Below are 54,055 nucleotides of genomic sequence, written 5' to 3' on the forward strand. Positions count from 1 at the left end.
TTAGGGAGGACGGTGTAAGAGTGTTACCAGCACTACTTGCACAGTCATGGGTCTTTTTTACGTCCGTTTATTTTATTATTTTCATAATATCACATTTTTTCCAAAATTCAGTCGTGTGGTTATCAGAAAAATGTTGAGAAAGTTTTAAAATCGCTATATATCAACATTTTTCGCATGACATAAAAATAAAAATATACATCGAGAATGAAACGTATGAAGACCTCACATGCATATTTTACCACTAAACAAACATTTGTTCTATACATATTTATAAAGTCTGCAAAAATACCTAAATACTTTTTAAAAGTCAGAGTATCGACCAATTATGGTATAGTGATAAGGCGATTATTATACTCAAACTATGAAAACTACAGTCGGACAAAACATTAAAAATCTCAGAAAGTCTTTCGATTTAACGCAAGAACAATTATCTGAGAGAACAGGTTTATCACGCGGACAAATTAAAAATTGGGAAACTGATCGTCATGAACCTGATCTTGAAAGTTTAAAGGTACTTGCGTCGTTTTTTAACACCTCCACAGATGCTCTTCTTAACTTCGAGAACAGGAAAGAAGATGCGTTATTAGGATTACTATTCAATGACATCCAACGAGCTTATGAGGAGCTAGATGGGCGTCAGCAAGGGCGTTTTGCAAAACAAGTTTCATTGTACGTGAAAATGTTGCAAAACAACAAGGATATACTGTGATTTGATTTCATTGTAGAAGAAATCATTTCCATTTACTAGAGGTAAATTTTTACATAATATTACCAAATTTTACAGTGAGAGCTTCGGCTCTCTTTTTTTATTTCCTTTCGACAAAATATGACAATATTCAAATTAGTTGTTTGCTATGATAAGCTCGGAAATCTTACATACTGAACCAAAAAATAAGAAAAGGCGGAATTGGATATGGAAACACTAGCAGTACTGATTTTTCTAGCTTCAATTGTTCTGTTTGTATTATTTATCATTGCTCTGTTTAAAAGAAAACCTAAGGCGAAACTTTTTATTAGTTCGATTGTATGCCTTGTGTTAGCTATGATATTAATACCAACAAAAGATAAAGAAGAGAAACCTAAAGCTAAAGAAACAACTCAACAAGCTTCTACAGAGGTAAAAGAAGAGCCAAAAAAAGAAGAAGTGAAAAAGGAAGAGCCAAAGAAAGAGGAGCCTAAAAAAGAAGAACCTAAAAAGGAACTCTCTAAAGAAGGTGAGTCTTCAAAAGTTAAAATTGCTGTAGGATCTGTTGAATCAATTGATTCTGTTGGCGGTGAATACTTAAATGAAAAAGCACAAGGTGTGTTTAAAGTAGTTGAAATCTCTATTACAAACAATCAAAAAGACGCTATCACTGTAGACGCAAATAGCTTCAAATTAATGGATAACCAAGATCGCGAATTTACATATTCTACACAAGCTCAAACAGCTTATGATATTGGAAATGGTGGTAAAACGGATTTCTTCTTAAAACAACTTAATCCTGGTTTAACTCAAACCGGCAAAATTATCTTTGACGTCCCTGCTGATGCACAAGGTTTAGTATTAAAAGCTCGCGGCGGTATGATGGGTAAAGAAATTAAATTAAAAGTAGAATAAACTTTAAAGGAGAACTTAGAATGAAAAGAACAACTGAATTTGTATTAGGACTTATTGGTGGTATTTTTGGTATTATTTGTGCGTTTATTGCTTTAATGATCGGTGGTATGGGAGCCGCGTTTGAAGCAGAAGGTGCAGACAGCATCATCGGTTTAGGATGGGGAGCTGTTGCTCTATCAATCTTAGGAATCGTTGGATGTGTAGTAGTTAAAAAGAACGCTAAAGTTGGCGGTATCATGATGACAGTTGCTGCTATTGGCGGGTTCATCTGTATCTCTATCGTTTACTTATTACCAGGAGTATTATTATTGATTGGCGGATTAATGGGTATCTTCCGTAAAGATAAAGCTGCTGTATCTGCTTAATCATACGTTATGGTAATCAAAATTAGAGGGCGAAGCTCTCTTTTTTTTGTATATTCTAAATATCTTGTACTCAAATACTGGAAATTTTGATACTATTTTATTATTAAAATCTAATATATAAGGGGAGAAATACGGGTGGAAGTTGAAAAGAAATCAAAGATTTGGGAGTATATCGGATGGGGGAGCTTCATTTTAGTCGGTTCTTTCTTATTTTTTTGTGCTTTGATATTAGTATTTGGTGATCCGAAAACTAAATACCAAGCTCAAGAGGTTACAGCTCAAGGGCAAGAAGTTAAAGATGCTGAAAAAGATTCGAACAAGGAATATTCGATTGGCGAGACTATTAAATTAGGTGATCACAGATTAACTGTAACCGAAGTTAAAAAATCTCCTGGTGGAGAATTTGATAAACCGAGACAAGGGCATGAATACATATTGGTAGCAGTAAACATCTATAATGGTGGGAAAGAGGATATCTCATACAATACGCTTGACTTCGAAATGAGAAATAGCCAAGGGAATATCACTAGACCGACCCTATCAATAATCAATCAAAACACCGCGCTAAATTCTGGCCAATTAGCACCAAAAGGACAAGTAGCTGGAACTGTTGTATTTGAACAACCTATTGGAGAGAAATTGAAATTACAATTTACACCTAATTTTTGGAGTAAGAAAAAAGTTATCATTAACCTTTAAAATAAAAAAAGCACAGGGAAAGGGAATCCCATGTGCAATAATAACTTAGGTAATTACAGTATAGCATAAAACTTTAAATATATATCGTTTTTATGTTATTCAAATTATAGAATATTAATTAACGTGTTAAAATAATATTTGGATGGGAATCCAAATATTATTAAAATTAAAGTGGTTCAAGTCGGAGGAAGGCACCTTTGGGTGTCTTTTTTTATGCACAAAAAGCCTCATCTTCCTATAGAAAGGATAAGGCCTTTACAACAAATACTAATTGCAACTATATTAACTTTACATTACATTAAGGTTAGAGAATATTATACTAATAAAGCGCTAAATAGTAGGTGGAAAAAATGGAATTTAACGATTTGGGTATTACCATTAAAGAACTTCGAATTAAAAAAAATATATCTCAATCCGAATTATGTCATGGAATATGTTCACAAAGCCAAATTAGCAAGATCGAAAAAGGTGTGATTTATCCATCTAGCATATTGTTATATCAATTATCAGAAAGACTTGGTACTGATCCAAATAATATATTTGCACTAACTCGAAATAAAAAAATAAAATATGTAGAAAATGTAAAATACGTAATAAAAGATTGCTTAAAGCAAAAACAATATAAAGAACTTTATGAAATAGTAAAAAAAGAGAAAAACTTAAATAATTTTCAAACAAAAGAAGAGAAACAATTTCTACTATGGAATGAAGCAATTGCTATATTTGAAATAAATAGATCAACAAAAACTGCTTTAACTCTTTTAAATAATGCATTAAAACTAACTGTAACGAATGTTGATTGTTTATCAGAAAGAGAAATAGATATTATGCAGACAATGGCTATATTTCATGGGGAAAATAAAGAATATGAAAAAAGTATTACTATATCAAAAAAATGTTTAACTAATTTTAATAAGTTAGATTTTCCTAGAGATAAAGAAATTAAATTAAAAATCATTTTCAATTTAGCAAAAACTTTGGCCTCCACTTATCAACATGAAGAGGCAATAAAATACATTGATAAGGGCATCAAATTAGCAATTAATCTAAATACTTTATACCTATTAGGTGAACTATTCTATTTAAAAGGTCAGTGTTTATTAAAGATTAAACAACACAATGTAGAAGATGTTGTTTATAACTGGAAAAAAGCATTATTTATATTTGAACTAACCGAAAAAGAATATTATACAAAAATGATACCAGATGAACTTATTGAGATACAAAATAAAAAACACTCATAATTTCGTAAAAACTACTTACAAATCCCCATAGTTTTTAGACTTAGCACTATATTATTAAAATTAAGATGGTTCAAGTCGGAGGAAGGCACCTTTGGGTGTCTTTTTTTATGAATTGAAAGCCCACCTATTTCCGTAGGTGGGCTACTTGTGATTTTGCACTCGTGCATGATGAAATTATAACAAAATTCCTTCATCCTCAAGCTTCCAGATGGTTCAATTTATATTAGTCTAAAGTACGAGCAGCTGCATAGAATGATCCAGAACCACCATTTCTGTGAGTAACTTTAAGCTTATATTCACCTTCCGAAAGATTATAGTGCGTATTTGTAAAAGCCTTTCCTGCTTCTAACGATCCATTTTCAATAGTATTATCTTGTGAGTCTTTTAAAGACCAGTCAAGCGTGCCTTTAGTATTGTTTGTCATATGAACTCTCATATTCCCATCTTTTACATGCACAAATGATACTTCTCTTTCTCCATTTATCAGACTGAAATTATCTTTAAGTATTTGAGTACGCTGAATAATTGGCGCTGAATTTTTAGTATTATCTATACCTTCCGTACTTGCTGATGCAGCTCCAATTCCTCCAGTTAATGCAATACCAGTTGCTAATGTTCCTACTACTAATTTCTTGAACATAATAAATCCCCCTTAAATATTTTTTTATAACTTGCACCTCAAATGTATCACCTTTTCTATTTTTGTAAATATTTTGAATTTGTAGAAATATTTATTTAAATTTTGTTAATATTGGTAATACATTTTATCAAATGGAAAATAGAGGGATTTATGATGGTATGTAATAATGCATGTTCATTCGGCAAAAGAATGTGATAAACTCTAACCACCTGTTCTATTTTTTCAGTTAAAATGGAAACCTTACTTCTTATTTACCACAACAAGAGAAGGCACCTTAGGGTGTCTTTTCTTTATGTTCAAAAGGACCTGCTCAATTCATGCGTAAAAACATAAAGTATATTATATCCGTTAAAAAACATGCGTACACCCTTGTTTTCTCTTCTTATTAAAAGGAGGATCTATTATGGGATTTGGTGGTAGTTGCGGCGAAGGCTGCGGTTTTACTGGAGGATTTGCTTTGATCGTTGTACTCTTTATACTATTAATCATTATCGGATGCAGTTGCTTCTGCTAAAAACTATTGGAAAAGGCGCCTATATATAAGGGCTTTTTCTTTTTCTCAATATAATTGCTATAAAAATATGCTATTATTTTAATGCAAATTCCCTTTTGTGCAATGAGATAGTAATACCCAACCAACAAATGAAAAGCCCACTGTTATGGAAATCCAGTGGGCTTTTCATTTGTTTTTACTTTTGTTATAATTACTGTATTAGTATTACAGTAATACCTTGTGTATATAATAAAAGAAGAGATGCTCGACACATCTCTTCTAGTAACTGCTACCGTCAGGGTGGTGGTTATATCATTTATTTTTTACGAAACCCACCCTTTTGCTTCCGACGGCGACGAGGAGTGGGTTTTTTGTTCTCTTTTTCTAAAATTTGTTTCCTAAAAACATACGCAGAAACTTCACGTACAATGGCTTTCACAAATTCTTTTAGAAGTTCAAACAAAAACTCCATAGGTATATCACCCCCTTTCCTTCCAAATGGAAAGAAGGGATAACCAATCACCCTCACAATATACAGTTGTTTTTATTTTATCATACTTGTACAAGCTCACCAATATAAAAAAGCCCACCTATTTCCGTAGGTGGGCCTTATCTTTATTACACAATATCAAAGTATACTCTCTTTTTCTCATAAACTTTATGTAATTATACATATTCGTAAAAATTACACTAAATAAATATTACATGTAGTAAAATATAAACCGTGGACACGTTCTATAAAGCAGATTCTTTTGAAAGACGTAACATATTGATCTCAAATCTCTTGAATTTTGTGAACTAACAATCTGGTGTATATAGACGATTCTGTTTTATAGGATGTGTTTACACGTATAACAAGGGGATAATACGGATAGGTTTATACTAAATGAACGTGGTTCAAGTCGGAAGAAGGCACTTTTGGGTGTCTTTTTTTATGGAGTACTGCCAACATTTCGAAAAAAAACATCCTTAAAATTTATATAAAAAATTTTAAGGATGTTTTTATTATGGAAACTACAAAAACGAGTTTAATTCAAATCCTTTTGGATGGACCATACAGTATCACAGACCTCGTAAAACTAAAAAATGAAGAAATCGATTATGGAATTTATCAGATTTATGGGAATCACCCTGTGTATGGTAATGACGTTCTGTTGTATATTGGATGTTTTTGCCCATCCCCAAAAAAGGGGGCTGTTACAAATGTGGAGAAATATAGAAAATCACTGAAAATGATTGCACTTTGGGTTAACATAGTATTAAGGTAACTTTCCTAAGTAAGTATTTAAGGGGTGAATAATTTGAGTTTCACATATAAGAGACCGTTAATTTTTATAGTCCTACTGTATATTGTATTGGTAGCTTTTAACTACGCAAATCATAATCAATTTAATTGGTTTGAAAACCTTATAAAAACACTATTTATAGTAATGTTCTTTGAAATTATGATGTGGTTATTTTCTTCAAAAAAAACAACCTCTAGAAAATAAGAGGTTGTTTTTTATCAATCACCATGTTTTTCCTGTCCAGCCTTCTTCTTCATAAATACATGTACCTAGATACCAAGCAAGCTGACCAGCTAAACCAATTAAATTACCTTTGACGCCTAATCTAATCATTTTTCTAGCTGCTAATTCATATTCTTTGTTAGTAATATTAGCAATAATAGAACCTATAAAGCCTACTGATAGAAATTCTTTATAATTTGCTATAAGTTTTCTTTCTATACAGTTATCTACAGCTTCCGTTTCTTGTTTGAATGGATCTTCATAGCCAGGTGGTGTATTTACACGTTGGATTTCTTGTCTCAATTGTTCTAATTCTTCGGTTTTACCATATTTGTTTTCTATCATATCAATATCAATATCTACTACTCTTCCATGTTTATCTTTAATTGCAGCTTCTTCAACAACAAATTTCAATTGTGCAGCTACTTCTTGCACTAATTTTTCTTCTTCACTATTAATCTCTTGAGCTTTTGAGATTCCAGCGAAAGAAGTTGTAAACAAAGCGAGTACAAGAGCCATCGATACAATATTTCTTAATATAGTCTTCATTTTTAACCCCATCCCTTTTTCCTTATTTATGCTTTTTTACCGGTATTTTCTAGCACGACTCTATCTTAATACATAAAGCTATAAAAATATATACCCTTCAAAAAGTGGAAAAATAATGAAATCCAACGATTATTACCTTTAAAACCGAGGTTTCAAGATAATTACAATTTAATTATTTGAATATTCTGCGTTTTATTTATCAAATTAATTGCGGATACAAATATAATGTTAGATGGTAGATTAACTGTCTGTAAGAGCACGATTCGGGAGGACTGCTTAAAGTTTTATTGTTATCTAATCATATGAAATTCGTAAAATGTCTGGTGCTATCTCTTATAAAAAGTGGGTACAATGATATTTTCTTATTCCCCCTTTTCGGGGGATGGACAAAAGCACCCATAATCTGTTTTTCTTAAATTTCACGTACTATATCAGATGTGTAAAACCATATTCAGCAATAAGGCCTATTCTACCATCCGTCCCCTTATCCTCTAACCAAATAAGGAATAAATCCCTAATTTATTCCTCTATCTTAATGAGTTATTCCCCCAGATCTTAAACAACCTCAAGTTTTTCATCTTTTCTTCGTAATTAAGCTTGACTGAAGGTCTTAAGGGTTTTTATCATGTGGGAACGATTATGGAACACGGCTGGAAGGCAGATTTATCCCCTACTTTGAAAGATCACAAAAAAAGTAATCAGTCAAAATAGATGGATAAGCGTCTTGTTTTCGCCATGCGGTCACTTATAAGGTATCCGTATGTATAGACCCTGTTCACTCAGCGATTTTCACCGCATACATCCTTTTTCTATGGCTTGTCCTTGTAATATCGTCCCTACACGACAAACTGAATGTACTCCCTAGCACCGTAATGCTAACGATAACCACCCGAACCTTTTAGAGAATAGTCCCTAGGCAAGTTCTCGCCCTCCCTCACCAGAAGAACAGGATTCCAATGAGGGGTGCTGTTTTTGTAGGCGTATACTTTGTACCCCCTGCACGACCAACAGCTAGCCACGCCGTAACACGTTCCCTCTATATAGAAGCACGGAATTACGGCTTATCAGTTTTTATTTACGTGGTATCAGGCAATTCCACGCGAACAAAAAACAAAAAGACATCTCCAATCCCTAAATGGCCTGTACAATCACAAGACTTCTAGGATTAGAGATGCCCGTTATTTATCTTTTGGACTACAAAATAATCAAAACTAGTATTTACTAGTTGATATTTATCCAAACAATAGATAAAATGGGTATATCAAAGAAGCCTCGTGAAAAGGCATAGTTGTTTAAGAAAGTGATGGTACACTACTTAAACGTAAACACTGTGGTTGAATACAGTTCATTTCTAGACAAGTGGTGGTACACTTGCTAGAGCAAGTCATTCCCGCTAAAGGTTGGTAGCCGTTAGCATACGGGAGTGGCTTTTTGTTTTGTGTTCATATTCAATTGTCTTATCGATCTTCATTTATGTAAAATATCAAATTATGTTTTGTTTTGTAGAATGTTGCTTGTTGTGTACTACGTTACAATAAGCTTTTTTGTTTGTAAATGCCTCTATAAGCCCGCAATATACCACTCTACATAAAATTCGAATTTCATTTTTATACTTTTATAAATTTATACTTTTATAAAAAACTAGTTTTTCAATAACAGAATGATTGTTTTTTTTATACTTTTATAATTTTATAAAAGTATAAAAGTATATTTTTATAAAAAACACGCTGCTAAATCCTGATAATACAACATTTTGAAAATAGGTTTTAAAAACTATCATCTATTTACAATTTGATTTTAAACTTTTTATAAAAGTATAAAATTATAAATTTATACTTTACCGTTGGTTTGTTGTGTTATAAAATCAAATTATAAATTTATAAAAGTATAAAAAAACTTTTTTTTACGAGGTGACGGAAAATGTGCAAAGTTATCACAACTGGGAACTTCAAAGGTGGAGTTGGGAAAACTACCAATGCTGTAATGTTGGCTTATACATTCGCGAAACAAGGAAAGAAAACTTTATTAGTAGATTTAGATCCGCAAGCAAATGCGACTGATTTACTATTTAACACAATGAAAAAAATATATTCAATCGAACCAGAATTCAAAAGAACATTAGCTATGTCACTTATAGATGCAAACTTACAGAGTGCGCTAATTAATGTACTGCCTAACTTAGACTTACTTCCTTCTTACGAGGATTTACAAACATATGAAAAATTCCTTTTCAGAAATTTTGAGGATGACTTCTCACAGGATACATATTTTGCAAAACAATTAAGTGCAATCAAAGGAAATTATGATTACATTTTTATCGATGTGCCACCACAATTAAATAAATTTGCAGACAGTGCATTAGTCGCTAGTGACTATGTAATGGTTATTTTACAAACACAAGAAAGATCATTAAAAGGTGCTCAGAAATACGTTGAACATGTATTCTCGTTAGCAGATGATTACAATTTACCATTAGAAATTATTGGGGCATTACCTGTACTAATGCAAAACGGTAATGAAATTGATAAAGATATTCTTCAAGAAGCCGAAGAGATTTTTGGTAAAGCTAATGTATTTAATAACATCATTAAACAGATGGCGCGTTTAAAGAGATTTGATAGAACAGGAATCACTTATAATCTGAAAGATGTTCATGATAAAAACGTTCATACTGTATACCAAAATATTGCAGGTGAAGTCGAAAAACGAATTGAGATTTTGGAAGGAATGACAACAGTAAATGGATAACAAATTGAATATAGACAAAGAACAACTTGGTATGAGAAGAAAGAAAACTGAAGGGTCAGTAACCTTCACACCCGAAAGTAAAGAAAATCAAGAACGTAGTTTTCCTGACGATGATAAGCTCTTTGAAAAACCCAAGAGAAAACTCACTACAAAAGAATTACCAAAATCTTTCCGTGTTTCATTAGAAACACATACAGCAATATCAACACTCGCTACAATTGAAGATATGAAAATTTATGAAGTAATAAATATGTTAATCGAAGAAAAAGTTGCTTCATTACCTACACCAAAACAAAAGTTAGTAAAAAATGCTGTAAAACAAGTGCTTGAATCAAAGAAAAGTCGAGAATAGGAATGAAGTTAAACTTTATTCCTATCTAAATAAACGTGTTTATAATTTTATAAAATTATAAAGTTATACTTTTATAAAATTATAAAAATCAAAATAGGAGTGGTACCTTTGGAAAATAAAAGTAAATCTTTTTTAGTAACTGTGACACCTATTACCGATAGTTCATCTTTAACTATTCAAAGTGATCAGACTAACACGGAAAAGGAAATACAGACACCAGAGAAGCCGGATCAACGTTTAGTCCCATCTAAAACAGCTAAAATTTCACCTGCTGTTTTGCTAAAGCTAAATACTCTTAAACCATTTATTCAAGAAAAAGAAGGTATGGATAAAACATCAATTAACAACATCGTTGATATGCTTATTGAAAACTATGTAGATACTAAGCTAGCGAATCGACATTCTAAGGCATACAAAGATATGTACAAACGTCTTTATGAAGTGTTAGAGAATAAATAAAACATTTTAAATTGGAGTGGTCATTTTGGATAAAAAATACTTGGTGACTGTAACGCCCGTTCTAGATAATCATGTAACAAATAAAAAGAGTCCCTTGTCAGAAACAGACAGAAAAAATATAAAAGTATCACCTGAAACACTTAGTAAAATAAAGGCCATTAGCACAATGAAAGACATAAAAAATTACGAACTTATTGATGAAATACTAGATTACTATATCGCTAATAAGTTGAGTTCAAATGAACAAAACAATCTCAATGACATAATATCCATTAGAAAATAAGCCCTATTTTTTTGTAGGGCTTCATCTTCCTTTTTCACCAAAACCGCCACCACGGCTTTTTCTTCTCTTTCGCAGCAGCAACTTCATCCCGAAACTCCTGCATCAGTCTCTTCGTTTCCTGCATCTCACGCAATGTTTTCATAAGCGTCTCATCCCGTGCTTCTAATCGTTTTTCTACTCGCTCATTATGCGATTCTACACTCGCTTTGATTTCCTCGTTACTTTGCTTCGCCTGCTCACTCAATCGCTTCTCCATTGCTAACATGCTTTGATTCATTTCTTGCGCCATAACGCCATACTGCTGCTGGAGTTGTTCTTGAATGTGGAATGGTATTAGGTCTGTTTCCTTTGGATCTTCTTTAATTAGATCCGGATTAACTTTTTCTATTTGCTGCGCAATCATCTTCGCTGCTTTCTCTAGCGTCATACCGTCATGCTTGCTAAGCTCAATTAATCTCTCAATAACCATGATGTCGCCTTCTGAATATTCCCGTCTGCCGCGCTTATCTTTCTTTACAGCGAATCCCTCACGCGACAATACTTCCATGTACTTTCTAAGGGTGCTATCACTTATTCCTAGTCGTTTGTATACTTCACTAGCGGAATAAACAATTTCGTCCGTCATAACGTCACAACACCTCCTAGTGACAGTATTCCATGATGGTTAAAAAAATCCTGCAAATAAAAACGGAAGCATCTAATAAGAAACCTTGGTGGCGACTCTAGTGAATGGTCTTCACTGCAAGTCACAACTACTTGTTATGGTATAATTAAAATAGATAAAAGTATAAATTAAGGGGGAATTTTTAATGGATTATGTTACGGCTATTCTAAGCGTTGCTAATACACTGGTAATAGGTGCCTTTTGTACTACATATTTAAAAACGAAAGGAAAAAATCGAGCGGACATTGAAGATAGCGAAGAAATTTCAATGCTTAAGGAACTAGGAAAAAACATTGCAACAAAGCAAGATATTCAAGAAATAACAAGGCTCCAAGAAGTCATCAAAGCAGACTTTCAATTAAGAATGGAACAACAAAAATCTGAATTAAGCAGGATATCTAAAGAGTTCGAATTGTTTGTCGTGAAAAAGCACGAGCATTATCCTGAACTATATAAAAATATCGAATTGTGTATTGGTAAAGTGAAAGGGTTAAGGGGCGTGACACGCAGTATCGATTTCCACAATGTTAATAAAGAAGATATAAATAATTATATGGCGGAAAAGTCATTTACCGAATCTGATAAAGAATATATATGTTCTAATTGGGATAATAACAAACAACAAGCGATACAAGTTTTAAGACGTATACTTCAATATGTTGACTACAATGAAGCTAATGAATATTACGCAACAGCACATAACTTTTATTTATTGCACCGTTTGTTTTTCTCTGAAGAAATTAGCGATAAATCTAGAGAGTTATTAGATAAAATTTACTCTCTATGGGTTAATTATGATCCAGATTTTACGTTTGTAGGGGATCCTGATCTTTTATCGCATTTAAATGAAGAGAATGAAATATTAAAAAATGAAATAGACGAATTAAAGAATGCATTATTCAAACTACTTCAAGATGAATTGAGGGCAGGTAGCGCAAGTTAAATCACCCCCCTTTTCTAATACATCTTAACTAAGTTGTGTATATGGTTAAGATGTATTTTTTAAATATGAAAATTTACTTGAAAAAGCCCTGAATAATCAGTTTTTTTATTCTATATTCATTTTTGGTTACATAGCATAGAGTTTGTCTGTTACCCTCGTAACTCTCCCTAGCTTCGACTGTATTGTTTAGTCAAGGAAGAGTTACTATTAGATTGCCTTAGCAATCTCAACAAGCAACCTCATAAACAACGGAATCATTTGAACTACAATATAACCAATCCCTGCCCTTGAAATAAGGGGAAATCCCCGTTCCTGGCTACCAACCATAATAAAAAACCGCCGCATAACGCTACAACGGATATGATAGAATCAGCAGTTAAGAAATTACTGCAAATAAAAAAACTGACTCATAAGAGTCAGTTTTTTAATTATTTTTACTTAGCGTTATCTCGTAGATCTTTGATAGACATTGGAATAGTTCTATATAGAAATACCGCTAATTGTTCACGTGTTACTGTACCGTCTGGATTAAAGTTATTATTACCTACACCACCAGTAATACCATTACTATATAAAATTTCTACGGCTTCATTGGCCCAGTGCCCTTGCATATCGTTAAATTGATGATCAAACTTCTTGTTTAACCCAAAAGCGTTTTTGAAAGTTTGAGCAAGTTCTGCTCGGGTTACAACTCTATTTGGATTAAAACGACCATCAGACGCGGAAGAAAAAATTCCACTTTTATATGCTGCTGCAATTTCCTTTTTAAACATTGAATCGTTTATATCATTGAAAGGAATCGGCTGTGACATATCATAATCCGGAATTTTCACCGTTCTATATAAGAATACCGCTAAATCTTCACGCGTTATTTTTTCTACAGCTCCAAAATAACCATTGAGGTATCCCAACATTATATTGTGGTCAACCATGTAGTTAATTTCATTATATGCCCAATTCCAATCGGGCACATCTATAAATTTACTAGTTTGAGCACTCGCTGCTTGTATTCCCTGATTTGTGGTATTCCCTGATGTCTCAGCCATAGAGTTATTTGCAAAAAAAGTTGTACCAAATACTGCTGCACATACACCTGAAATTAATAATTTTTTCATTACTATTCTCTCCCCTTTATTTTAAACGTCAATAATACAATTCCAACAATCATTATATAACTATTTTGTAATTAGTAAAAGAAGGAATTTTTTTGATTTTTATTCCAATAATAAACCCGTTAATAGAATTAAATAGCTTTAGCGATTTCAACAAGCAACCTCATAAATAACGGAATCATTTGGACTACAATATAACCAATCCCTGCCCTTGAAATGAGGGAGAATCCCCGTTCCTGGCTACCAACCATAATAAATAGCTCACCGCATAACGCTACAACGGATGCATTTTATAATAATATGACGTTGAAATTTATCGATATTATTGGTGTAAAATAAAAAATCACCTAATAGGGAGGATTTTCTTTATTTCATATAAATATTATTATATTAATCTAAAGTTTCTGTATTTACATTTTTTTCTTTTTATCTCATAATTTTAATTGGGGAAAGGGAGGAAAGAAATGGTTCAAATCAAAGTGACACCGGAAATGCTAGAAGAAGTTGCTAATCGTGCAAGTAATACCAGAATCGCATTAGAATCTATACATAATAATCTATGTAATGAAATAGATCGTTTATGTTTTCAATGGATCGGTGCCTCTAATCAACAATTCGTTCAAATGTTCAATGACGCGAGACCAAAAGCTTTTGCATCTATTAATTCGATTATAAAAGTGGAAGAAGATTTAAAACGAATTGCTGAAAAATTCCGTAATGCGGATGATCAAGATGTTACATTGGAAGAAGGCGCAATGTGTGGTAAACCTTCTTCTGAAGAAACAGGATTTGATAGCGGCAAACTAGCTCGAGATATTGCTGGTGAATTAACTGGTGAGTATGATATTAAAAGAGTTTGGGATGGAGTTGACCCTTCTACTGGAGAAAAACTGTCAACCTGGGATAGAATTTTTGCAGGCGGAATGGCCGTAGCTGGTATTACACCATTCGGAAAACTCGCTAAAGTTGGAAAAGGTGTAAAAATGACTGCAGATGCAGCTCAAGCTACTAAAGCCGCTAAAACTGCTAGAGCTACTGAAAATTATAAAGCTCATCTTGAGAGACAGGACAAATTATTAACTAGTAATGGCGCATATCGTAAAGCTAGACGTAACGCTGGAATCCCAAACTCTACTCCACGCCAAAAACCTACTCAAATCTTTGATGGAACTAGTGAACATAGGTGGGTAGAAGAATATTCTAATATTAAGAATGAAAAAGTATATATAATTGAGCATAGAGAAGATAAAATGGGAAGGGGTTCCCATTTCCATACTGCAGATGATGAAAAAGGAAGCCCACTGGAAAAAGGAAGATATAACCAACACCCTGGACATTATCCGGAAGATTTTGAAGGATACAAGAAAAAAGGAAAAAAATAAGAAACTAAAGGTGTGAAAAGTTTTGAGTAATATGAATAAAAGCCGAATCGAAATTCTAAAAATGAAAGCAAAGAGAAACGCTAATAGAAAAGAACTGATAGATGAACTTTCTAATATTGTTACGATTTCTATGGACTCATTTATGGATGCAGAATCTAATGATTTATTTTGTAAAGAATTATTTAATACGCTAGAGCAAAATTCAAACATAAAAAAATTTGGTAGCACTGATTATGAAGAAAACGGAAGACTATCAATAGCGCTGTTAAAAGAAACAGCTAAAACTATTAAATTTCCAGTTAATCAAGGGAGACTCTTTTTCTCTAAGGGTGGTAAAATTGAAGCAGTTAAGCTAAACATTGCTGAAGTATTTGATAATTTAGAAGAGTTATCAACCATATCAAGATTTCTAACTGGGTATGCGGATTTTGTATTAGTTGGTGATGATTTAGAATTCGGCGTATGTATCGAAAGAACGGAATATCATTATGAATTCAGTATGTGGGGATTAACGAAAATCTAAATCATGAAAGTAGACAAAACCACCTTTTTGATAGGAGGTTTTGTCTACTATTTCACATATATAGGATTCATTTGTAGTTACTTAGTATATTTCACTTAACTTCATACCACCAACCTTTACGGTCAAGGTATTCTTTCATTGCATTTAATTGCGTATCACTCGTAGGGTCTGTTACTACGAAAATTAATCCATCTCCTTGAAGTAGAAACGTACCTGTCATATTAAGAGATTTCATAGCTCCTGCTACATCAGGGACCTCATACGGTGAGAACGCTCCTGTTTGAATAATGTTTTGTTTAGTCTTCTGAATAGGCGTAATTCCTGAGCTATCTCCGCTAGTTTCTTGTCCAAAGTAAGCGAAAATTACTGCTGAGGTAATTGCATCCACGTTCCACTTGGCCATATCTGCATCATTATCTATAAAACCTGCTTCTACAAGGAAGAATGGGCAGTTACTTGAACGAATTACTCCGATGTCTGGACGGATTTTAGCTCCACGATCTTTCCATCCAGTACGTTTAGCGATTTCTGCTGAGATACGAGCTGCCATAGGTGCTTCCTTTGCAGAGTAGCAAAGCACTTCTACTCCGTGTCCATTTCCATCAGAAGCGTTAAGATGCCACGCGAATCCTACATCATTAGGTCTATCGTTAATATTCCTAACTTGGTTACCTACAATAGCATTAGCTGTGCGACCTACATCATCAGTATCGTCCTCTACAGAATGACCTAGAGAGCACAATTTATTAATAAAATCTTTATTACACTCGCGATCCATTAGATGTTCTTTACGATTACCCCAGTTAGCTCCTGGTACAATATCATTGTGTCCTCCGTGGCTTGATACTCTCATTATTCAACATCTCCCTTTTTAATTTCTTGTTTTTGTTTACCACCTAAAATTTCAACTGCATTTGTTAATGCTGAAGGTAAAGGGATTCCCATACGCCCTGCATTTTCTAAAAGAGATAACAACTCATTCCCAATAAAGAAAAAGATGGTCGCTTCACGAATGGCACTATTGCTTCCAAACGCTGAATCTAACTGTGCCGCTACTCCAACCAAAAGAAAAAGCACCACCTTTTTGGCGATGCCTTTGAAACCAACTTTACTTTTCAACTCTCCGTTATATCCTGCTGCGAATACTCCTGTGATATAGTCGATAGCTGCCATGATAACTAGAACTTTCAATGTTGTATCCCATCCTCCCAAAAAGTACCCGCAAAAAGCTCCGAAGGTAGCTATAAATGTTTTCATTAATACATCAATACGATCCATCTTTTCACTCCTTTATGCAAAATAAAAAAGAGCGGCGATTTTCACCCCTCTTTTTGTAACTATTCAATTTCTAAAATCGCTTTGTTACCTTCTTGTTTAACTATTATTTCATTATCAACTACACAACCACCTTCACAGGATATATAAACTTCACTATCAGGATTCAAATTCAATAAATTCGCAATTAATTCTTCAACAGTCAAATCCACACCTCCCGCAAAATAGATTGTTTAACTATATACAGGAATCCCTCCTATATATGGTGTTAACCCGTTTGGATACCTTTTGAATGAATTAGCGTAATTTCGAATGAAGTTTTCTTGTTCTTTAACATCTTCTAGCCATTCTCTAGCGGACTCTGTTAAATCCCTGCAGAATTGTGCTACATCAATATTCAACGCATCATTAAGTATATTATTATGGAAAAAGAAATTGGAATTTGGTTCAATAAATATAATTCTTTTATATTTTGACTTCTCATGTTGTGTACTTCCTTGATGTAAGAAAGAACACCTAAAATAGTAACAATCCTCAGCAGACATGTTAAGTTTATCTCCTACATATTTGTTGTACCATTCTTTATATTTTCTTCCACTAGCCTTTCCATCATCAGACTGTAAAGCAGCACAAATATCCGGTATGCACAAAGCCATCCCCAAAGATAGCTGGTATACTCCTGCATCTAAGCCTCTTTCGATTTCATTAAATAGGTCTTCCATAAACAAACTCCCTCCCCTTTCTCATGAGTTTATTATACATGACTAAGATTAGCTACCGTCTATGGGAGTTATATTTTTTGGTTTTTTATACGTAATAAAAAAGCCTGCTATAAGCACGCTTCGTTTTGTTGCAAAAACCGTATTTAATTTACTGCATTACCGCAAATACTGTATCTATTATAATCATCCAAAGAACTGCTGATGTTATCCCGCCTAGCACGATAGCTTTTCCAAATTTATTTTCATTAACCATATTCATAATATCTACCTCGCTTAGATAAGTTTCGTATAGATTATATTAGTATTGTTAAATCTTAATGGTTTCTATGTGAATTTAATGTGTTCAATTTATTGCAAAATAAAAAAGCCTGTTGCTACACGCTTTAATTTCAAATTTACACTTATAACGTTATTTGTGGAGTGATTAAGATTGCATCCACTTCTTGCTGTGTTAAATATCCTTTTGTGGCACAAGCTCTTACATACACCTCATCAGCCTTTTTCATAATCCACATATTTAAAATAAATTGATACATTATTATTTCCCTCCCATTATTAATTCCATTAATGCATTTTCTACAGCTTCTAAACGCTCAAGCGCAGTTGGTTTTGATTGTTTTTCTTTCCAGTCTTGTCCTGTCCATTCCCAAACCCTTGTCAAATCTACTGGCGCAATTAATGTTGAATTTGGTGGTGGCTCATAAGTTACTACTGTTTCGATATTGCCGTCAGGATCATGGACCAGTGCTTCAATTAGATCAATGAATAATTGTCCATCTTGTGTTTTATACTGATTAATTTCTTCTATATCAACAAATTTAATGTATATTTTGCTGTTATCCCATACATAATATCGTCTTTTCATAACATTCACCTCAAATTTTAATCCAATATGTGTCTGTCTTTTTCAATCGTACATATTGACTTTGGGTTAACTCAATTTTTGAACCAATGTTTAAGAGGTCAGGTCCTGTTCCTGTATTATTTAAAGTGAGGTTACCCGCCCCAGCAACGATGAGTGTAATTTCTTGCCCTAACTTTGCACCGGTAATCTTATCGATACTGCCTTGTACATTTTTAAACATGAATGGGTACGTTTCGTTAATCGGATTCGTATTTTTATTTATGAGACTTGAAACATTAAACTCACCGTTTATAGTACGCGGAGTAACGTTTATATTCCCAAATGTTCTTTGATTGTCGACAAATGATAAAGGCATGTTTCCGAATGATATTCCACGAATTTGGAAAAGTGAACCATCATAATTGTTAAGAGTTGTAGTCACACGTTGTTTGCCTTCAAAGTCTTCTGGTAATTCAGCGATGAAAATAGAGTAGGCGTTTGGTAATGGATCATTTCCGTAATAAAATTTAGCGTTACCTGTAGCCGTTATACTGTTTGCATGGACTTTCGCATTGATTACTCGATATCCCATATTAATACCACAACGCGTTGGATAAGTAATCGGATTGTTAGCAACGATAATATTAGCTTCCGGGTATGTGGATTTGTCTATTGTTTCTATATAAACACCATCTCCAGGTATTCGTTGACCAGGCCATGCAATATTATTTCCAGTTACAGTCAATGTTCTCGGATCTTCAATATGAATTGAATTCCATCCCGCCTCGAAGCATTGGTTGTCCGAGATAATACCAAAGTTACTTTGTTTTACATAAATATTATGACATTTGGCATCTGACTTTAGACGATACAACTGATGGAAGAAGAAATTATCTGAAATAATAAATCCGTCTTGTCCTTCAAAATGAACGTGTGTAATACCTCTTAACGTTAAATAACCGTGACACCCCATAAATTGCCAATCACCGTGCTGATTGTAACGCCAATTAGATGAAACGCCTTCGTACCATGGTTTCCAACTAGTTTTCGCGCAATACTCTACATTAACAAAAAAACAATCCTTTATTTGAATTCTAGCTGTTTGTTGATAAGGGACATCTTCAAATAGTGATTCCCCATAGACGGCACGATGATAGTTTTCAAAATAACAATTTTCAATTGTTACGCAACGTGTATTTTGAATTACAATCGCATCCGTTATATTGTATTTATCATGTATAAATCTAAGGCCGACAATTCTAGTAAATAAATCAATAATATTATTATCGTAACTAGGGTTCGGTCTTTCTACGGATTTAATCTTAATTGTTCCTTTTAGAGTTCCCGGTCCTGTTATCGTTATATGAGGCGACTTAATTAAAACTGTTTCAAAATAATAAGTACCGTATGGGATAAAGACCGTACCCCCAGCAAAAGGGAAATTAGGGACAGTATTAGCTATATAATCAATCGCGTCTTGAAATGGTTTTGTATTATCAAACGCCTGATCTTCCTGAACTGTTTTTGCCCCATACCATGAAATGTTAATCCCGTGACTTTGAGATTCTTTTGCCAGTTTTTCGATTTTTTCTGCAAGATTTACTGCATTTAATTGTGATTTATTTAAACGTTCTCGTAAATTAACTGATGTAACTCCAAATACGTCATTTCGTGCATCAATAACTTCTGGATTACTGTCACCACTCGCATTGATTACAAGATTGTCCACACGGCTTTGTAGTTCCTTGGATACTTGATCGACAAATGAATATTGTCCGTTAACGGCATTTTCTATATCTGTTAAATTTTGATTGTATTCATTCCGAAATAGACGTTGAAGCCATGTATTACCAAAGCGTCTTAATTTCAATAGTCCCAATTATTTTGCACCTCCTTAAAACTCTTATAAAATTCGTTTTTTAATAGCTTTCTATTAACCTTCTAACCACACGCGGAATATCCGCGCATATGCTTTCTTTCCTGCTACTTTGTTTCTCATTCTCAAATAAAAACTTTTGAGTTCTCCATTCGGAACGCCTAAATCATACACAAGTTCTACATCATCGTTAGACGGTGGCGCAGAAGTCTGTGTGGATGAAATCTTGCTCATGATTTGTTGACCGCTATCGCTCGAAACCATTGCGAGTTCAACCTCTCCACCAGCTTCAGTGAAAATTTGCGCTTTTAATTTTACATATCTTGTTTTATGTTCAAATGTGTAAAATTGACAGCTGTCTAAGACGTCATGTGTAGAGGTTAACCACCAACCGTCCTCTACAACATTAATCCCCCGGAACGGTGGATAATGACCTGCAATATCAAACCCATACTGTATAGCTCCGCCAATAATAGTCGCAAAACCATCATCACGCTCAACACGAATAAGACCACGATGAACATCGAGGCCTCCTGCACCAATATGAACGTATGCGTTTGGATCATCAGGGGATATATACCAATCTCCAGTATGATCAGAAAAATGATTAGAGTTTCTGTACAGTCGCTTTAAAGAAAGACTTAAATTACCACCATCGTCTAACAATTGTTGAACTTGTTTTTGCGTTTGTTGGAACTGCGCTTGTATTGCAGTCATTGTTTTTAGTTCTTTGAAAGTACTCAATTCGACTATCGGGCTTTTCGTTGGGTCCGTCGGATCATCCTCAATTTCAATGACACGAATCTTTATTTTTACATCAGCCTTCTCGTAAAACATATATACATAATCGCCAACATCAAACTTATGAAGTGGAGATAATCCATTTTCTATCAAGTTAGCAATACTTACTTTAAACCGCGTATCAGGAATATCGTTGATTGCCTTCTTACAAGCTTCTAATAATGTCTCACGTGTAGTAAAACGTTCATCTCGAATAGGTTTTTGATGAATCCTACCATATACACTAGCCATCGGAGACTCGTATTCAACCATAAATTCGTTACCTGCAGAATCTTTTCCGTAACCTCTAATATAGGTAGCGAAATTAGTCATATCTGTGTCTTCTTCCAATGTTTTAAGATTATGGCCGTAACGGAATTGCGCTTCTGTTTCCACGCCAATTTGATTCTTGAAAGTAACTGTTTTAGTCTTGTTATCAATCTTCATTTCAGCTTCGTATCGATTTAACGCTTTTTGCAAGAGTGATAGCCTTGTATCATCCCCGAAATTCTCAAATCTCGTTGTCGCAAAAGCGCCTTGATTAATGTATGTCCAACCACTCCCATTAAAAATGAAGTCCATACACTGTTTAAAATTGGCATAACCATTGTATAAGTTATATTGCCAATCCATCATGTCATCAAAAAATATATGTGGAGCAGTTATCGCTTTACCGAAATGACCACGTTTGTTAATCCCTAGAGCTACATATTCATCATTAGTTTTATCTATGATTTTAGCTCTTTTATCTACGAGATTATAAGCATGTGCTACATTGGGAGTATTTAATAAATAAAAAGAAAGAGAGTGTTCACCATTCACACGTCTCTTTCTTTTAACTTCTTTATAATCCGTTAACATTTCAGATTGTCCATTCAATCCTTGGACAACTAACATCAACTCACCTCCTTATAGGTAATAAAATCTAAAGTCGAATTTAATTTCAAAATCACCTGATGCCCCCGTTAATACAAAGTCATTCCAACCAGGTTTTAATGTAATCAATCCCCAATTTGTATCTTTGAAAATGCTACCGACACTTGGTCGATAAGATTTTACACCATCTAATATGATTTGTGAGTTAGAAACTGCTGTTGATTTGCTATAACTCCATATATCGCCTGTTGTTACGTTTTTAATCGTTAACTGATCTGACCATCCTGTATACGTGATTTTAAATGGAATTGACCTCGGATCTATCGTGACATCTCCTGCATTATAGATACGGAAGGATGTTGTGTTATGCGTATACTTTGTATCTTCCGCGATTAAACCTTGACCTATTTGCCAGAGGTTTGAGTCAAAAGTCATTGGATCAGTTGTTTTACCAATACTTTCTGCATAAGGAAAAGCAGCGGTAAACCTTAAGTTCACTTCTGTTTTCACGTATTTCAAGGTTCGAATCGTATAAGGATCTACTTTAACACGCCACCGTTTACCTGGTTCACGTTGATCTATAATATAAAACTCTTCTTTACTATGAAATAATTGAAATATCTCATTTCTAAGCAACGCAATGTCATACATGTCCCTCGCTGATAGATTGAACCTTGCATTTAGTTTCCTTACTCTTACGGTCGTCCCGACATCTATTGCCCCGTCACGCCCTTTTACACCATCATCATACTCGGTATTATAATCAGGTGAGTCAGGGTCAAACTCAATTAATCGTAGACCGAAATCAGCAGTATCACGTTGAACTCCATTTAGCCTTTGAATTAATAAACTCATCCCATTCTCACCCCCGATATAAACATTTGGTTTCCAAGTCTTCTACCTAATTCTTGTTCAACAAAATCAACCATTCGTAGCATATCTGTTTCATTTGCACTTCCGTTATAATTCAATACCACTGATACTGGCGTGTTGTTGTTTGTAGTGTTTACAGTTCTTGTTTGTTGACCTTGCCCAGGAGTGTTCGCTGTTATGTCAGGGAGGTCTAGTAAATCACTCATTAACCCGCTCACCTGAGGAAAAGCGAGTTTGATACTGTCAGTGATTGGTCCTCCAAAGTCCAAGTGGTCTAAATCACTTAATGGTCCTGTTTTTGCAGGAGAGAAAGGCAAGAAATCACGTGCTTTTTGTGCTAGGTCACCTACTGCATCCGTAACCCAACTAGCTGCACTTTTTATCCCCTTTGCCATCATTTCTATTAATCCGCGACCTGCATTAAAGAAAGTTTGACCTAATCCAGTTATAAAGCTAACCACTTTATTTAAAATTGATTCTACAGCTGTAACTAGCCCATCTAATTTAGAGGACACTCCGTCAACAATACTTTGCCATAAATCGTCAAAGAAATTTTTGATCATTCCTCCCCAGCTACTTGCATATGAACTAATCGATTCTAACTTAGAACCAAAAAATACATATATTTCAGCTAAGGCATCATTCCATACTTTTTTAATATCATTCCAAAATTTAATGAATGGTTTGACTATATCTCCGGCAAATTTACCTAGCCAACCTAGGATTTTCCCAGCTCCCCAAAGTTGTAGCCAGCCCCATAGCAATTCAAGCGCTCCACTCCAAATTTGTTTAACTGCTTCCCATAACGCTGTCCAATTCCCAGTGAACAAAGCAGCAAAGAAATTTATAATTCCAAGAATGACATTTAGTGCTCCGTTTATCACATTTTTAATCGCTTCCCATGTCCCGATTACAATTTCTTTCACAATCGGCCATAAGACTTGCATGATCGAGACTATAATTGGCATAACTGTTTGTATTACGGAAAGTACAAAGTTCCAAACATTTTGTGCCGCCTGCATAATCATCGTTCCGTTTTCAGTCCACCAAGTTTGGATTTGCAATAGAACTTGCTGAAAATACGTAGTCATGGCAGTCCAAACCGGAATGAGTATGCCGTTAAGTATGAAGTTCCATACCGTCATAGCGGTAGCTTGTATCATCTGCCATCCAGTAATAACAGCATTCCTGAATCCTTCACTCGTGTTCCACAAATAAATAAGTCCAGCAACTAAGCCCACAATTGCCGCTGATACTACCCATACAGTAGCGCTCATTGCCATTAACCCTGTAACTAACGGACCTATTAACATCCATATAGAAGACCAAGCAGCAAGCATTCCGTTCCATAGTCCTATACCTATCGCCAGAGGAGATAACAATAAAGTTAAAGCAGGTACTAGCATCATCATCGCTTGAATAATCAATGCAATTGTTGGATGAGCTTGGTTGAACGCAGTCACCAATTCGAAAAACTTAGCTGCAAAGTTAACTATAGGAGTCATGAGCATTCCAAAAGCATCGACCATAGGTTGAATTGCTGTAACAAAAGCTCCTTTCATTCTCTCCCACGCTAAACCTAAAGGAGTTAAAGAATCCTGTAGTTCCTTAATCTTCTTGTCAGTTTCTTCTTTCAACCCTTGTAATTCCGTAGTTGCTTGCGCTCTTGCTAAACTCATTTTCTCTTTCCAAAGTCCAACATACTTTTGTAACTCAGGATCAGTCATTTTGGATATAGCCTTTACTTCCTCAGCTGATTGTGGTCCCATTTGCGCGAGATAATTGGCGAATTCCGAACCCGCACGTTGCGCTATACTAGCAAGGTTATCTTTCCACCTTCCTAATATACCAACTTGTTCCTCCAAGTTACTCATAAGCTTTTTACCACTTGTCTTCTTCATTTGAACTTCTTCGAATAGATTCCAGGCATTCATGATTTCTGTTGTTCTTTCCTGCACTGCATCTCGATAAGCCGTCAACGCTTCCTCTTGTTGTTTATAAATTTCAGAAGGATCAGGACCTTTTGCCGCTTTAAATAACGCCGCATAAAAAAGGCCTGCTGTAACCGCAGCCCCTAATGCTACCATTTGAAACCTCATTAAACCTTGGTTAATCATCATGGTCATATTTTTTAAATCTTTCATACCTGCAGTAGGACCTAACATTTTCAGCGCTAATACTGAAGCATTACCTGCATTAGCCATCCTATTTAATGCATCCGCCGCGCGTAATCCTGCACTATTGATTGTATATAGAGGATTTCCCATTCGTGCATAGTTTTCACGGATACGAGTTGCTTGCGTAGTCATATTCTTCATATAACCTATCGTCTGTAGCATCCCCATCATTGCTAATCTATTTGCATTTATAGCCGCATCTGCTGCTGCTTTTTGAGCTTTCCCTACCTTCTGAACTTCTGACATGAATTCTCTGGTTGTTCCTGTATAATTCTTAGAAGCTTGTGCCAACTTGAAATATTGATATTGAGCACCAATCATTTGATCTTTTACACCACGCATAGCAATTGCTTGTTGGTAGTGAGCGCTTCTCATTTCACTGTACATCCGTCTCGCTTCTTCCGATGTCCCTCTATAAGCGTAACGAATACGACGACCTAAGCTATCGTAACGAGCACCAACTTCATTAGTTAACCCACGGGCTGCATCTGCAACTCCATCACCAATATGACTTAGTTCATCGTTTACCCGTTGTACATCTCGACGTATATTACCTGTCTCTAACCTGGTATCTATCTCAACGCGACCATCTGCCAATTATCTCACCTGCCTTTCATCTTATCTTTTTGCGCTTCCATGCTTTTCTGAAATGCTATGAATTCCTGATGTTCTCGGATTTCTTTTGCTTTTGGAAGTTCGTATATTTCTTTCATTTTCTTAATACGTTTACGTTCCTCAGCGTTATTTTTATCTTTCGGCGGAATGTCGCATGTTCGATAATGAAGTGCTTGTCCCATTGGGGATTTGTTTGAAAGATTACGGAAGAGAACGATGAACTTATTCCATTGCATTTTTCCTTGTTGTTCAATTAGATCGATATTGTAGTCAAACAAAAAAGAGGAAAAAATCCGTTCAGCATCCACTACAAAATCTACGGTAGGGATTGTCGGCGCTTTTTCCTCTTCTTTCTCTTCTATTTCTTTAATCTTCTTATTCATTAATAATTTTAAATCAATATTTAACCTGTCTTTTAAAATATCCACAAACAACATTGATTTTTGTTCTATATCCAACTGATTAACAGCCACTTTATCTACCACTAACATATTTAGTGCAATGTCTGTTTTAATATATTCATTAATACTTTCATCATCGAACAACTCGAACAGTAAAAGGATATTATCAAATGCCAAGTTCAACTCTAAACGAACGCCATTCCATGTATAGAAGTCATATTCACGTTCGGTTAATTTCAACATTATTTCTTCACGTTACTTAGATATTTATTGCGTGTTTCATCCGCTTTCTTTTTTTCCTCTTCAACGTAAAGCCCATTTAAATAATGAACAAGTCCCATTAAGTTTGTAGAGGATCTTCCGGCTTTTTCGTATAGTGAATCGAATGACCCGTCACCTAAGAAAGTTTCTACAATATCCTTAACTACTTCTTTTTGTTTTTTTGCTACTTCTTCAATCACTTCATCTGTAGCAGATTCATAATCTGAAATACTATCAGTAACCACTTTAATTTCTTTATCGAACCTTTTAAATGCTTTTTGATATTTTGTTATTGCCTCATCATTAAATTCTACTTGATACACAGTACCAGCTACGTCTATTTCCTTATATGTCTTTTCAAACTCAAACTTAAATTGTGTCATATCCATATCTCCTTTATTGGTAATAGAAAAAGAGCCGTATTAACGACTCTTCATTAAGGTGCAGGGGTTACAGGCGCTTCTGTAAATGTGGGTGTCCCGTCAAAGGAAATAGTAAATTCAATCTCCCCTTTGCTATTCGCATCTCCACCAGGAGCTTTAATTTCAGAAATCGTTGCTTTACCTTCCCACTTGTCACCGTTCGGCTCTGTTACTGTGAATGTCGTTTTACGAGCAGGCCCGAATTTATTCAGCAAACTAAAGATATAATCTTGCGCTGCATCTCCATAGAAACGATGCCCTTCAAATCCATATCCAAGCATACCACCAGTTACATCACGTTCTGCTGAACCGCCGCCATCATAGTAGTACGTTTCATCTGTTTCTTCGTTATTATCAGGATCGACTGATGTGATACCTTTCGCGATAACAGCCTTTGTAGGTGTTTGTCCACCTGGCGTTATGTCGATTTCAAATTTGTAACCATAGTTCAGTAAAAATGACATATGTTAACCTCCTATTTCTAGCTCTGCACTGAACAGAGCGGTATATATCCATTCATTCACCGCTGTCTTCTCAACAAAATTAGGCTCCACATACACATTGAGTCGTCTTAGTGTATAGGAGCCATCTAAAGCGTAAAAAACACGCCTATGAACGTTATTTAGTTCTCTTGTAATAAATTCCATTGTATTGTTTGCTTCCAGTTGGTTACTGCTTTTTGCGAGAATTTGAATTTGTTTATTGATGATTTCACCTTCGTAATATTGCTCTCCTAGTGCCGATGGAATCATTCTAATAGCAATACTCTTTCGCGGTGCATCATTTACCCCTATATCCAATAAATCAGCTTTTATAGGAGCAAATAGGATACCTGGTGGCAAAGTAGCGATTAAATGCTTCTTGACCGATTCGATTAGCCATATCATATTTATCCTCCTATAAATTCCGTTTTATCTCGTTTTCTACGATTCTAGTCCAATCCATAACATGCCTAGCTTTTGCTTCCTCGAACCAGAGACCTCTGGCATTAGGATTGACATCTGTTGAGAAATTGTATTGAGGATTATAATAGATCCTCCTTGCATAGGGAGTATTCCATTCGATATGTCCCTCTCCTGGTCTGCTGAATCTAATGCCCGACCGCTCTACCTCACCTGTATCTTTCGGAATGTAAAAGTTACTATCTTTGAGAACCTGCTGATCTAGTGCATGTTGCGCCTTTTCAGTAGCTTCAATTACTTTCCCTTCAATAGCAGGAGCATCAACTTGAATGTTCACCCGAATCATATTAAAAGCACCTCCACATGATGAAGAATGCTTCTATCATAAAAGTCACTGACTTTGCTAACGGTCATTTCTTTACCGCTGAATATAACTTTAGATTTCTCTTTAAAAGTTACTGGTGTTGAATGTACCACATCATGAAATAACAGTGTTTGCATTACAGTGCTATCACCATTACCATTCAATACGACTGTCTTTTTAGGTTCAATCCGAACCCTTTCAATCGTTACAGCAGGTTTGTAGTTATCGCTACCACCCCAAGTATCATTTTCACCTTTATACTCCAAATACTGAATTGTATGGATTAATAATGAGCGCCTGATTGGTTTAGCCATGCACACACAACCCTGCATACAGTAATCCAGTTGGACTTAAGAACTTAGGCACCGATATTGCATACTGAGCATAGAAACTAGGGGAATCATCTGCCCCTGCACTCATTCCGTTCTCAGAATAAGAACCAACATCAAAACCACCACTGCCTTCACTTACAGTTGCAGCAGTTTCACCATTGATTGCTAAAAACTCAACTTGAGCAGCAGTAGCTTTCTGAACCTGCTTTTTAATAAAAGGTGCTAACTTATCAAAGTCGACACCTTCTAATTTGTAGTTAATAATGTGGTCAATTTGGTCACTAGCGCGATTAATTAACCTATCTAATAACATCGCATCCGATACTGGAGTACCTTTGTATTCACTATTGTAGTAATCAGCATCTATATATGCCATAAAATCACCTACTTAGCTGCAGCTTCCTTCTTCAACTTGGAAACTTCTGATTTCAGTTTTTTGTTTTCTTCTTTTAAATGATCATTTTCATCTAAAGCTTTGTTGTACTCAGCCAACGAAACATTTCGTCCGCCTGTGGCACGAGTGATAACGTTACCCTCTTCGTCGATTTGATCATATCCATCTAATAGGTAACTATCTAAGCGACCCTCATCAATATTCAGTGTTTTATTCAATCGTTTTACTTTTACTAAGTTACTCATTTACATCATTCCTTTCGTATTTAAAAAAGAGAAAGCTTTAAGCTTTCTCTTTTAAGGAGTTACAGGTGTTTGGATGTTGATCTGTACGCCGTCAACTTTTTTCTGAAGTAAGAATACATCCCAGTATTTACGCTCATAGTACAGGTATTTACCGGAAGTCGCAGCGCTTGGTTCATCTAAATCAACAAACTCATATTGTTGTGGCGAAATAACCGCAGCAGGATGAACAAGTATCATATCCATTGTTTTAGCAGATCCATCAGGAACAGCGCCATTCGTAAAGTTGTAAGCTGTTTTCATACGAGACGAAGGAACAGTTACAATCGTTACATCATCAAGCGAGTAAATAGAACGTTTTACAGTTCCATTATTGGCACCTACATCTAATTGTCGTTGTAAACCTTCTGCTTCTTTTAGTAGCTTTTTAACAGAAGGGAGAGTGTAAAGAATACGTCCTTCTTGTGGCACTTCTGCTTCATCCATTTTTTCCATCATCGTATCAAAAGTTTCGAGTACATTCGTCGCTGTTAATGCTACTGTAGTAGCAACTTTACCGAATGAAGTGTATTCAGAGTACAGTTTAGAAGCCATGTATTTGTCATGCTCAGGAATCGCTTCTTCTGTATTGAAAACTTTTGTAATGTTGGCGATAGATAAAGCCATATTTGTTTGGTCAATGTCCTGTGGATCAACAAGCGTTTTAAATTCGCGATCATGTGTAAGTGTTTTAGGTTCCCACGAGTTATCAGCGCGTCGTGTGTAGCCACCTACAACATCACGGTCAACATCAGTATAACCACCAACAGCAATACGTGGAATTTGGATTGTTTTCGCTCCAGTCCATTTAATGATGCTGTTGTTTGGTGAATTGTATAACGCTGCAAAGCTTAAACCTTGTGTGAATTTTTGCTGAAGACCCTCAGCGTATAATGAAGCATAATTAACAGTTCCCATATATTTAACATCTCCTATTATCTAATTTTAGTAATTCGCGAAAGCGGCTTTCCATTTATCAGCTTCAGTCAAAGTTTGTTTCTGATGCTGACCAGTTGTAAATGTAGGCTTCGGAGTTCCTTGCGGTTCTTCCACTACACCTTTAAAGTGTGGAAACTCTTCCACTACCATTTCAATAGCTTTCGTAATGTCTACATCATCACTAACCTTTGTTTTTGCTAGAGTAATAACTGCATTTAAGTTCTTTTCTTCTGTAATGCCTGACTTAATTGCAGCGTTTTCTGCTTGCAAATTAAAAAGAGACTCGTTTTTTTCTTGCAACTGAGTCTCAAAGGTCGTTAATTTTTCATTTGTCTTTTCTTGCTCTGTTTTCTGTGATTCTTGGTACTCATTCCAACCTTTTACCGTTTGTTTCAGCTGATCTAAGTTCTCTACACCAAGTTTCTTTAGTAACGCTGCTTCTTGTTGCAATTTAGCTTCCTCTAATTGTTCTTGGGTAAAAGTAACTGGCGGTTCTGGACTCGAATCAGTAGCAGGTGGCGTTGGATTTGGATTTGGATCTGTTACACTTGTATCACCTCCTTCCGGTGGAGCTGGTGGATTGTCTCCCCCTTCAGAGAAGAACTGCATTTCATTTAATCGTAATCTATATGGTTTTAGCATCTTAATTCCTCCTACACAATTTGTTCTCGGTTATATTGGCGTTTGCGCTTCGTCTGATTGATGAACTCTCTCATATTAGATTGGCGTTGCGAAACCTTATTCTTAGCTTCCTTCACACCTTCTGCATCGCCTAACGCTTCCATAACCTTTACTTCCTTCTTAGCTTTTCTAATCTGTCGTTCTAAGCTTCTTTGCTGTTGACTCTCCTTATATACTCTGTCATTTTCAGAAGTGTCATATGGCTTGTAACGTTTAGTTGACTTACCTTGAATGTAAGGGTAGATTATATGCCGACAGTTTATTCCTAAGATTCCGCTCGGTTCTCCATAAGACGTACTAGAAAAAGGCGGGTATTTCTTGCTTTTCCCACTTCTTGAGTAAATACGACCTTGATATGGGCTACAACCAGGGCGCGCGCCATTATGTGAGCTAACCTCTATTAAATCAACGTCATACTCGTCAGCACGTTCCCTCTGCATTTCATTAGCGACATTTTGACTTGTAGACCTAGCAACCATACTTACATAAGACTCTACAGACCATTTTCTACCCGCTTTATCAATTAGAGCAGGTATTCCGCGTTGTGCCCATTCGGAAACAGTCTGCCTAAGTGCTTGTTGTGGAGTTATAACGCCACCTAGTAGTTTACCTACTGTCTTGTTTAAAACATCAAGATAAACCTGTTGTGACTGCTTCAGCATGGTTGTGTTTACAAGGTTTAGCGTATCTAATGCCTGTTGCTCGTAAGTGTTAAGAATGCCAATTAGTGCGGCACTCGTATGCATTGCAGGAGCAGCAGCTAAACTTCCTGCTTGTACTGCTTCCTGGTATAACGGTTCATGTTGTTCCACCGCTGTAAATCCAGCGCCTTCTAACATCTTCCGCACTTCTTCAGCCGTTTTACCGCTATGACGGGAGATTGTATTCATTTGTTGTTGATTTAACTTACCTAACTTATTCAACTGAACTATGCGCCAATGTTGGTATTGTTCGAAGTTCTCAGCAGTTAATAGCAATTCCCTATCATACTTGAGCATTCGGGCCATGTTTAAAAGCAACTCTTCTTCGATTGCATTGTAAATGTCTACCACAAACATAGAGAGTTGCTGTAACTTCTCAGGAGGGAGTGCCATTACCCTTCATCTCCTGGACTATTATTCTGTTTTTTATTGTTCATACCGAAGAAATCCACACCTTCAGGCATAACCAGTTTATTTTCGTTTTGAATTTCTTCTACGATTCTCTCTGCTTCCTCTTCAGAAACACCATGAATCTTCATAATGGCTAACTTCTTAGTTGTTAATCCATTCATAACAAGCGTAACTTGCTTATTAATTTCTGCCGTCTGATCTTCCGCTATAGAGTCATCAAAAGTAACAGTAACTTCGTATTTATCTGTACTCTCAAATTCATCATACAGAGCAGCAATTTCGATAATAATATCTACTAAATCACGGATACCATCTTCTATAACGGTTTCATGGGACTGCTTCGTTCTGAATGTCTTGGAGTTTTCACTCACAACTTCAGTAGCGGTTTTAACTCCTTGTCCATCAAAACTAAATGCCCCGGCAGAGAAGCCTACCTGCATCGATACATAGTTTAATAGTGCATTAATAGCAGATGTATGCTCTTCTACACGCAATTCTACTGATATATCTTGAATCTGTTTTGCTCCATCATCGAAGTTCATCGCTTCATACACTTCATCAGTAGCATCGAAGTACCTCTGTGGTATGCCTGTTTGTGGATCTATAACAGTTCGTATTGCCGAAGCAGGTACCATAATACGCTTCTTACCCAAAACAAACTCCCGTTGGAAGCTATCAAACGCAATATCAAGTGATTTCAGCGTACTTAGTGCATTAGCATAAAGTGAGATTCCAAGTGGTGAAGTTAAATCCAAATTGTTTGCTGTATTCGGTTTAAAGTATACAAACATTGGTTTAGATAAGTTCTCGATCCTCACTTCTTCTTCTAAGTCAGGATATAAAGTAGATAAGGAGACTTTTACACCTAAATCGCCTTGATTCTTACTCTCATACAACTCATTCTTGATGACGTATTCTTCACCTTCAACTAAGTGCCACTCAAGAAGTGTGTACTTTTTATCTCCCTTAGAGATTTCGTTAACGAATAAACCCTCGGTAATATGTTTGTTATCCCAAGCGATTGGAATAAAGCAGTCTGCTGTAACATAGGAAAGTTTGATTCCTTCATCCCAGTAAACTTTAATTACCATTCCACCTAAAGCAAAAGAGTACTCTAGATACCTTTGAAACTCTTTAATGAAGTTATTTTCATCAAGGGTATTTTTGATATTATCTGAAAGTGTTTTATCCGATATATTGATTGAGCACTTCTCGTTAAATATAAGAGCAGCCATTTCCTGTGATATGACTTTCGCCATATTTAGCGAAGCCATCTTCCTACTCTTCTGCCCCTCAATCGTATGGTACTTTACGTTATGCCAATCGTCATAATGACCGCTGTATAGCGCCTTCCACATATCAATATGTTTGTATGATTCTTCATTAACAGGTATATCCTTTTTATCAGATATCTTCTTAATCCCTTTAATTAGGCCCATTTTATATAACACCTGCCTTATGCCGGAGATGAGTCTTTTAAACAACGCATCACCCCCTTACTAATATTTAAGGTTTAGTTTTTGCAGATTATCATTCACATAATACTGAAACGCATCGCATGTATGATCATCTACTTTAATTACTTCGGGATTCGGAGTTTTTAACGTCTTCGCTTCCCATTGGTATTTCTTATGTTCTTCATAAAATATCTTGTTGTTCTCAGTATCCAAAATAAAAAAACGTCCTTGCGACAATAAGTCATAGACGTTTTCAATCATTTCGACTTTTCTCTTTTTTGCTACTGGATGCAGTCTGATACCGTAATCCTTAAAGTATTGATTTCGCAATCCACCTTCAGCAGAATCGATTGTTTGCTTATCAATGTATCTACTGAACTCTTTTGTCACACTTGTAACGAACTTATTCAAGTCTGTCGAGAACTCACTAGGCGCTCGTTTAACTACCTTATTCTCAGGTGAATAGTAATACGTATCAAGTAGTATAACGTTACCTTTCTTTGTTAATCCGAACGCTAGATAAGTAGTAGCAGATACTTGATGTCCTGTATCTATTGCAATATCGATAAGAATTAAATCGTCATCTTCAGGTAACTGATTTATTTTCTTAAAGTTATTCATGTTGTAGACCATATCACCTAAACCAATGACTTCTCCACCATACATCCAGCGCCAATAATCCAAGTCGTATACTTTATACTTCTCAATTTTCCTAATCATCTGCTGAGATAAGAAACCTTTTTTATCATCCATGTATGTTGAATGGTGAATAAAATAGTCATCGTCCCCTGCTTTACTATCCAACCACTCATTGATCCAACTGTAAGGGTTACGCGGTGGATTGTACGAGAAGTACACTTTCACTTCCTTGCCTTCAATTTCTTGACGAATGAAAGTATCCTCAACAATATCAATATCTTCTACACCAGCAAATTCCGCCGCTTCCTCGAACCAAAGTGCCATTACATAACCTTTAGCAATCTTGGCTGACTTAAGCTTCAATGGATCGTCACACCCGTAAAAGTAAAAAGCAGTATTAGTTTTCTTATGCCTGATAATTAAAGGAGATTTACCGAAGTAAAACTCACTCTCTACACCAAGCATATAAATAGCCCACTTGATTTGCTCATAAATAGAAGTAGAAAGGTATTTACCAACTTTCCTTAAGCAAACTACATTACCTTGCTCATCCTCAAGAAAGTCAGTTATAAGCTTCATTGAGATGACCGATGACTTCATAGAAGAACGCCCGCCTTTTGCGACGATATGAGATTGTTCAGCAAGCCATAACGAATAGAAATTGGTGTTCATCAAGTCCATGATATTAACTGTCTTGGTCATTTTCCATCGCCTTTCTCATGGCTTCCTTATCGTTTACAATGATGACTTTACCACCGTTACTATTATCATCAGTTAGTTCTTTTATTTCAGCTCTCATCTTCTCAACGTGTACCTTTTGCACTTCCATCTGCATTTTGTGGCGTTCCTCTTCAATTTGGCGTTTAAAGTTGTCAGGAACTAAATCGAAATACTGTGCCAATTTGTCTAGGGCCTTCATCTTATCAGCTAGCTTAATGGAAATACCATCACGCCCTTGTTTCACTTCAGTAATAATTGAACCATCTACCATATCGGACTCAGCTAGATCTATAAAGTTCATCATTCGTGTTTCAGTAATGAACTCCGTCACTTCATTTCCTTCTTCATCTACTGATGTTTTTTCTAATGGTTCTAATTCAACTTCTCTTTGACCAAAGGTCACATAGTTAGTAATATCAGCAAAAGCAATCTTAATGTACTCTTTCAGTACATCCATCGCTTCTACAAATACATTTTCAACTAACTCACCTTTAAGCTCTTTTATATAGGAAGAAACTCGTTCACGCCTTAGTAATCGACTTGCTTGTACGTGAGCGCTCTCTTTCGTATACCCACTTTTAAGCGCTGCCTGAGTTCCGTTAAAGTACTTCACATAATATAAGCAAAAAAGACGCTCTTTCTCGCTAAGTTCTTCGTCTTCCAAAATCGCCTTCAATTTCTTCTTAGTTTTAGGATTTTCCACTTTGGTAATTACCTTTTTACCAGTGGTAATATTACCGGTAATATTTTCGTCCCATTTATCCTTGGATTTCCACTTTCTAACGAGAGAAATACTCTTCCCTAACTCATCAGCGATTTCTTCAATGGGCTTTTCACCCTTTGAATCTTTGTACATCTCAAAAGCCTTATCTCTTTCTACGCTTCGTCTACTCACTTCACATCACCCACCACCTTCTATTTAATAGGAAGTAATTTGTCTAACTCCTCCTTGTGGTAATTCCTCTATAAAATTTAATAAGACATTCCATACATACCAATAGCAAACATAACTAGTAACACAATCGCAATTGTTAAACGTATACGGTCATGCAACTTCGTATCACCCCTTTATAAAATAAAAAAGCAGCTGTTAGGCTACTGCAAACACTTCTTTAATATGTTCAGTTAATTCATTGTGTGTCATCTCTCTATATTGTTCAAATGACATTTCGTGCTCACCGGATAACCTTTTCCCGCTTTTGTATACCTGTATATAAAAAGATATTTTAACTACAGATAAATCAACATAATTCAATTTATTACCGTGGTACACTTCAGTCTGTTCTATGCCTATATCCGTTATAATAACTTCCACACTACTCATTCCTTTCTTTATAAAATAAAAAGCAGCGGATTCGCTACTGTAATTGTTCTACTATCTCATAAAATAACTGTTGTCCTTTTTCCGGGTATCTTTCTAATCCACCATCAGCGAAGTATTCACCCTCACTGTTTATCATTTCAATTAACACTTCACCTTTTTCCCAAACCTGCAGCGAGAACGCTACACATGATTCGAATTCTTTTAATGCTTCTTCTCTGTCTGCAGTAGCTAACATAATATCCGTATCAGCATAGTCCCACATCATAACTGTATAGATCAGCACGAAATCACCTCACACAAAATAAAAAAGGTAGCAGTTAAGCTACTCATCTAGTTGGCACCATAATTCTTTTTGTCCCGTTACAAGCAGGACATGGATCATTCAATACCTCTCGTCCATTAGGTGAACGTTCCGTTTCTAAAATAGTCATTGGCTTTCTATACTCAGTAACAGGTGGATCGAAGTAATTCAATTCCTTTCCTGTACCTTCGCAATGCGGACAAGAAATTATTTTTGTTGGAATAGCCACTCAATCACCTCAAAAGAATCTTATTTTAAAAAATCCATAACCAAAACTAATTTATACAGGGAAATTAAATATTTATTCAAATGACTGCTCATAATGTATCTTATGTAAACAAGATTTTCGGGAAATATGCTTTCATATCAACGTTTGTAGCACTTTTGAGAACTTCCACTTACAACATCTTTTATACATTGTTGATTTTACGATGTTTTCACCCTAAAACCCTCGCTTTCTCCTGCATAAACTTCACCTTGTTAACTATCTATATTTTTATCGAAATGACTCACAGTTTTACTACTTCATATATGAGAACATTTCAAAGGAGAGGTTACTATGAAAATCGAAATTCAATTAAGTCTCAAAGTTACTATCCAACGAAGTACATTAATAGAATTATTTTTATTAATCGTACAGGCTTACCTGGGGCAATAGTCTCAGGTATTTTTTTCGTTCGTTGTGTTCGTTTGTTTTGTTAGAAGAACATTGCTTTGCCGATATTTACAGCAATATATCCGAATGCATATACAACCATTAGAAATGAAACAACAATCAATACCACCTGTAAAACTAAAATAATTCCGATAAACCAGTCTTGCTTTTTGATATAGTCTATAAGTGCACCTATTAGACAAATCACAAAACAAACAACAATCCCTACAAGGAGATACAGTAATCCATTAACCATCCCCTCACTCCTTATCTTTCCTTAACAACAAACAAGACGCCCACCAGATCACGGCAGCGCCTACGATAGTCGCTATTGGTTTAATCATTATTCACTTTTACCAGCAGCAGCCACTACAATTTGCATTGCTTGTTCTTCGTTGAACCCCGCTAAAGTGAGCTCCTCAAATAGCATTTGAAAATATTTCGCTTGTTGTCTATAAATCGCTTTTACTTCGTCTTCCACTGAAGCCATCTCTTTAGCTGCATCATTCAAGAAATCATTCATAAATTATCACCCTCCTAACCAAATGTCCATTTTTGTTTAACTTCACGTTTAATGTGTAATTTCTATATAACAAAGAAAAAAGCACCCGTTATGGATGCTTTCCCTTAATCTTCTTCAATTCCTTCCATAGTATTACGACAGTGGTCACAACAACCGTCATCTAAAGCATACAACATCTCTGACCACGGAATTGGAATAGGACATTTACATTCTTCTACATAATTATATGGCAATAACCCATGTTCAATAAATGTGTTAATTTGTTTATCACTCAATTTTCCCCCTGAAACTATTAATTTCGCGATTCCAATAACCGCTTGCCCATCTAATCGTCCGCACTTTAGTAAACTTTCAACAAAGTCCTCGAAATCTGGGTCTTTACTTCGAATTACATGTTCTAAATTTTCTCTAGTAGTTTGCACTCTCATCACCCTTTCCCTTCAATGATACATTAAAAGGAATTTCGTTTCTATTTTTACCCAAAAAATGAAAAGCCATCACCGAAGTGACAGCTTTCAAGGGGATGGGAGAAAAGAGAGAAAACAAATGGCAAAGTTTCTCTGAGATCAAGGCTGAGTGCTCTCAACCTTCTCCAAGCCACCGCATCAACTAGTTTGGCTACACGCCCTGTGTTCGGTGACCTGGAGAAGACTAAGAATCTTCTCGTTTTAAGTCCGTGGACTCGAGAGCTATGGTGTAACTCTCTTATAAAGTTTTTTTAATTTTTATCAAGACGTATGTGTTAATTCCGACGCCTTGTTTGAACTAACGTATTTTCAAGGGGATGGAGAGGAGGCTCCACTACGTTAGTTCAAACAAAGAGTGGAACTCTTTGCCTAACGAAAGATGTGAGTAATTCGTTAAAAGTGTAAATCATATCGTCCAAGCCTATTTAAAATTTTGTTTACTGTCCATAAATACGATGTTCATTCAATCATGAACAACCACCCCATTCCATTTCCAGAAACAAATAACAGAGAGTAATAGACTTATATTCACTATCAACCCAGGGACGCATTCTGGGCTGAATGGTAAATACAATAGAAACAGCATGACGAATGCGAGTCATCTCACACCCGCCACACTGGAATATGTCTTCATTTGTTTTAATTGGTCTTTTCGTCTTAACGCGGGTTCGTACCGCCTTGCCCGCCCTACTATGCGGTATACGTTACCGTGACATTCTCGCATAAGAACGTTTCACTGATAGGTGTACTAATCCTCTTCGATATGCGGTTGTCAAAGGGCTTGTACATTAAGAATACTGTTGATTTGACTATCAAAGTTCTCTAAAAACCTCTCTAATTTTGTCCTCTTTTTCTCCCACTTTTTCATTCGGAAACCTCCTTGAATCTAGGTACTATTTCGTCATTTTCATCTAAAACTGATTCATCAAACATTCTAGAGGGCCTTACCCAAACCTTTCCTGTCTCAACGGAAATATATACAACCATTTCTTCACCTGTTTCACTGTGATACGCAACTTCTGATAATGTACGATACAAACCGCCTTTATAGTGTCTATATAACATTTTCATCTTCCTTCCTTATTTAAATCATTCCTAGTGATGTAGCGATTAAGCGCAATGCTGTTCTCTTTTTCGCATAGTACGCATTCTTGTACAACCCAATTTCTTCATATATAACCTCGTCTTTTAACCTTTTGTTACTTAGATACTTCTTCTTGATGATCTCGCTCTCATCTTCATCCAAACAATACGTTAGCGCCTTATCTATTTGTTTGAACTTAATATCACTTATCTTTCTCGTATCTCTGATTTCAGGGAATAAGCTGATTCCTTCCATTCTGTTTTCCTGTTGGTTCTCCATTCTGATTTTTAAAGCGCGATACTCCTTTAGTACCTTAATTACCTCTTTTTCAATTGTCTTTTGCGTCTTGTCGTCGATTTCCGGAAAGAATGCTAATTGCTCCATCTGTAATCCCCCTATTTCTAAATTTGTCTTTTTACATTCACATTAGGTACGTGAAATTTTACTATCTCTTTGTTGAATAAGGGAACGATGCTTAGTAAAGTAGCCCCCACCAATCTACTCTGCATGGTTCCGTTATCCATTTTTAACGTAATGACATCGATGATTCATCAACGACATCGGGTAACTCTGATTTACTATAAAAATATTTAGGTTTCACATAGAATTTTTTACATAATATTTGAAGTTGCTCAAAGTTTGGCGCTACCCTTGATTGTTCCATTTCAAATTCTTGATGAAAACTAATTCCGAGTAATTCCGCCACATCTTCGTTGAACAATCCGAACAGTAACCTTATTTCTTTCAATTTTTGACCATTGAATTTACCCATTTCCATCCCTCCATTAAGCTGGTACTCTTTTACTTATGGCCGCTTTCTTCTTGTCCTCATCATGAATCCTCCAGCCGTCATTAAAATGGTCAACTAACTCCTGATACTTAAATACATCGAATATCGTAACGTACTGACAATCTCCAAACCCTGGTTCTTTTCGGAACAACATATACTCTCGTGTACCCTCGTATCTTTTTATAACGCTCACCCCTTTATGATCTTGTCCACTTACTTGCATCTTTGTCCCATATCACAACGATTAACTCCTGTTTGTTTAAGTACTCCCATAACTTCTTACGTATCGGGAATCCTTCGTTGATTGCTCTTTTATGGCCTTTCACATCAACCACTTCTACACGTCCGTCTGAGTACGTCACTTTAAAGTCTGGTGTAAACCTCATAGCTGACTTTTTCGACTTGCCACTCTTTGTTATGCTGCTTTTAATCGTGAATGTTGGAATTAGTTCATATTCGGGATGAACATCTATTTTCAAGACGTCATCCCTTGTTTTTAGGTACTTATAATAGTCACATTCTGTTTTGCTATCGAATTTTATATCATCATATATAACTTCTTTACTTCTAATCTTTGGCTTCGCTGCTTTCTTTCGTTTTTGCTGTTTTCTTTTCTTAACCAACTAGTAACCTCACTTTCTATTCCATTTGTTCTTTACACTCTTCAAGAAAGTCGATAACTTCCTGAACATGCTCCCTTGTTGTCATACTCTCGATCACATGTCCCTCATCGTTATAAACATTAACCTTACTCCCTGCAAACTCCATTCCACACATTCCATCTGCACCTAATAGCTTTACATTACCTTCCATTCTTTTAACCTCGCTTTCTAATAAAAGGATTATTTTGTTGAATTTTTTACTACCAATCATCAAAAAAATATCTTATAATCGTTATATGCAAACTTATTTTTAGGAGTAGATAGAATGCCAGTTACACTCGAACTTATTCTTTTCATTCTTCTAGCAATTTGTGCTATTGGCTATTTGATAAAAGAATCTCAAAAAACTAAGAAAAGAACCCTTGGAATTTCACTAGAACTTTTAGTTCTTTTCTGGTCAATATGGAGAATATCGACTATCATAATCCAAGTTTTAGAATATAATCTCTCATGAATAAAACTCAATATTCCGTCAATACTATAGATGACACGGTAATCTTTTCTCCTTGTTCCCCCTTGGAGATGAGCAGTTAGCTTTTGCTAGCTGCTCTTTTATCGTTTTGAATGACCACACGCTTCTGTATAATCCCAATACCCTTTACATTCAGTTGAATTAGGTGTCATCTTGAAGTCTGCTAAACTTTCTGATACGCATTCCTTTGAATTAGGACGATTAGGAAAGTACATGTTCCAATAACACTCCGTACAGCTACAAGTTAAATCTTGTCCCTCTTGAACTTGGGCTACTTTTGTAAATATCGCTTCAAATAAGTCATCTATCATATCAATTCCTCCTTGAATAAATCCCCAAATCTTGTTCATACTATAAATACACTTGAGTTCTGAACTTCCTTCTTAATGTTTTTCTGGAGAGCAGTTAGCTTTTGCTAGCTGCTCTTTTAATTACACATTTTTGTATTAACACTCATATAATACTGAGAATTAAAAAATCATTTCATGTTTAAAGGAAAAGTATTCTTTTTCATTACTCCTCTCCCCCTTTAAATAACACTGTTTGAATAAGGTTTTTAAAGAGGGAATACATTAAAAAATCTTGGTTACACTGTAAACAGGCTCATGAATAGCCAATTTTACTAATACCCACTCTATGTCTATTACCTTGGGCCGAGCAATTAGCAAAAGCTAATTGCTCTTTTATATTGAGTTAATAATAAAATTTAGGTCTTATTCCTTTTCTACATCATATACTTTTAACCTAACTATCCAGCTCAAAGTGTTACCTCCTATCTTAAAGAGCACTGATGCATGGTGCTCTTTTTTAGTTTCCTTATTTCTATAAAACGAAATTTTTATACAAAAGACACACAATTAAACAAACGTAACTTCATATGATATATTGCATCCTTTCTTTTTAGAGTGGATAGTCGTTACAGAAGGGCACTTTCCGAAGTGCTCTTTTTTTAATATTCCCTACACCAAATAATTGTTGAATCATATATTAATTTCGAGAACACTCACAAGTCATAGATTTACAATGAGTCTTGGTCAAAGAGCGCTGTTACATGGCGCTCTTTTATTTATAATAAAATGAAATTTTTATTGCATTAATCCCCGTATAACATTTCCAGTCCCGCTAACACTATAACTGTAACTTAAAGTTACAATTCATTACTTGTAGGGCCTAATTTTCTTTTGTACAACAAGCAGTTAGCCAATTAGGCTGGCTGCTTGTTGTGATTAATAATGTTTTTATTTAGTTTTCTTTCATGCATATTATTTTGATATTTGTTTATACTATAGTTGTAACTTTTTGTTACAACATATATCGGCTACTTTTAAAATTGTACAATAGAGCAGTTAGCTACTTCAGTTAACTGCTTTGTTGTGTAAAATGAAGTTTTTGTTATACTCCCTCTCAAAACCTACAATATGTTAATATATACATAGATTAACAATATTTATCATTTAGACATTTAAGAAAGGATGATAAAATGGTTATTTTTCAATGGTTAGAATCCTGGTTATCTAGTGACATTCTTCATTTTAATTTATTTGTAGGTATAACAACCTTTCTTACTCTAGCATCTGTCATCTTATTCTCTATAACATTTAAGAAAATAGGTACCAACAACACAGAAAGGCTTAGAATCAAGCTCCAAATATCTTATACAATGTGTACTTCACTACTTGTCTTATTAGCCATCTTTATTCTGTGGATGCCTACAAATACTATCTATTTCAGACAGTATCTCATCATGATAATCTCCATCTCACTTCTTTTTGGATCAATATCTGGCCTGTACAATTATAGAAAAGAAACACTCACAGAGAGTTAAACTCTTTTTAGAACTCGTTGCAGTTAGCGGGTTCTTTTTTTATAAAATAGCGTTTTGGTTATAAACTCATCTTTTTAATTGCCTTACATTGAAACTCTTGTATATGGTAAAATATAGTAGATTCATATTTTAAGGAGGTTTTAATATGCCACACGAAGTTTGGCTGCCTATTCTCCTAGCAATATTCGTTGTATTTTTCCTTGATAAAGAGGAAAAACACAAACAATAACTTTATTTCTTTGTTCCAGCTTAAATATATGTACTCAGTATTTAAGCTGGTATTTTTTCAAATAACGATTTTGTCTTACTCCTCAACCAGATAAAACTGTGTTAAAATTAACCCATAATTTGTAAGGAGGTATTTAAAATGCTCTCATCATATACATGTGTATCTTGTGATCAACCTCTCATACAACACGATGAACATTCGTTTATTCATTACTGTACTAATCCAAATTGTGAAGAAGCAAAATTACACTCGGCTTTGTTGAAAGAGATGGGGTTGTGAACCCTATCTCTTTTTATTTACAATAAGGATTTTGTTAAAAAACTGCACATTTATTAAGAACATGTATAAAATATAATGTGGTATTCTTTTTCAATATTATTGTTTATCCGAGAGCGCCTTGAATGGCGCTCTTTAATTTCCAAATAATAAAATTTTTAGGTAATTACGAGAGCGGATTTTATTATGTTGTACAAGCACTACTTCACTTTATTAAATAGACTATATAGATATCTAAAAGAAGGGAGCTTTAAATTCATATGGCTGATTACTTTTATAAAGATGGTAAAAAATATTATAAAAACCAATCACATTCCAACAATCAAAAAAACAACTGTTTTATTGAAACTCATACGATAGCTGGTTTTGCAGAAAATACAAATGGAAATATACCTGTGTCTGTTTTCCTTCAAACCACCGCTCCACAAACTGTATTTGAGGATTTTACAAACAATCATAATAAAACATTAATTCAGTTATTCGTTGTCGGTATGAGTGCACCCGTTCAAGTAACTATTCTAACAAGAAGATCTAGCGTACCAATTACTACTACATTACAACCTGTTCAAACAAAAATATTTCAAGTTGAAGATTTTCAAAGTCTTACTCTTACAAAGCAGGAAGGTTCTAATAGTGAAGTTAGTTTATTTGTTCAAAAAACATTTTGTATATGCTGTAACGATAATAACGATTCATGTGATGAATATTACCACGAATGTAATTGATAGATTAAATCACCAGAAGAACCCTTTATATAAAGGGTTCTTTTCCTTTCACTCCCCTCATTTCCTCGTTTTTTATTAAAATAACTATTTTGTTTAAATTTTCATTATAAAAAGCATTTTTAGGCAACACGAGCATATATTTTTATAGGGTGTTGTTGTTAGCGTCATGGGGGTGCTTTGGTCAAGCACTCCTATTTTTTCATTTACAAAATAATACTTTCATTAAAAATCATTCATATTTCACTTTACGAATAATCTTTTTTATATCGTACATACTATCTGCAAGCCGATTTCCCACGGCTGTACTCTTTCAAAACGGAGCTCTCTCCTCCGTACCACTTGAGAACAGGCGGGTAACTTAATTAGTTGCCTGCCGTTTTTTACGTATAATCGTAAAACTTCTTGTCCATACTTTTTAGAGAAAACATCTTATGCCATTTGGAGCGACCTCCAGCACATGATATTTGTACGGCCGTTCCTACAAAAGGAGCGGTCTTATTTTATCTTTGCTTGCCCCTTTTCTATTCAAATAACGCTTTTGTTTAGTTTTCCTCTGAAAAACTCCATGAACCATCAATGTAATTGTTTGACCACTCTCGCCATTGTTCCTCAAGAAACTTTTCTACATCCTTATCTACTTTCGGATCATAACCTAATTCATCTAATGTAAATGTTTCATCATGTTTTGCGCCTGCATAACCAATGCTTAATGTAAAACGCACTTTTTTATTTGAATCCATTTCTTATTCCCCATTTCTGTACAAAATTCAAATTTTGTCTTAATTTACTCCCGTTGATCCAAACCCACCAACGCCGCGTTCACTATCCGATAGCTCGTCCACCTCTACAAAATGAGCTGTTACCACTGGCGCTATGACACCTTGAGCGATTCGTGTTCCTTTTTCAATTACATGAGCTTTCATATTTAAACTTGTTGGTCTTTCAGTATTATCAACTATCACTCCAACTTCTCCCCTAAAACCACTGTCCACCGTTCCGAGAATCACCCTTAACTTGGTATTACGTGAAATCCCGCTGCGTGGGCGCACCTGTAATTCGTATCCTGGTGGAATCTCGAATGCTAATCCAGTTGGCACAACCTTTGTTTCTCCCGGCCATATAATTGTGTCTTCCGCAGCTACAAGATCAAAACCATTATCGCCAGGTTTGGCGTACTTTGGTAAATCCACATCTTTTAATCTCTTAATCTTCACTCGTAAATTCACTCTTTATCTACTCCTTTTATCAATTCGAATAACTCCTGCTCACTCATTTCATAGAGTTGTCGTCCTGTATCTTCTTCCTTATAAATCCCTTTATGTAGTAACACATCGATGTAAATTTGTTTCCTATCCATCTTGCCTCCTAGCTGATTTGTTTCTTCTTATATTTCCGTGGTGGCTTTGTAGCCGCTTCGTATGGATCCATCTTTCTTTTAACTCTCTGGTAAAAGGTCTTATTACTAATCCCATTCGATTCCGCCAAAGGAATGTACTTTTCAAATCCTTTTGCCGTAGTAGCTGCTTCGTATGGCGTCATGCCGTTACGTTTTCGTCTGTAAAAGGTGGATTCACTAATCCCATTTTTCTCAGCTAATTTCAGCAATTTTTTATTCTTTTCATTTCCTTCCCAGCTCGTACCGACTGGTGTCGTTATAGCACGTTCCAAGCTCCAATTCAGTCCCTCCATTCGTTGATCTACATTCTTCTTGCTAACGCCAATTTGAGCAGCCTTTGCATAATCTTTTAATGTTGGCTTCTCCATTTGCTGCCTCCTAATCCAGTGACATAATTTCGTCTCGTGTACGATTAGAAATAGTTATCCTAATCTTCTGAACACCTTTACCATGTTCTTTCACCGCCATGCTCCATGCTTCGTCTTCTGTTTCAACATCGAACCAATCTATTTTTTGTCGCTCGTCCTGGTCATAAAAGTGAACTTCATACGTTATGACGTTATGCTGTAAGAACCTATCAGCCGTGCTTGTTACCGTATAAACAAAACTGCCTACAACATCCTCCAGTGTTAGTTGTTTCATGCCCCTAACCCCATCGGACGAGATTTGATTTTATTCTTATCAGCCTGATCCATAATCAATGCTGCGATTTCTAATTGATGTCTTCCTAACTCTTTTGCGATTTCAAGGATTCCTTTGCCTTCCTTCCACATTTCTTGCAATCGAATAACTTCACTTTCATCAAATACCAGGTCCAGCTCTTCTAAAGCGATATACAAATTACGACGCGATTTCTTCATGTACTTTCTCTGCTGCAACGCCATCGTATAATTTTCCTTTTCCAAATCCGTTCCAAGTCTTGGCATCCCATTTCCCCTCCAGTTGTAATTGATGAATCTCTTTTAGCTCCGCCATAACAGCATGACGCTTTCTATCTACCTCTTCAGGCGTTTGATTCGCCGCTTTGCAAATACATGGCCCAAACTGATACATGCCCGTTCCAATGTCGTTCTGAATTACTCCTGTTCCATTACACGCACACATTTTCATTCCCCCTTCTTGAAGTTTCGTAATCTATAATTATCACCAAACATTTCTAGCATTTCTGCGTTTTCCATCATTCTGCTAAAATCACGTTCTCCGTACATCTCAGCTAACTGTTCTACACTGAAATTAGTTGTGAATAAGGTACTCTTTCCAATCCGACTATCTACAATTTCATTCGTCTTCGTTTGTTTCCAAGTAACGCCTTCTTTATCTTTCTCCGTGAACTCCGCTCCGAAATCATCGATAATAAGAACATCCACTTTAGCAAGGAGTGACATTAGCTTGTCCTCTGTTAAATCACTGTTTTTGTTCCATGTAGATTTTATTTTGGTAAACAACTTGTTCATTTGAATAAACATTGCGCTGTATCCACGTTTCATTAGTTCTTTAGTGGCCGCTACACATAAATGACTTTTACCAACCCCGTAATCGCCTGTAATAATCATGCTTGTTGGCTCCTCTTTGCTGTATGTAGAAACGAAATTCATAATAGTCTTTTTTGCATCAGTTAATTCTTTTGTAGGAGGTACATAGTTATCAAAAGTAGCCTTCTTCAACTTGTCGTTGATTAGACTGTTGTCAGCAAATGAATCGTATAAACTAATAACTTGGTTCCTCTTTTGTATTACAAGCGTTTCCTGGGCCAATTGAATATCCTGAGGTGCAATCTCTTTACAATGCCAGCAGTAGGCTTTGTTATTTTCATCAAGGAACTTTTTACGTCTACATAAATCACATCTTTCATTTGCGACCTTTGGTAAAGTCATATTTGTTGATGAAGCTATTATCTTTGCCATTGACACTGCCGCTGCTTGCATTAGAATCCACTCCTTTTACTTTTTCATTTAAGTAACCTTCAAATTTAGTCCCAAATAACGTTTCTGGTCGTAAATACTGGTTCATATGGGAGTCTTTTAACCATTGTGCTGTTTTAATATTAATAACCCGTTTAAAATCATCTATAGTAAAACCGTCTTTGAATCTAGCTTTGATTAACGATCTAGTTTTCGCTGTTTTATGTTGAAAAGATTTACCCGCTTGTTCATTAAGATACGAAACGATATCTTCATAAGGGATGCAGTCTTTTGACCGTTCTTTTTGGTCAGAAGGCATATTATCTTTTAATGTAGTAATCTCTGTTGTAGTCTCTGTAGTAATCTCTGTTAAAGAATTAACCCTTTCGGTAACTTCGGAAATATTTAACTTAATGTGATTTGTAGGGGCTCCGTTGAATTTAAACTTCTTAACTTCTACAAATCCTTTTTCAATTAGTATTTTGATAGCTCGATCATATTGTTTAGGTGTAATTCGAATTTCATCTTTCCAATCCTCACGGCTTTTAGCTAACCAAAACTCTCCGTTCTTCTTAATCCGCAATTTACTTTTTCCTTGTTCGTTAGGCATGTACCAATAAACGATTTGACCTAACAAAATTCCAGCAATTAAATCTTCCGTGATATCAACATAAGCGAGTCGCACCATATATCCGCTTCTTGCAAATGTTTCTAGTTGAAATATGTTGCTACTCATTTAGTTCACCTTCTTCATCCAATATTCATAACTCACTAAATCTTCCATCCCTGTAAACCTAACCTTATCTTTACCTCTGAATTTACCTTCATGATGAAACGTTTTTTCCGCTCTATATACTCGCTTGATTGGTGTTACGTAGTCATACCCCCTTGCTTCTAAATCACGAACTGCTGTTAACATTTCTTTCATTGATCCACGTCTTACTGGCACTTGAAACATCACGCATTCTCCCTTTCGCATACCGCTATATCGCCTTGAATTTTGATTATTTTATATCCTGGGTAGCGATCGGGAGTAATGTACTCAATCGCCTTTGCTTTCGCTTCTTTTTCATTTCGTGCGCCCTTCCATACCCACGCCGGAAGGACGACTTTTGATTGATTTTTATCTAACATAGGTTTTCACTCCTTAATTCGTTTGCTCTACCTCTTCGATTGTTTCTTTTTCTTTAGCTTCCGCAATTTCTTTTTCAGCTTGTTTAACCCATTTCGTTGATTTTTTTAGTACCTCTTCAGCTTGCTTTAGTGTTAGTTCTGCAACTTCTTTAATGCTTAAATGCCCTTTAATTGTTTCCTCATCCACTTTCCGAAGAGTGGCTAATTTTTTAATGTTTAATTTAATCGCGCCAACTTGTTGGGCAGTAATCATTTCTTCTTGTACTTCCGGCAGGTCTTCGCCCGCATAAATGTATAATCCTAATCCGTGAAGCGCTATTGCCTTTACTAAGCAACGTTGAATACTTGTGTTAATGTCAAAGCTGTTAGGCTCTGCAATCGGCTTATTTTGATTGTTAAGTATTGGGTGAATCTGACTTAGTGGTATTCCTTGTACAGTTACTTCAACTTCTACAAAGTAACCGCAATCCGTTTTAAGGTATGGCACTCCATCGAATCGCTTAACTTCCCATGTTGCTGTTGGATCTACTTCGCGAAGCTTTTTAACTGCCCACGCCCATGATAAGTAGCTAAACCGACCTTTCTTTTCAACATGTTCCGTGCAATCTATTTGAGCTAATTTAGAAAAGTAATTTTCAGTTGTCATATGAATCTCCCTCTCTTTTAAAATGGTGCTAATTCCGTTTGTTTACTAGCTTCATACACTTCCATAAGTGACTGTAATCCGTATTCATAAGCCACAACCATCGATGCAGCATTTGGTTCGTTACTTTGTTTGTATCGTTCAACTAAACTCTTCATAATTTGAATTTCAGCTTCAATTTTGTTTTGTAGGCCCATCTTATTCACCCGCTACTTTCTCTGTAGAATGAGACTTTACATACTTCCAAACATATCCACCGCTTTGTTTTAATTCTCCAAGGCATGCTCTACGAATATGAGATCCCCATATTCCAGTTTCACGTTCAGCTTCTCCAGCAGATTCAAACTTCGCTAATATATCGCCTGTTTCTCTATCTATTTGTAATACAGCTTTTGGTTTAGCGCTTCGCATCTTCTTTTTAATGCTTATTAATTCGTTATCGTAAGCGTGTTTTATATTTTCTGCATTTGTAGTCCACTCTAAATTTGTATAGATGTTATTGCCCTTATTCCCGTCTTTATGATTAACCATAGGTTTATCTTCTGGATTATTAACGAAGGCATTAGCTACAAGTCTGTGAATCTTAAATGTCTTCTCAACACCTTCTAGTACTAACTTAATTTTCTTGTACCCTTTCCATTCGAAGGGCTTTAAAATTCTATGTTTCTTATATTTAAGTGACTTTACATTACCTTTATTTGAAATCTCATAATGACCTTCGTAACCAGTAATCGGCTTCCATTGTTCTTTCATTCTCCAGCCACCATCTTTCTTGCGTGTCTTTCTAAAAATCCTGAGGAGCACTCCTCACAAATGAGTGATCCTTCGAATTTGTAATAAGTCATCCCAAAGTACAGCTCACCATCACAGTCTTCGCAGTAATCCATGAAATCTCTAGCTGATGAATCGTGATGATTTCCATAAGTAATTGGATTTTCAATCATTTCCATATTCCTCCTTATTTACTAAGAGAAACAAAATATGTTATAATGTAGGTACAGATATTTATTTGTTTCTCTAAAACCGTCCTATTGGTGGGGGCGGTTTTTTATTTCTCAACTAAATAGACAGAATTTTCAATTTTTAACCCGTCATTTTCATTGAGTTACTGATAAAATAGAATCAACCTGTTGAAACACCCTTCTTGGATACCTGTGCCTCCCCGTACAGGTATTTTTAATGCTAGTTTTTAACTAGCAGATTCATTGTTCTCACCCTTTCTGATGCTTCGCGCATCGGAATACCCAGGAACCCATTTACTAGGTGGGGGATACCATTAGATTCCTGAATATTCCGACAAGCAAGAGCTTGTCCTATTAACTCTATAAAGACGCTATTACAAACATAAGCCCTTATAGATTCTTTGGATTATCAACTTTTTTCATAATTTTCATCATAGTTTTTCACATTCATACTTCTGTAACATTTGTATATAATATTTAAAGGAATTTCGTGTTAAACTTATAACAATCCAAGAAGTCCTTTACTTTTAGAATCGACAATTCTTCAATACCCTTAGTCTTGCCCTGCATCCCCTTGCAGGGCTTTTATCATTTAGCTAGAGTTATAAACTCCTTATGCATTTCCTCAACCTTCTCTGCGCTGTTATGTATCCCTCTAGCTCGTAAATCACGTATCATCTTGATGATCTTTACTTTCTCTTCTTTGTCCCGCTGCTGTTTATCCATCAACTTCATCCTTTATCAACTGCTTTATGCTTTTGTAGTTCAATCCTACAAAGATGAGAAATACAACTAATACCATTAAGTGTGAGAATGTGCTTTCTTCCATCGTTTACACCGCCTTCTGTTCTTGTTCTTTCTTCAGTCGGTCTATGATGTATGCTTGTCCTTTTGGTGTTACGTATGTTGTTGTCCATGTGAATGGCTCTCCACTTGGTTTCTGTTTAACACCTTGTGCGATTTCAAAGTATCCTTTTTCAACAGATGATTGAGTGGGTTCAGTGGATCGCTTGAATAGTAGATTCCATTCTCTAAGTTTTGCGAATAACTGACGTTGTCCAATCTTGATATTGTGTTTAGCTGCTAGCTTTGCAACCTCACTCACTTTTAGTGATTTATCGGACTGCATACACGCTGCTGCGAATGTTACCAATGGTTGTTGCTGTACAATTTGTTGTTTCGCTGCTGCAAGCTTTTCTTTCTCTTCTTTTAATTTAGTGAGAAGACCGATTGCAAAGTCTGGGTTAGTCACCGCTTGTTCCAGGACTTGATCTGTCATGTATGCTCCGTGTTTTCTAATAGAAGGAAGTACTTCACTTGTTACCCACTTTTTGAATGCTTTTGCTTGTGGTTTGCGGCTTCTAAGTATTAAAGAGTAAAGTCCTGATTCATTAATAATCATTGGCTTTCTTCCTGAACCCGAATACTGTTCGTGTTTAGATTTTTCATCATCATCTAAAGCTATCAATGCTTTATTTGTGTCGTTTAGTTCTAAAATGTCACACACATCTTTTGCTACAAACCAAACATCTTCACCTTGTGTTACCGTTCGAACCTGGCCGAACTCTTCATTATTGAAAACTTGTAATTGATTCATTTTCTTTCCCCCTTCACGTTCACGTTTCGTGAACATTTGGTTAAAAAATAATAGTTAACTTTTCGTTAACCTTCTACTAATTCATCGACTGTAACTCCATACAATTTAGATAGTAAACCTAATCTGTATAAGCTTGGTTGCCTCTTACCTGACTCAAGTTGTGAATACGCAGATTTTGTTGAATACCCCAGATAATCACTTACATAAACCTGACTATAGCCACGATTCTTGCGTAACGCTTTGGCTTTTCCTATATTTAATTTCATGTTTATCACCTTTGTTCGTTTCGTTAATTTGATAATAACATGACGTTCACTATTTGTGAACCCTTAAATTTAATTCTCTTTAAAAAAACTTAAAAAGGTTGTCTTTGAGTGAACTTTTCTGTTACATTTTAAATATATATTAGGTATATATTTAATATACAAACGCAAAAGATAATGGTATATGTGAACGTTATAAAGGGGAGAAAACAAATGAATCACCAATTAATTAGCAAGAGGGTTAAAGAAATCAGGACTGAAATACTAAAAATGAGTCAATCTGAATTCATTAATGCGCTTGGATTAAAAAGTAAATCAGCAGTTTCTATGTGGGAGAACGAAGAAATGGATAAATGCCCATCAAGAAAAACTTCTTTAGATATAGCAAAACTCGCAAATGTCTCTGTAGCTTATGTACTAGGAGAATCCGATGAAAAGAACCCTATTACAAGTGCTCAAGATGAATTTGAAGAACTAATTACTCAATTTAGAGAAAAAGACCCAGAAAAGCAAAAGGAAATTATGAAATTATTTAAAGACTTAATGAAGATAACAGGCGATTGATAGCATTAGAAGCTACTGATTGCCTGTTTCATTTTTGATATGATTTCAAGTGACTTTTCATCACCTTCATGCGCTGCTTTAATAACCTCTAATAATTGTGATTCAAATTCCATTACCTCTGTTACTACTAAGCTTTCTACGATCTCTTTTTTCATCCCCAACATCCTCCGATATCTTCATAGTAGTTTGTGAATCGATTCACATTCGTTGAACTTTACTATATTTTTTATTAAAAGTTCAATAACCCCAAAAATGACGAATGACGTCTTCTGCAAGAGAAGACGTCATTCTTATATATCTATAAAATTAGATCCCTGTTCCAGGATCCTCTGCATATAAAATTACGTTTTGTGTTTCTTTAGCAACTTGTTTTGGTTGCTCTTTATTATCAACTGGAGCGAATAAGAAACCGCCAGCTAATGCTACGCTTGTGATTAGCGATAGTACTTTTTTCATTTAACATCACCCAACTAAATTATAGCATTTTTGGGACATTATTCCTAGATTTTTCTTTGCTAAATAAGAATAAAAAATATCAGAAGATCGCTCAAATAAATCTAAGGCATCACTTAGTATTTGTGGATCATTTTCCTTCGCTATCCCTAGATAAGTTAAACCAAAAGCACTAAGTTTTCCTTTATTTTCAATTACATCTTCCAGTATACTTATTGCTTTTTCACAATTACCTTTTTGTATTTCTAAATAGGCCTTTTCAACTTTATCCTTAGGGTTGATATTATCCAGATCTACCTTCCAATGTATCTTCAAGAAATCAATCGTATTCAATATCATATTTTTCCTCTTCATCATTTGATTGCCAGGGCCGTTCGTTATGATACTTGCAGCAGCATTTAAATATCCTAATGATTTATGGTAATCCGTAAAGATATACGACTCTCCCAACACACCGTACGCTGTTGCTTTAAAGATAGGAAATAACATGTCCGAACTTTCATCGTTGATTATTTCATGGCATACACATCTTAATCTTGGAATCTCATTACACGTTAACAATCCGTAAATAGTAGCTTCTTGTATTTTAAATTTCAAAAATTCCTTAGCGTAGTTATCTTCCAACTCTTCGACCTTCTCATGTAATTCTTCAGAAAGTCGAATCATCGACTTATAGTTTTTCTGATCATATCTAATATGAAGAAGTACAATATCCTTGAGAATCTCAAATTCAACATTTTTTGATTTAATACCCTCTACTTTTTCTTTGTAAACCTTTAATAGTCCATCACCAGATAGATCACCTTTATAACGTAGATATATTAATCTACACGCCTTTTCCCAATCGTGTTTAATTGTTGTTTCGTTTAACAGTTCCGCTACGGTATCTAATTCCCCGTGTGCTAATAAATAATATACAGCTATCTTTTTATTCCCTTGTCTCTTCAAGACACTAGAATATTTACGGCAAAAACTCCTTCTTGCATTAACATCATCAGGATACACTTCTTTTAAAATTACTCCATACTTATTAAAAACGAGTTGATGTTTTCCTTTTAAGAATCTTGATAGTGTAGCGCCATCTATGTCGATTCTTTTTACAAGTTGAGTTCTATTGATGTTTTTGCTATCCATATCATCTGATATCTTGCTTAACACTTTTTGCATGAAATTGCTCCCCTTTTTCGGAACAAAAGACACGTTATACCCAGTTTGTTACATTTAAGGAAAACGCGTCACTATATCTAAGATGTGTGTTATAATTATGTATGAGACTTATGACAAGTGTTTTCCCTACTCGCA

Annotated in this window: 80 protein-coding genes; 17 read left to right on the top strand and 63 right to left on the bottom strand. The window is 35.4% G+C overall.

Annotated features, from left to right (window positions below):
- Nucleotides 1-361: 361 nt before the first annotated feature.
- From QCI46_RS29205 to QCI46_RS29225, 5 genes are all read left to right on the top strand, one after another.
- Entirely contained in the window at nt 362-709 is a 348-nt protein-coding gene (locus QCI46_RS29205) for a helix-turn-helix transcriptional regulator (RefSeq protein WP_000859164.1), read from the top strand.
- Between the two features lie 204 nt (nt 710-913).
- The gene (locus QCI46_RS29210; RefSeq protein WP_353842129.1) at nt 914-1,600 is read left to right on the top strand and encodes a DUF4352 domain-containing protein; all 687 of its coding nucleotides are present in this window, start codon (nt 914-916) and stop codon (nt 1,598-1,600) included.
- 20 nt (nt 1,601-1,620) lie between these two features.
- Nucleotides 1,621-1,965, top strand: a complete 345-nt coding sequence (locus tag QCI46_RS29215; RefSeq protein ID WP_070169297.1) for a DUF4064 domain-containing protein — start codon at nt 1,621-1,623, stop codon at nt 1,963-1,965.
- Nucleotides 1,966-2,100: 135 nt separating this feature from the next.
- Nucleotides 2,101-2,664: a DUF4352 domain-containing protein gene (locus QCI46_RS29220; protein WP_353842130.1), complete on the top strand. Its 564-nt coding sequence runs from the start codon at nt 2,101-2,103 to the stop codon at nt 2,662-2,664.
- A 350-nt stretch (nt 2,665-3,014) separates the two neighbouring features.
- On the top strand, nt 3,015-3,908 hold the full coding sequence (locus tag QCI46_RS29225; RefSeq protein ID WP_353842131.1) for a helix-turn-helix domain-containing protein: 894 nt from the start codon (nt 3,015-3,017) through the stop codon (nt 3,906-3,908).
- Nucleotides 3,909-4,131: 223 nt separating this feature from the next.
- Here the strand turns inward: QCI46_RS29225 and QCI46_RS29230 are convergent, their stop codons facing one another.
- A complete protein-coding gene (locus QCI46_RS29230; protein WP_353842132.1) occupies nt 4,132-4,548 on the bottom strand; it encodes a hypothetical protein in 417 nt (138 codons plus the stop codon).
- Nucleotides 4,549-4,951: 403 nt separating this feature from the next.
- Here QCI46_RS29230 and QCI46_RS29235 point away from each other — a divergent pair, with 403 nt between their 5' ends.
- Entirely contained in the window at nt 4,952-5,062 is a 111-nt protein-coding gene (locus QCI46_RS29235) for a YjcZ family sporulation protein (RefSeq protein ID WP_086396096.1), read from the top strand.
- Nucleotides 5,063-5,357: 295 nt separating this feature from the next.
- Here QCI46_RS29235 and QCI46_RS29240 read toward each other — a convergent pair whose 3' ends face one another.
- Nucleotides 5,358-5,513 (bottom strand): hypothetical protein, encoded by a 156-nt coding sequence (locus QCI46_RS29240; protein WP_172555173.1) that lies wholly within the window; start codon nt 5,511-5,513, stop codon nt 5,358-5,360.
- Between the two features lie 535 nt (nt 5,514-6,048).
- Here QCI46_RS29240 and QCI46_RS29245 point away from each other — a divergent pair.
- Nucleotides 6,049-6,309 carry a hypothetical protein gene (locus QCI46_RS29245; RefSeq protein WP_353842133.1) on the top strand — a complete coding sequence of 87 codons (261 nt, stop codon included), beginning with the start codon at nt 6,049-6,051 and terminating at the stop codon, nt 6,307-6,309.
- A gap of 240 nt (nt 6,310-6,549) precedes the next feature.
- On the opposite strand, the gene QCI46_RS29250 is transcribed toward QCI46_RS29245, so the two are convergent.
- Nucleotides 6,550-7,110, bottom strand: a complete 561-nt coding sequence (locus QCI46_RS29250) for a hypothetical protein (RefSeq protein ID WP_000523412.1) — start codon at nt 7,108-7,110, stop codon at nt 6,550-6,552.
- A 1,908-nt stretch (nt 7,111-9,018) separates the two neighbouring features.
- Here QCI46_RS29250 and QCI46_RS29255 point away from each other — a divergent pair.
- The 4 genes from QCI46_RS29255 (at nt 9,019) to QCI46_RS29270 (ending at nt 10,940) form a co-directional block, all read left to right on the top strand.
- Nucleotides 9,019-9,846, top strand: a complete 828-nt coding sequence (locus tag QCI46_RS29255; protein ID WP_086397646.1) for a ParA family protein — start codon at nt 9,019-9,021, stop codon at nt 9,844-9,846.
- Nucleotides 9,839-10,198, top strand: a complete 360-nt coding sequence (locus QCI46_RS29260) for a hypothetical protein (protein WP_086397647.1) — start codon at nt 9,839-9,841, stop codon at nt 10,196-10,198. The genes QCI46_RS29255 and QCI46_RS29260 overlap by 8 nt, the downstream gene beginning before the upstream one ends.
- 108 nt (nt 10,199-10,306) lie before the next feature.
- A complete protein-coding gene (locus tag QCI46_RS29265) occupies nt 10,307-10,657 on the top strand; it encodes a hypothetical protein (protein ID WP_353842134.1) in 351 nt (116 codons plus the stop codon).
- A gap of 25 nt (nt 10,658-10,682) precedes the next feature.
- The gene (locus QCI46_RS29270; protein WP_353842135.1) at nt 10,683-10,940 is read left to right on the top strand and encodes a hypothetical protein; all 258 of its coding nucleotides are present in this window, start codon (nt 10,683-10,685) and stop codon (nt 10,938-10,940) included.
- 34 nt (nt 10,941-10,974) lie between these two features.
- On the opposite strand, the gene QCI46_RS29275 is transcribed toward QCI46_RS29270, so the two are convergent.
- Entirely contained in the window at nt 10,975-11,565 is a 591-nt protein-coding gene (locus QCI46_RS29275; RefSeq protein WP_353842136.1) for a DUF3967 domain-containing protein, read from the bottom strand.
- A 184-nt stretch (nt 11,566-11,749) separates the two neighbouring features.
- Here QCI46_RS29275 and QCI46_RS29280 point away from each other — a divergent pair, with 184 nt between their 5' ends.
- Entirely contained in the window at nt 11,750-12,547 is a 798-nt protein-coding gene (locus QCI46_RS29280; protein ID WP_098200682.1) for a hypothetical protein, read from the top strand.
- 434 nt (nt 12,548-12,981) lie between these two features.
- Here the strand turns inward: QCI46_RS29280 and QCI46_RS29285 are convergent, their stop codons facing one another.
- Nucleotides 12,982-13,662, bottom strand: a complete 681-nt coding sequence (locus QCI46_RS29285) for an S-layer homology domain-containing protein (RefSeq protein WP_098961849.1) — start codon at nt 13,660-13,662, stop codon at nt 12,982-12,984.
- Between the two features lie 461 nt (nt 13,663-14,123).
- Here QCI46_RS29285 and QCI46_RS29290 point away from each other — a divergent pair, with 461 nt between their 5' ends.
- Both QCI46_RS29290 and QCI46_RS29295 read left to right on the top strand, forming a co-directional pair.
- On the top strand, nt 14,124-15,041 hold the full coding sequence (locus QCI46_RS29290; RefSeq protein WP_353842137.1) for a WXG100 family type VII secretion target: 918 nt from the start codon (nt 14,124-14,126) through the stop codon (nt 15,039-15,041).
- Nucleotides 15,042-15,063: 22 nt separating this feature from the next.
- Nucleotides 15,064-15,564 (top strand): YxiF family protein, encoded by a 501-nt coding sequence (locus tag QCI46_RS29295; protein WP_353842138.1) that lies wholly within the window; start codon nt 15,064-15,066, stop codon nt 15,562-15,564.
- Between the two features lie 91 nt (nt 15,565-15,655).
- Here the strand turns inward: QCI46_RS29295 and QCI46_RS29300 are convergent, their stop codons facing one another.
- From QCI46_RS29300 to QCI46_RS29475, 36 genes are all read right to left on the bottom strand, one after another.
- The gene (locus QCI46_RS29300; RefSeq protein ID WP_353842139.1) at nt 15,656-16,417 is read right to left on the bottom strand and encodes an N-acetylmuramoyl-L-alanine amidase; all 762 of its coding nucleotides are present in this window, start codon (nt 16,415-16,417) and stop codon (nt 15,656-15,658) included.
- Nucleotides 16,417-16,842, bottom strand: a complete 426-nt coding sequence (locus tag QCI46_RS29305; RefSeq protein ID WP_001995618.1) for a phage holin family protein — start codon at nt 16,840-16,842, stop codon at nt 16,417-16,419. Before QCI46_RS29305 ends, QCI46_RS29300 begins: the two co-directional genes overlap by 1 nt.
- Nucleotides 16,843-16,901: 59 nt before the next feature.
- On the bottom strand, nt 16,902-17,045 hold the full coding sequence (locus tag QCI46_RS29310; RefSeq protein WP_353842140.1) for a hypothetical protein: 144 nt from the start codon (nt 17,043-17,045) through the stop codon (nt 16,902-16,904).
- A 27-nt stretch (nt 17,046-17,072) separates the two neighbouring features.
- Nucleotides 17,073-17,561 (bottom strand): hypothetical protein, encoded by a 489-nt coding sequence (locus QCI46_RS29315; protein WP_353842141.1) that lies wholly within the window; start codon nt 17,559-17,561, stop codon nt 17,073-17,075.
- Nucleotides 17,562-17,962: 401 nt separating this feature from the next.
- Complete coding sequence (locus QCI46_RS29320; protein WP_353842142.1) at nt 17,963-18,097, bottom strand: hypothetical protein; 135 nt, start codon at nt 18,095-18,097, stop codon at nt 17,963-17,965.
- Between the two features lie 2 nt (nt 18,098-18,099).
- Nucleotides 18,100-18,426 carry a hypothetical protein gene (locus QCI46_RS29325; protein WP_353842143.1) on the bottom strand — a complete coding sequence of 109 codons (327 nt, stop codon included), beginning with the start codon at nt 18,424-18,426 and terminating at the stop codon, nt 18,100-18,102.
- Between the two features lie 10 nt (nt 18,427-18,436).
- A complete protein-coding gene (locus tag QCI46_RS29330; protein ID WP_353842144.1) occupies nt 18,437-20,284 on the bottom strand; it encodes a pectate lyase family protein in 1,848 nt (615 codons plus the stop codon).
- Nucleotides 20,285-20,338: 54 nt separating this feature from the next.
- Nucleotides 20,339-21,958: a phage tail protein gene (locus tag QCI46_RS29335; RefSeq protein ID WP_353842145.1), complete on the bottom strand. Its 1,620-nt coding sequence runs from the start codon at nt 21,956-21,958 to the stop codon at nt 20,339-20,341.
- A 12-nt stretch (nt 21,959-21,970) separates the two neighbouring features.
- A complete protein-coding gene (locus QCI46_RS29340) occupies nt 21,971-22,792 on the bottom strand; it encodes a phage tail family protein (protein ID WP_353842146.1) in 822 nt (273 codons plus the stop codon).
- The gene (locus tag QCI46_RS29345; protein ID WP_353842147.1) at nt 22,789-25,584 is read right to left on the bottom strand and encodes a phage tail protein; all 2,796 of its coding nucleotides are present in this window, start codon (nt 25,582-25,584) and stop codon (nt 22,789-22,791) included. Before QCI46_RS29345 ends, QCI46_RS29340 begins: the two co-directional genes overlap by 4 nt.
- A gap of 5 nt (nt 25,585-25,589) precedes the next feature.
- Nucleotides 25,590-26,246 carry a Gp15 family bacteriophage protein gene (locus tag QCI46_RS29350; RefSeq protein ID WP_353842148.1) on the bottom strand — a complete coding sequence of 219 codons (657 nt, stop codon included), beginning with the start codon at nt 26,244-26,246 and terminating at the stop codon, nt 25,590-25,592.
- Nucleotides 26,246-26,647 (bottom strand): hypothetical protein, encoded by a 402-nt coding sequence (locus QCI46_RS29355; protein WP_353842149.1) that lies wholly within the window; start codon nt 26,645-26,647, stop codon nt 26,246-26,248. Before QCI46_RS29355 ends, QCI46_RS29350 begins: the two co-directional genes overlap by 1 nt.
- 53 nt (nt 26,648-26,700) lie before the next feature.
- Nucleotides 26,701-27,150 (bottom strand): phage tail tube protein, encoded by a 450-nt coding sequence (locus QCI46_RS29360; protein WP_000008945.1) that lies wholly within the window; start codon nt 27,148-27,150, stop codon nt 26,701-26,703.
- A gap of 3 nt (nt 27,151-27,153) precedes the next feature.
- Entirely contained in the window at nt 27,154-27,573 is a 420-nt protein-coding gene (locus QCI46_RS29365; protein WP_353842150.1) for a phage tail terminator protein, read from the bottom strand.
- 10 nt (nt 27,574-27,583) lie between these two features.
- Nucleotides 27,584-27,934 carry a minor capsid protein gene (locus QCI46_RS29370; protein WP_353842151.1) on the bottom strand — a complete coding sequence of 117 codons (351 nt, stop codon included), beginning with the start codon at nt 27,932-27,934 and terminating at the stop codon, nt 27,584-27,586.
- Nucleotides 27,931-28,266, bottom strand: coding sequence for a putative minor capsid protein (locus tag QCI46_RS29375; RefSeq protein ID WP_353842152.1), 336 nt, complete (start codon nt 28,264-28,266; stop codon nt 27,931-27,933). Before QCI46_RS29375 ends, QCI46_RS29370 begins: the two co-directional genes overlap by 4 nt.
- Nucleotides 28,259-28,660 (bottom strand): head-tail connector protein, encoded by a 402-nt coding sequence (locus tag QCI46_RS29380; protein WP_353842153.1) that lies wholly within the window; start codon nt 28,658-28,660, stop codon nt 28,259-28,261. The genes QCI46_RS29375 and QCI46_RS29380 overlap by 8 nt, the downstream gene beginning before the upstream one ends.
- A gap of 8 nt (nt 28,661-28,668) precedes the next feature.
- Nucleotides 28,669-28,923, bottom strand: coding sequence for a hypothetical protein (locus QCI46_RS29385; protein WP_353842154.1), 255 nt, complete (start codon nt 28,921-28,923; stop codon nt 28,669-28,671).
- 51 nt (nt 28,924-28,974) lie between these two features.
- Nucleotides 28,975-29,877 (bottom strand): capsid protein, encoded by a 903-nt coding sequence (locus QCI46_RS29390; RefSeq protein WP_353842155.1) that lies wholly within the window; start codon nt 29,875-29,877, stop codon nt 28,975-28,977.
- Nucleotides 29,878-29,904: 27 nt separating this feature from the next.
- Nucleotides 29,905-30,540, bottom strand: a complete 636-nt coding sequence (locus QCI46_RS29395; protein ID WP_353842156.1) for a hypothetical protein — start codon at nt 30,538-30,540, stop codon at nt 29,905-29,907.
- An 11-nt stretch (nt 30,541-30,551) separates the two neighbouring features.
- Nucleotides 30,552-31,673 carry a phage minor capsid protein gene (locus QCI46_RS29400; protein ID WP_353842157.1) on the bottom strand — a complete coding sequence of 374 codons (1,122 nt, stop codon included), beginning with the start codon at nt 31,671-31,673 and terminating at the stop codon, nt 30,552-30,554.
- Nucleotides 31,673-33,175: a phage portal protein gene (locus QCI46_RS29405; RefSeq protein ID WP_353842158.1), complete on the bottom strand. Its 1,503-nt coding sequence runs from the start codon at nt 33,173-33,175 to the stop codon at nt 31,673-31,675. The genes QCI46_RS29400 and QCI46_RS29405 overlap by 1 nt, the downstream gene beginning before the upstream one ends.
- A 15-nt stretch (nt 33,176-33,190) precedes the next feature.
- The gene (locus QCI46_RS29410) at nt 33,191-34,489 is read right to left on the bottom strand and encodes a PBSX family phage terminase large subunit (RefSeq protein ID WP_353842159.1); all 1,299 of its coding nucleotides are present in this window, start codon (nt 34,487-34,489) and stop codon (nt 33,191-33,193) included.
- Nucleotides 34,473-35,402, bottom strand: coding sequence for a terminase small subunit (locus QCI46_RS29415; RefSeq protein WP_353842160.1), 930 nt, complete (start codon nt 35,400-35,402; stop codon nt 34,473-34,475). Before QCI46_RS29415 ends, QCI46_RS29410 begins: the two co-directional genes overlap by 17 nt.
- A gap of 195 nt (nt 35,403-35,597) precedes the next feature.
- A complete protein-coding gene (locus tag QCI46_RS29420) occupies nt 35,598-35,822 on the bottom strand; it encodes a hypothetical protein (RefSeq protein ID WP_353842161.1) in 225 nt (74 codons plus the stop codon).
- A 43-nt stretch (nt 35,823-35,865) separates the two neighbouring features.
- Nucleotides 35,866-36,114: a hypothetical protein gene (locus QCI46_RS29425; RefSeq protein WP_353842162.1), complete on the bottom strand. Its 249-nt coding sequence runs from the start codon at nt 36,112-36,114 to the stop codon at nt 35,866-35,868.
- Between the two features lie 43 nt (nt 36,115-36,157).
- Entirely contained in the window at nt 36,158-36,361 is a 204-nt protein-coding gene (locus tag QCI46_RS29430; RefSeq protein WP_353842163.1) for a hypothetical protein, read from the bottom strand.
- 469 nt (nt 36,362-36,830) lie between these two features.
- On the bottom strand, nt 36,831-37,043 hold the full coding sequence (locus QCI46_RS29435) for a hypothetical protein (protein ID WP_353842164.1): 213 nt from the start codon (nt 37,041-37,043) through the stop codon (nt 36,831-36,833).
- 87 nt (nt 37,044-37,130) lie between these two features.
- Complete coding sequence (locus tag QCI46_RS29440) at nt 37,131-37,310, bottom strand: hypothetical protein (protein ID WP_353842165.1); 180 nt, start codon at nt 37,308-37,310, stop codon at nt 37,131-37,133.
- A 104-nt stretch (nt 37,311-37,414) separates the two neighbouring features.
- Nucleotides 37,415-37,732: a hypothetical protein gene (locus QCI46_RS29445; protein ID WP_353842166.1), complete on the bottom strand. Its 318-nt coding sequence runs from the start codon at nt 37,730-37,732 to the stop codon at nt 37,415-37,417.
- A gap of 909 nt (nt 37,733-38,641) precedes the next feature.
- Complete coding sequence (locus QCI46_RS29450; protein ID WP_000966861.1) at nt 38,642-38,842, bottom strand: DUF1653 domain-containing protein; 201 nt, start codon at nt 38,840-38,842, stop codon at nt 38,642-38,644.
- A 19-nt stretch (nt 38,843-38,861) separates the two neighbouring features.
- On the bottom strand, nt 38,862-39,245 hold the full coding sequence (locus QCI46_RS29455) for an ArpU family phage packaging/lysis transcriptional regulator (RefSeq protein ID WP_353842167.1): 384 nt from the start codon (nt 39,243-39,245) through the stop codon (nt 38,862-38,864).
- 142 nt (nt 39,246-39,387) lie between these two features.
- Entirely contained in the window at nt 39,388-39,633 is a 246-nt protein-coding gene (locus QCI46_RS29460) for a helix-turn-helix domain-containing protein (RefSeq protein WP_353842168.1), read from the bottom strand.
- 13 nt (nt 39,634-39,646) lie between these two features.
- Nucleotides 39,647-39,874: a hypothetical protein gene (locus QCI46_RS29465; RefSeq protein ID WP_353842169.1), complete on the bottom strand. Its 228-nt coding sequence runs from the start codon at nt 39,872-39,874 to the stop codon at nt 39,647-39,649.
- A complete protein-coding gene (locus tag QCI46_RS29470) occupies nt 39,849-40,274 on the bottom strand; it encodes a DUF1064 domain-containing protein (RefSeq protein ID WP_353842170.1) in 426 nt (141 codons plus the stop codon). Before QCI46_RS29470 ends, QCI46_RS29465 begins: the two co-directional genes overlap by 26 nt.
- A gap of 16 nt (nt 40,275-40,290) precedes the next feature.
- Nucleotides 40,291-40,464, bottom strand: a complete 174-nt coding sequence (locus QCI46_RS29475) for a hypothetical protein (RefSeq protein ID WP_353842171.1) — start codon at nt 40,462-40,464, stop codon at nt 40,291-40,293.
- A gap of 114 nt (nt 40,465-40,578) precedes the next feature.
- On the opposite strand from QCI46_RS29475, the gene QCI46_RS29480 reads away from it, so the two are divergent.
- The gene (locus tag QCI46_RS29480; RefSeq protein ID WP_353842172.1) at nt 40,579-40,767 is read left to right on the top strand and encodes a hypothetical protein; all 189 of its coding nucleotides are present in this window, start codon (nt 40,579-40,581) and stop codon (nt 40,765-40,767) included.
- 98 nt (nt 40,768-40,865) lie between these two features.
- On the opposite strand, the gene QCI46_RS29485 is transcribed toward QCI46_RS29480, so the two are convergent.
- Nucleotides 40,866-41,135: a hypothetical protein gene (locus tag QCI46_RS29485; RefSeq protein WP_483299040.1), complete on the bottom strand. Its 270-nt coding sequence runs from the start codon at nt 41,133-41,135 to the stop codon at nt 40,866-40,868.
- 2,240 nt (nt 41,136-43,375) lie between these two features.
- Between QCI46_RS29485 and QCI46_RS29490 the strand changes: the two genes are divergently transcribed.
- Nucleotides 43,376-43,840 carry a hypothetical protein gene (locus QCI46_RS29490; RefSeq protein ID WP_060487471.1) on the top strand — a complete coding sequence of 155 codons (465 nt, stop codon included), beginning with the start codon at nt 43,376-43,378 and terminating at the stop codon, nt 43,838-43,840.
- A gap of 542 nt (nt 43,841-44,382) precedes the next feature.
- On the opposite strand, the gene QCI46_RS29495 is transcribed toward QCI46_RS29490, so the two are convergent.
- From QCI46_RS29495 to QCI46_RS29580, 18 genes are all read right to left on the bottom strand, one after another.
- Nucleotides 44,383-44,580, bottom strand: coding sequence for a DUF7167 family protein (locus tag QCI46_RS29495; RefSeq protein ID WP_353842173.1), 198 nt, complete (start codon nt 44,578-44,580; stop codon nt 44,383-44,385).
- Nucleotides 44,581-44,619: 39 nt separating this feature from the next.
- Nucleotides 44,620-45,066 (bottom strand): dUTP diphosphatase, encoded by a 447-nt coding sequence (dut, locus tag QCI46_RS29500; RefSeq protein ID WP_353842174.1) that lies wholly within the window; start codon nt 45,064-45,066, stop codon nt 44,620-44,622.
- Nucleotides 45,063-45,197, bottom strand: coding sequence for a Fur-regulated basic protein FbpA (gene fbpA / locus QCI46_RS29505; protein ID WP_147787530.1), 135 nt, complete (start codon nt 45,195-45,197; stop codon nt 45,063-45,065). The genes dut and fbpA overlap by 4 nt, the downstream gene beginning before the upstream one ends.
- Nucleotides 45,198-45,205: 8 nt before the next feature.
- Nucleotides 45,206-45,604: a hypothetical protein gene (locus QCI46_RS29510; protein ID WP_353842175.1), complete on the bottom strand. Its 399-nt coding sequence runs from the start codon at nt 45,602-45,604 to the stop codon at nt 45,206-45,208.
- A 10-nt stretch (nt 45,605-45,614) separates the two neighbouring features.
- Entirely contained in the window at nt 45,615-45,878 is a 264-nt protein-coding gene (locus QCI46_RS29515) for a hypothetical protein (RefSeq protein ID WP_353842176.1), read from the bottom strand.
- Nucleotides 45,875-46,120, bottom strand: a complete 246-nt coding sequence (locus QCI46_RS29520) for a helix-turn-helix domain containing protein (RefSeq protein ID WP_430628810.1) — start codon at nt 46,118-46,120, stop codon at nt 45,875-45,877. The genes QCI46_RS29515 and QCI46_RS29520 overlap by 4 nt, the downstream gene beginning before the upstream one ends.
- A complete protein-coding gene (locus QCI46_RS29525; RefSeq protein ID WP_353842177.1) occupies nt 46,077-46,340 on the bottom strand; it encodes a hypothetical protein in 264 nt (87 codons plus the stop codon). Before QCI46_RS29525 ends, QCI46_RS29520 begins: the two co-directional genes overlap by 44 nt.
- A 2-nt stretch (nt 46,341-46,342) precedes the next feature.
- The gene (locus tag QCI46_RS29530; protein ID WP_353842178.1) at nt 46,343-47,161 is read right to left on the bottom strand and encodes an ATP-binding protein; all 819 of its coding nucleotides are present in this window, start codon (nt 47,159-47,161) and stop codon (nt 46,343-46,345) included.
- Nucleotides 47,085-47,873 carry a conserved phage C-terminal domain-containing protein gene (locus QCI46_RS29535; RefSeq protein WP_353842179.1) on the bottom strand — a complete coding sequence of 263 codons (789 nt, stop codon included), beginning with the start codon at nt 47,871-47,873 and terminating at the stop codon, nt 47,085-47,087. Before QCI46_RS29535 ends, QCI46_RS29530 begins: the two co-directional genes overlap by 77 nt.
- A complete protein-coding gene (locus tag QCI46_RS29540) occupies nt 47,874-48,095 on the bottom strand; it encodes a hypothetical protein (RefSeq protein WP_353842180.1) in 222 nt (73 codons plus the stop codon).
- The gene (locus tag QCI46_RS29545; RefSeq protein ID WP_170957001.1) at nt 48,095-48,271 is read right to left on the bottom strand and encodes a hypothetical protein; all 177 of its coding nucleotides are present in this window, start codon (nt 48,269-48,271) and stop codon (nt 48,095-48,097) included. The genes QCI46_RS29540 and QCI46_RS29545 overlap by 1 nt, the downstream gene beginning before the upstream one ends.
- A 13-nt stretch (nt 48,272-48,284) precedes the next feature.
- Nucleotides 48,285-48,917 carry a Sak single strand annealing protein gene (locus tag QCI46_RS29550; RefSeq protein ID WP_353842181.1) on the bottom strand — a complete coding sequence of 211 codons (633 nt, stop codon included), beginning with the start codon at nt 48,915-48,917 and terminating at the stop codon, nt 48,285-48,287.
- Between the two features lie 17 nt (nt 48,918-48,934).
- Nucleotides 48,935-49,111 (bottom strand): hypothetical protein, encoded by a 177-nt coding sequence (locus QCI46_RS29555; protein ID WP_176551460.1) that lies wholly within the window; start codon nt 49,109-49,111, stop codon nt 48,935-48,937.
- 1 nt (nt 49,112) lies between these two features.
- Complete coding sequence (locus QCI46_RS29560; protein ID WP_098858235.1) at nt 49,113-49,667, bottom strand: NUMOD4 domain-containing protein; 555 nt, start codon at nt 49,665-49,667, stop codon at nt 49,113-49,115.
- Nucleotides 49,664-49,858 (bottom strand): hypothetical protein, encoded by a 195-nt coding sequence (locus QCI46_RS29565; protein ID WP_098858236.1) that lies wholly within the window; start codon nt 49,856-49,858, stop codon nt 49,664-49,666. Before QCI46_RS29565 ends, QCI46_RS29560 begins: the two co-directional genes overlap by 4 nt.
- 606 nt (nt 49,859-50,464) lie before the next feature.
- Nucleotides 50,465-50,602, bottom strand: coding sequence for a hypothetical protein (locus QCI46_RS29570; protein WP_353842182.1), 138 nt, complete (start codon nt 50,600-50,602; stop codon nt 50,465-50,467).
- 106 nt (nt 50,603-50,708) lie between these two features.
- Complete coding sequence (locus QCI46_RS29575; RefSeq protein ID WP_353842183.1) at nt 50,709-51,473, bottom strand: BRO family protein; 765 nt, start codon at nt 51,471-51,473, stop codon at nt 50,709-50,711.
- A gap of 65 nt (nt 51,474-51,538) precedes the next feature.
- A complete protein-coding gene (locus QCI46_RS29580; RefSeq protein ID WP_353842184.1) occupies nt 51,539-51,739 on the bottom strand; it encodes a helix-turn-helix domain-containing protein in 201 nt (66 codons plus the stop codon).
- A gap of 210 nt (nt 51,740-51,949) precedes the next feature.
- Here QCI46_RS29580 and QCI46_RS29585 point away from each other — a divergent pair, with 210 nt between their 5' ends.
- A complete protein-coding gene (locus tag QCI46_RS29585; protein WP_070179807.1) occupies nt 51,950-52,300 on the top strand; it encodes a helix-turn-helix domain-containing protein in 351 nt (116 codons plus the stop codon).
- A 5-nt stretch (nt 52,301-52,305) separates the two neighbouring features.
- On the opposite strand, the gene QCI46_RS29590 is transcribed toward QCI46_RS29585, so the two are convergent.
- From QCI46_RS29590 to QCI46_RS29600, 3 genes are all read right to left on the bottom strand, one after another.
- Nucleotides 52,306-52,455, bottom strand: coding sequence for a hypothetical protein (locus QCI46_RS29590; protein ID WP_353842185.1), 150 nt, complete (start codon nt 52,453-52,455; stop codon nt 52,306-52,308).
- 151 nt (nt 52,456-52,606) lie between these two features.
- Nucleotides 52,607-52,756, bottom strand: coding sequence for a hypothetical protein (locus QCI46_RS29595; RefSeq protein WP_353842186.1), 150 nt, complete (start codon nt 52,754-52,756; stop codon nt 52,607-52,609).
- A gap of 6 nt (nt 52,757-52,762) precedes the next feature.
- Nucleotides 52,763-53,920 (bottom strand): AimR family lysis-lysogeny pheromone receptor, encoded by a 1,158-nt coding sequence (locus tag QCI46_RS29600; RefSeq protein ID WP_353842187.1) that lies wholly within the window; start codon nt 53,918-53,920, stop codon nt 52,763-52,765.
- Nucleotides 53,921-54,055: the final 135 nt, after the last annotated feature.

The sequence above is a fragment of the Bacillus cereus group sp. RP32 genome (assembly GCF_040459735.1).
Lineage (GTDB): Bacteria > Bacillota > Bacilli > Bacillales > Bacillaceae_G > Bacillus_A > Bacillus_A wiedmannii.

Coding starts and splice junctions, on each gene's coding strand:
- QCI46_RS29205 (WP_000859164.1), top strand. CDS start 362: ATGAAAACTACAGTCGGACAAAACATTAAAAATCTCAGAAAGTCTTTC.
- QCI46_RS29210 (WP_353842129.1), top strand. CDS start 914: ATGGAAACACTAGCAGTACTGATTTTTCTAGCTTCAATTGTTCTGTTT.
- QCI46_RS29215 (WP_070169297.1), top strand. CDS start 1,621: ATGAAAAGAACAACTGAATTTGTATTAGGACTTATTGGTGGTATTTTT.
- QCI46_RS29225 (WP_353842131.1), top strand. CDS start 3,015: ATGGAATTTAACGATTTGGGTATTACCATTAAAGAACTTCGAATTAAA.
- QCI46_RS29230 (WP_353842132.1), bottom strand. CDS start 4,548: ATGTTCAAGAAATTAGTAGTAGGAACATTAGCAACTGGTATTGCATTA.
- QCI46_RS29235 (WP_086396096.1), top strand. CDS start 4,952: ATGGGATTTGGTGGTAGTTGCGGCGAAGGCTGCGGTTTTACTGGAGGA.
- QCI46_RS29240 (WP_172555173.1), bottom strand. CDS start 5,513: ATGGAGTTTTTGTTTGAACTTCTAAAAGAATTTGTGAAAGCCATTGTA.
- QCI46_RS29245 (WP_353842133.1), top strand. CDS start 6,049: ATGGAAACTACAAAAACGAGTTTAATTCAAATCCTTTTGGATGGACCA.
- QCI46_RS29250 (WP_000523412.1), bottom strand. CDS start 7,110: ATGGGGTTAAAAATGAAGACTATATTAAGAAATATTGTATCGATGGCT.
- QCI46_RS29255 (WP_086397646.1), top strand. CDS start 9,019: ATGTGCAAAGTTATCACAACTGGGAACTTCAAAGGTGGAGTTGGGAAA.
- QCI46_RS29260 (WP_086397647.1), top strand. CDS start 9,839: ATGGATAACAAATTGAATATAGACAAAGAACAACTTGGTATGAGAAGA.
- QCI46_RS29275 (WP_353842136.1), bottom strand. CDS start 11,565: ATGACGGACGAAATTGTTTATTCCGCTAGTGAAGTATACAAACGACTA.
- QCI46_RS29280 (WP_098200682.1), top strand. CDS start 11,750: ATGGATTATGTTACGGCTATTCTAAGCGTTGCTAATACACTGGTAATA.
- QCI46_RS29285 (WP_098961849.1), bottom strand. CDS start 13,662: ATGAAAAAATTATTAATTTCAGGTGTATGTGCAGCAGTATTTGGTACA.
- QCI46_RS29290 (WP_353842137.1), top strand. CDS start 14,124: ATGGTTCAAATCAAAGTGACACCGGAAATGCTAGAAGAAGTTGCTAAT.
- QCI46_RS29300 (WP_353842139.1), bottom strand. CDS start 16,417: ATGAGAGTATCAAGCCACGGAGGACACAATGATATTGTACCAGGAGCT.
- QCI46_RS29305 (WP_001995618.1), bottom strand. CDS start 16,842: ATGGATCGTATTGATGTATTAATGAAAACATTTATAGCTACCTTCGGA.
- QCI46_RS29315 (WP_353842141.1), bottom strand. CDS start 17,561: ATGGAAGACCTATTTAATGAAATCGAAAGAGGCTTAGATGCAGGAGTA.
- QCI46_RS29320 (WP_353842142.1), bottom strand. CDS start 18,097: ATGTATCAATTTATTTTAAATATGTGGATTATGAAAAAGGCTGATGAG.
- QCI46_RS29325 (WP_353842143.1), bottom strand. CDS start 18,426: ATGAAAAGACGATATTATGTATGGGATAACAGCAAAATATACATTAAA.
- QCI46_RS29335 (WP_353842145.1), bottom strand. CDS start 21,958: ATGTTAGTTGTCCAAGGATTGAATGGACAATCTGAAATGTTAACGGAT.
- QCI46_RS29340 (WP_353842146.1), bottom strand. CDS start 22,792: ATGAGTTTATTAATTCAAAGGCTAAATGGAGTTCAACGTGATACTGCT.
- QCI46_RS29350 (WP_353842148.1), bottom strand. CDS start 26,246: ATGTTGAAATTAACCGAACGTGAATATGACTTCTATACATGGAATGGC.
- QCI46_RS29355 (WP_353842149.1), bottom strand. CDS start 26,647: ATGACACAATTTAAGTTTGAGTTTGAAAAGACATATAAGGAAATAGAC.
- QCI46_RS29360 (WP_000008945.1), bottom strand. CDS start 27,150: ATGTCATTTTTACTGAACTATGGTTACAAATTTGAAATCGACATAACG.
- QCI46_RS29365 (WP_353842150.1), bottom strand. CDS start 27,573: ATGATATGGCTAATCGAATCGGTCAAGAAGCATTTAATCGCTACTTTG.
- QCI46_RS29370 (WP_353842151.1), bottom strand. CDS start 27,934: ATGATTCGGGTGAACATTCAAGTTGATGCTCCTGCTATTGAAGGGAAA.
- QCI46_RS29375 (WP_353842152.1), bottom strand. CDS start 28,266: ATGGCTAAACCAATCAGGCGCTCATTATTAATCCATACAATTCAGTAT.
- QCI46_RS29380 (WP_353842153.1), bottom strand. CDS start 28,660: ATGGCATATATAGATGCTGATTACTACAATAGTGAATACAAAGGTACT.
- QCI46_RS29385 (WP_353842154.1), bottom strand. CDS start 28,923: ATGAGTAACTTAGTAAAAGTAAAACGATTGAATAAAACACTGAATATT.
- QCI46_RS29390 (WP_353842155.1), bottom strand. CDS start 29,877: ATGGGAACTGTTAATTATGCTTCATTATACGCTGAGGGTCTTCAGCAA.
- QCI46_RS29395 (WP_353842156.1), bottom strand. CDS start 30,540: ATGCTAAAACCATATAGATTACGATTAAATGAAATGCAGTTCTTCTCT.
- QCI46_RS29400 (WP_353842157.1), bottom strand. CDS start 31,673: ATGGCACTCCCTCCTGAGAAGTTACAGCAACTCTCTATGTTTGTGGTA.
- QCI46_RS29410 (WP_353842159.1), bottom strand. CDS start 34,489: ATGACCAAGACAGTTAATATCATGGACTTGATGAACACCAATTTCTAT.
- QCI46_RS29435 (WP_353842164.1), bottom strand. CDS start 37,043: ATGGTTAATGGATTACTGTATCTCCTTGTAGGGATTGTTGTTTGTTTT.
- QCI46_RS29440 (WP_353842165.1), bottom strand. CDS start 37,310: ATGAATGATTTCTTGAATGATGCAGCTAAAGAGATGGCTTCAGTGGAA.
- QCI46_RS29450 (WP_000966861.1), bottom strand. CDS start 38,842: ATGTTATATAGACACTATAAAGGCGGTTTGTATCGTACATTATCAGAA.
- QCI46_RS29455 (WP_353842167.1), bottom strand. CDS start 39,245: ATGGAGCAATTAGCATTCTTTCCGGAAATCGACGACAAGACGCAAAAG.
- QCI46_RS29460 (WP_353842168.1), bottom strand. CDS start 39,633: ATGGGTAAATTCAATGGTCAAAAATTGAAAGAAATAAGGTTACTGTTC.
- QCI46_RS29465 (WP_353842169.1), bottom strand. CDS start 39,874: ATGCAAGTAAGTGGACAAGATCATAAAGGGGTGAGCGTTATAAAAAGA.
- QCI46_RS29475 (WP_353842171.1), bottom strand. CDS start 40,464: ATGGAAGGTAATGTAAAGCTATTAGGTGCAGATGGAATGTGTGGAATG.
- QCI46_RS29480 (WP_353842172.1), top strand. CDS start 40,579: ATGCCAGTTACACTCGAACTTATTCTTTTCATTCTTCTAGCAATTTGT.
- QCI46_RS29485 (WP_483299040.1), bottom strand. CDS start 41,135: ATGAACAAGATTTGGGGATTTATTCAAGGAGGAATTGATATGATAGAT.
- QCI46_RS29490 (WP_060487471.1), top strand. CDS start 43,376: ATGGCTGATTACTTTTATAAAGATGGTAAAAAATATTATAAAAACCAA.
- QCI46_RS29495 (WP_353842173.1), bottom strand. CDS start 44,580: ATGGATTCAAATAAAAAAGTGCGTTTTACATTAAGCATTGGTTATGCA.
- fbpA (WP_147787530.1), bottom strand. CDS start 45,197: ATGGATAGGAAACAAATTTACATCGATGTGTTACTACATAAAGGGATT.
- QCI46_RS29510 (WP_353842175.1), bottom strand. CDS start 45,604: ATGGAGAAGCCAACATTAAAAGATTATGCAAAGGCTGCTCAAATTGGC.
- QCI46_RS29515 (WP_353842176.1), bottom strand. CDS start 45,878: ATGAAACAACTAACACTGGAGGATGTTGTAGGCAGTTTTGTTTATACG.
- QCI46_RS29520 (WP_430628810.1), bottom strand. CDS start 46,120: ATGGCGTTGCAGCAGAGAAAGTACATGAAGAAATCGCGTCGTAATTTG.
- QCI46_RS29525 (WP_353842177.1), bottom strand. CDS start 46,340: ATGTGTGCGTGTAATGGAACAGGAGTAATTCAGAACGACATTGGAACG.
- QCI46_RS29530 (WP_353842178.1), bottom strand. CDS start 47,161: ATGCAAGCAGCGGCAGTGTCAATGGCAAAGATAATAGCTTCATCAACA.
- QCI46_RS29535 (WP_353842179.1), bottom strand. CDS start 47,873: ATGAGTAGCAACATATTTCAACTAGAAACATTTGCAAGAAGCGGATAT.
- QCI46_RS29540 (WP_353842180.1), bottom strand. CDS start 48,095: ATGTTTCAAGTGCCAGTAAGACGTGGATCAATGAAAGAAATGTTAACA.
- QCI46_RS29545 (WP_170957001.1), bottom strand. CDS start 48,271: ATGTTAGATAAAAATCAATCAAAAGTCGTCCTTCCGGCGTGGGTATGG.
- QCI46_RS29550 (WP_353842181.1), bottom strand. CDS start 48,917: ATGACAACTGAAAATTACTTTTCTAAATTAGCTCAAATAGATTGCACG.
- QCI46_RS29555 (WP_176551460.1), bottom strand. CDS start 49,111: ATGGGCCTACAAAACAAAATTGAAGCTGAAATTCAAATTATGAAGAGT.
- QCI46_RS29560 (WP_098858235.1), bottom strand. CDS start 49,667: ATGAAAGAACAATGGAAGCCGATTACTGGTTACGAAGGTCATTATGAG.
- QCI46_RS29565 (WP_098858236.1), bottom strand. CDS start 49,858: ATGATTGAAAATCCAATTACTTATGGAAATCATCACGATTCATCAGCT.
- QCI46_RS29570 (WP_353842182.1), bottom strand. CDS start 50,602: ATGGATAAACAGCAGCGGGACAAAGAAGAGAAAGTAAAGATCATCAAG.
- QCI46_RS29575 (WP_353842183.1), bottom strand. CDS start 51,473: ATGAATCAATTACAAGTTTTCAATAATGAAGAGTTCGGCCAGGTTCGA.
- QCI46_RS29580 (WP_353842184.1), bottom strand. CDS start 51,739: ATGAAATTAAATATAGGAAAAGCCAAAGCGTTACGCAAGAATCGTGGC.
- QCI46_RS29585 (WP_070179807.1), top strand. CDS start 51,950: ATGAATCACCAATTAATTAGCAAGAGGGTTAAAGAAATCAGGACTGAA.
- QCI46_RS29590 (WP_353842185.1), bottom strand. CDS start 52,455: ATGAAAAAAGAGATCGTAGAAAGCTTAGTAGTAACAGAGGTAATGGAA.
- QCI46_RS29595 (WP_353842186.1), bottom strand. CDS start 52,756: ATGAAAAAAGTACTATCGCTAATCACAAGCGTAGCATTAGCTGGCGGT.
- QCI46_RS29600 (WP_353842187.1), bottom strand. CDS start 53,920: ATGCAAAAAGTGTTAAGCAAGATATCAGATGATATGGATAGCAAAAAC.